We start from the raw sequence: 57,671 nt of genomic DNA on the forward strand, positions 1-57,671 counted from the left end.
AGTTCATTAGATCTCAACTTCTGACCTTTGACACAATTTATTTTACAATCCCTGGAGAAATTCTAGAAGGGCATACTGATCGGCTTCATCTCTGCTACTGCTGCCTTGCCAACACAACTGATCTTGAATCAGGATTATGTCGAAGTTGCCGCTAGTACATTTATCTAGTGACCTAATCTGCCCATAAGCGGGGAAGCCATTGCTCTGCGACGAGTGTCGGAAATCCTAATCGAACGGCTCCTTTCGGAGAATCTGAAATCAGCAAGCCCTGCTCAAGTAAACGTTTGAGTACTGATCGCGCTTGTCTTTCCTGATATCCTGTAATCGCTGCTGCCTGCCCTCGTGCGACTTCTCCTTCCAAGAAGGCTGCTTTCAGTAATAGGTAACTTCCGGGTAACAGCAATCGTTGCTGCACTGCGATCGCAACATAAGCCTCAATCCGATTCAACAGTTGAGTCGGCTCCAAAATCCTTGTCATAAAATCGATCTGGTCGATGCAAGTTTCCAGAAAGAATTCACAAAACCCAACTAACCCTGCCATGCTGAGATTGCCGCGTCCGTCATAATCATTTCGTCGTTGCTGGTCAGCTTGGGCTAGGCGAGATCGATACTCCTGCATTTGTCGCGCTAACCCTCGTGAGACTGACCACAAACCACTGCCAATCCTGATGCGCTGAAAATAAGCATGGGAAAATAGCCGCACGACTCGTCCATTGCCGTCTAGAAAGGGGTGAATCCAGACAAATCGATGATGAGCAGCGGCAGCAGCCAGAATTTGATCGACCTTCGAGAGCCGCTCTGGTTGGTAAACTTGGGCAAAACGATCGAGAAATCGGGTCAAGGTTTCCGGTGGTGGCGGAACGTGGCGACCTATTTGGACATTCGCCGAGCGCCATGCTCCAGGTTGAACAGACACCTCGCCAAGCTGCCAGAAGGCTTCCGGCAGGCGTTGATAAAACTCGTGATGCAATCGTTGGATGAATTCTGGGCTGACGACATCTAGCGTTTGCCAAGTCGGATCAAGATCGAGGAGTGTTTGAACTTCAATGTGCGCTTTGGCTTCGAGTTGTAAGTTACGCTGTTCTAAATCGCTGGAAAAGTCCTGTGCTAGGGCACGTTCGATGTCGATTGGGCGAGTGCGATGTCCTTCGATCAGGTTGCTGTAATAACAGTTCATCGATCGCACTAATTCGCCTAGCGATCCCAAGACAATCGGATGCAGTCCTTGAGTCAATTGACCTGATTTTGCGGCAAGTGAGATTGCTAAGTCTTCCAAGCGTCGCGATCGCTGCGGATAGACAGGTTCGAGAAGGCTTGGGTCATATTTCCGGTAGGGAGTCGCTGTCTCCGCCATAAAGTGCCGATTATAAAAATCTTACTATGCCTTTCTATTCTAGCTTATGAGCTTTTATTGAGTTTTTTTTGCCGCTTTTTTTGCCGCTTTTCTTGCAGAGCGAAGAAGATAGATTAGAATGCGACCTTCTCTCTACCGTTTAATTTGGCTTGATAGCTCATCGATTACTTTCCCAATCATCTGCACCCTTTTCGCAGGTTTATATCTCAGTTTCAGTAACGAGGCTGCTGCGCTGAGGTGAGTATACGGGAATCCAGCGGTTTCATTCTGAGTTGCAAAATTAAGAACACAATGCTACAGCTAGGTTACTGTTTTCCCTTGGAGGAGAGGTATGCAGGAACTGGCTCAACGGCTTCGTGAACTTGTAGAGCAGGGCTGTCGCTACCCGGATCGCAGTCGCGAGCGACAAAAAGCTTTGGATCAAATTTTTCGCTTAGCTCAAGGACGGCTTTGGCGAAGTTCGACTCCGGGATACGAGGACGCACTACAGCAAACCTGGCTGTATTTCTGCCGGAACGTCTGCGAGAAATATGATCCCGATCGGGCTTCTGTGGTTGTTTGGCTCAATAGCTGCCTAAAGTGGCGGCTACGGGATTTAGACTTAGAGCGTCAAGCTGCCAATCGAAATTTTGTTTCTACGGTTCAATCGAAAATCGATCAGGAACTGCTCGATATGGTTGATTTGCAGCCTGCTCCTCCAGATGTGCCCCCAATTCTGGAAAAAGTCAGGCTTTGGGCAGCAACCGATCAAGATGGATCGTTACAAAGCATTCATATTAAAGATCATCCGATCGCGAATTGCCAGTGTCTGATCCTCCGCAGACTTCCTCCAGAAATGAGTTGGCAAGATATCGCACAAGAAGTTGGAGTGAAATCGATTCAGACCTTGAGTTCTCTGTATCAACGAAAGTGTGTGCCGATTGTGCGTAACTTCTGTGAATCTGAGGGATATGTTCTTGACGAGGATGAAACACGATGACAGAAACTATGAACCCATCTGAAGAATTGGCAGTGATTGTGCCAATTACCACTGAGGCGAGGCAATATGCCCATCGATTTGCCAGCCAGCAGGCTACGGCTCAAAAGCGCAAGCAAGTAGTATTGAATACACTAGCGGTTTGCGCTGTGCATGATTATATGCAGCGAATAGGATTTCAAACAGCGCGAGAAAGTAGCGAGAGTTGGAATCCAAGTATTCAATTGTGTTCGGATGTTGCGGACTTGGAAATCGTTGGGGCAGGCAAACTTGAATGTCGTCCGGTGAAATATCCAGAGACAGATTGCCAGATTCCAGCAGAAGCATGGCACGATCGCATTGGCTATGTTCCTGTACAAATTCATCTTGAAGAACGAGAAGCTAAAATTCTTGGCTTCATCGAGCGGGCGGCGACGGTTGTGACTGTGAATCAACTGCGATCGCTAGCCGATTTGATTGATCACCTCCACAATTTAATGGAAGCTCCAGCAATATTGCCCACGATTCGATTGGATGAATGGCTGCAAGGCATCATCGAAACAGGATGGCAAACGGTTGAGTCTTTATTTGGGTCGCCAGAACTTGCATTCAGAACCGAGACCATTCGACAGGCAAAACTGATTGATTTGGGGTTGCAACTCGATCGTACGCCCGTTGGATTAATTGTAGAGTTAACGCCAGATGTAAGCGAGAACCGCACTCGGATTCGATTACAAGTCCGCACGATAGAACAAGTTTACTTGCCGCCAAACCTCCGATTAGTTGTACTCGATGACGCTGGCGAAACTTTCCTAGAGGCACAATCGAGACAGCAAGATAATTTGATTCAATTACAGTTTTCAGGCAGGTCTGGAGAATCGTTTCGTGTGGCTGTAATGCTAGGAGAAGCACAAATCACAGAGCAATTTCTGATTTAACAGGAGCCAACGATGAGTAAATTAGTCACGCTCAAAATTCGATCGGTTGGGATCGAACAAGGCTATATTGTCGATTTAGAAGTTTCTCAAGAATATGCCTCAACGAATGTTCCAAGGTTGTTTCAGCGTGAAGTTGCTGTCGCGGGAACGCTTCCGTCTGCTGCAAAGATTTTGCAGGCGTATGAGGATTGGCAGCACCGCTATCAAATGCTCAATTTGCGTCACCGATTAGAGCCTGAAGCTGGACAGGTTACGAATGTTTCGTTTACATCCTTGGCTTCTGAGTGTCAACGTGCAGCGCAACAGTTCCAAACTTGCTTCGATCGCTGGCTGAAATCTGACGCATTCCATCCAATTCGGGAGAAATTATTCGCGACAGTTGGAGCGGACGAAGATGTGCGATTTGTGATGCAAATTGAGGACATTCAACTTCAGCGATTACCGTGGCATCTCAGCGATGTTTTTGAACGGTACGAGCAGACGGAAGTCGTTCTGAGTTCCCCAAACTATGAGCCGCCTCTAGCGTCAACGAACCCACAATCCAGCGTCAGAATTCTAGCAATTCTGGGAAATAGTCAAGGCATCAATGTACAGAAAGATCGCGCAATCTTGAAAGAGCTACCGAATGTGGTCGTTAAGTTTCTGGTTGAACCGCAACGTCAGGAACTGAATGAGCAATTATGGAAACAGGAATGGGACATTCTATTTTTTGCGGGTCATAGTTCAAGTGCGGGTGAAACTGGCAAGATATTCATTAATCAAACCGATAGCTTAACGATCAAAGAGCTTAAATATGGACTTAAAAATGCGATCTCCAACGGCTTAAAGATTGCCATTTTCAATTCTTGTGATGGGCTGGGATTGGCGCGATCACTCTCTGATTTGAAGATTCCGCAGGTCATTGTGATGCGCGAACCTGTTCCCGATCTCGTCGCACAGGAATTTCTCAAAGCATTTCTAGAGTTATATTCTAGTGGTCATTCTTTTTATCAGTCTGTTCGGAAAGCACGAGAACGACTTCAGGGAATAGAGGGAGATTTTCCTTGTGCAACTTGGCTTCCTACAATCTATCAACATCTAATGGCTCAACCGTTCCTCTGGAAGCAGTTACCGTCTGATTCAGGCAAGAAGAAGCGACATCTCAAGACGGCAATTTTAGCCACTTGTCTGACAACACTTGCGATCGCAGCCACTCGGTTTCTAGGACTCCTACAACCGCTTGAACTTAGCGTATTTGATCAGACGTTACGATCGCGACCCAGCGAATCGATCGATTCAAAGCTGTTAGTCATCAAAGTGACTCCAGAAGATACCAAGCGGCAACGGGAACAGGCTCAATCTAGCTCTCTTTCTGATGCGTCTCTCAATTTGCTGCTTCAGAAATTACAACAGCATCAGCCGAACATTATTGGCATCGATAACTATCTGGATCATCGCATTGACCCCAAATACACCTCAATTCGAGGTCACTTAAAATCTGGCAACCTAGTGGCAGTCTGCAAAACCGAAGGAGCCAAGAATGAGCCGGAAAGTAAGCCACCCGATGACTCTACACTTTTTGGATTTGGAGATACGATCGCGGATGACGATCGCACCCTGCGCCGCCATTTGCTATCGATCGAGGCTCGACCCGAAGCTCTATGTAATACACCTTTCGCATTAAGCTTTATCCTGGCAAATCAATACCTTGACTCAAAAGGCATTAAGTTAGAAATTACTAGCACTGCGTTGCAACTGGGTAAGAACCAGTATTCATTCTTGACCAAGCATACTGGAGGATTTCAGCAATTTGACGATCGTGGTTATCAGATTTTATTGAACTACCGATTCAATAATTCGGTGATCGATGCAATTCCATCGCTTTCGCTCAAGGAAGTGCTAGACATGCCGGCTGAAAAATTAAAGCAACGGGTCAAAGACAAGCTGATTCTGATTGGGACAACCGATAAAACTTATGGGGATATAGCCAAAACTCCTTATCAACCAGGAAACAGCGATCGCTGTGACGTTGAATTTGACGCGCAGTGTATTTCAGGGGTGTTTCTGCAAGCTCAAATGACGAGCCAGTTAATCAGTGCAGGACTTGAGAATCGTCATTTGATTTGGGCATTGCCTTTTTGGGCTGATAGTTTGATTGTTCTGCTTTTCTCAGCAACAGGTGCTTTATTGCTTTGGAAAATTCGGAATCGCTGGATTTTGCTTGGACTCGCAGGAAGTGCGATCGTTCTCGTTTGGAGTGGTTCAGTTTGGTTGCTGACCATAGGCTACTGGTTTCCGATCGTTCCTTCGGTTCTGGGCTTGGTTGTTGCTGGAACTTGTGTGAAAATTTACCTGATTGGAGAAACAAAGTTGCGCTCTGCTCATTCAGAGCCTTTAGTTCTAGCTCCCAGAAGAGCTAACCCATAAATACGAGGTGACAGATGCGATTTTCATTTCGGTCTTTCCCGATTGTTTTAGGCGTGATCATGAGTTTTGGTGCTGCTGTGCCGCTTGCATTGGTGCAGCATGAAACCGCGATCGCTCAACAAAGAAGAAAACAACCAACCGCACCCCGTTCACGCGGCGTTCCAGGAAATCGAACGGCTAGTATTTCTCGAAGTTGCGGCACGTCTGGTGAAGCAAATCGTAAGCTCATCGCCTTTGCTCCACATTTTACTCAGAAAGGAACGAACCAGATTGCTGAAGAGAGTGTTTGGGGAAAAACAACGTTAGAGCATCCAACGTTCTGGTTTTTCATCCCCTACACTGATTCAACCACAAAGCTAGAGTTCTCCATGCAGAATCAGCAGGAAGAAGATATTTATCGAACTGCGATTTCAGTGCCGCAGAAACCTGGGGTAATTGCCGTGAGAATTCCAACCAGCCAAACTGCATTGCAAGTGAATCAAAACTATCGCTGGACGCTGAAAGCGAGAGTGTTTTGTGGATCATCCACGCCGGATCGTTTGTACGTCGATGGATGGGTGACACGAGTGAACTTGCCAAGTGGAACTCAGGCAAATAATGGCGATATCGATGTTTGGTATGATGCTGTAACCAACTTGGCAGAACAACGGTTACAGAAACCAGACGATGCCCAGTTAAAGCAAGCATGGGTAGAGTTATTACAATCCGCTGATTTAGGAGCGCTTGCTGAACAGCCCCTACTGAAGTAATTTGCATTATTTTGTGGGTAATGCTGTCCAATTTCCAGATGGCACGAAAGCCGCCCAGTAATGAGGATTTTGGTAATTCGGACTCCGTAGGAGTTGGAGTTGAGCATCGCGAAGCGCTTCATGTCTGCCCTTTCCTGCCTTCAAATTATCGTAAAACTGTTGCATGAGAATCCCTGTCGCATCGTCTCTCACTTTCCAAAGGCTGAGAACTTGACTTTGTGATCCAGCAATCACTAACGCTCTCCGCAAACCATAAATTCCCTCACCGATCGAGGGATCGCCAAGTCCCGTCTCGCAAGCAGAAAGAACCACTAATTGGGTGCCATAGAGGTCAAGCCCTGTCGCTTCTAGAGCGGTCAGAACGCTCTTGTCTGTCCGGTTGGCAGATGAGTTGTGCTGATTAAAGCCTGCCAAGATGAGTCCCGATCGCAGTAAGGGATTATTTCGGAAGGAAATGGGTTCCTGTTCGTCTTTGCGTTGTGCAGGGAGAAAGAAGCCGTGCGTCGCCAGATGCAGAATCAGCGGCGCTTGAATTTGTTGAAGCGCTGTTTTTGTTGCGTCTTGTTGGCGAAATACGATCGCATTAGGAAAAGCCTTTTTGATTTGTTGCGTTTCGGCTGCGGTTTCAAGTGGAGCAAATTTTTCAGAGGCTAAATCAATCGATCGATAAGTGCTATCAGGTTTTACGGCAACTTGATTGGCGCGATCGTAATCCACCTCTGAAAACACAACTGGAGCTTGACGACTCGGAGGTGCAGCGGCAAATCGAATCAAATCTCGTCCACTGGTGAGGTAAGAGAAAGCATACCGCTCAATCAGGTATTGATTCTGTTCGTCCTTGAGTGCTTCAAAAGGAATGAGATTGAGTGCTCCATCTGGAGATATTAGAATGTGCTTTGTGTTGCCGAGATATTTCCGAATCGGCTGCATGACTTGTCGATCGAGAACACGAGCGAGTTGATCGCGGGATCGGTTTTCGCTGTTGGAAGGGTCTTGAAGACGATCGCGGAATTGCTCGATTGTTTGCTCGATGGATTTCGCCTCACCCAAATCAATCCATTGTGGATTTCCCTGTCGCGTCATAATTGCGGCTGCATAGCGGGAGGCTTTCCATACTTCAGATAAACGATTCGCTTTTAGATTGAATGGGCTGTAGCGGACAAACTCTACCAAAGCAGCATTGGCTGGAATCATCGCCTGGATTCCTTCAAGGGCGACAGGTTGGATCTGAGTCCGAAACTCTGCACTTCGCTGTGCCAGTGCATTTTCTAGAGAATCAATTCTCGACTTTAAAGTTGTCGCTTGAGTTTTAAAATCGCTCTCAGTGAGCGTCTTCGATTGGTCGTAGAACAAATTCACATATGCTACACGAGCGATATTTAGATCATTGAGCAATTTCTGATCCTCAGGCTTTAGATTGCGACGAAGCCGTTGCAAATCATTGGACGCTGCATCCAAAATTCGCCCTTTGCGCTGTAAAACAGTATTGATTGCTAATCGTGCCGCCTCTGAGTTTTTAGGAGCGCTTTGCAGATGGAAAGCAACGGTCAAATCAATAGATCTTGTCTTGCCATCCAGAAATGACCGCTTTTGCTCTTCTGATCCGATGATCAAATTATTGCTGAGTCCTTCGTTTTCTACGATCGCTTTCTGCTTGAAGGTCTCTAGTGCTAGAGCAGTATTGCCCTGTGCCCAAGCCGCGATCGCCAGGTAAGCAAGCGCATCTTCCTCATTAATCCGATGCTTAAATGATCGGCTCACCTCTACTGCATGTTTAGTAAAATTCAGTGCTTGGTCATACTGCCCTTGTAGTAAATAAGTAATGCCAATATCGCCTAGTGTTGCACCTTGAATTGGAGAACCAACCTGACGCAGAATCGGAAGTGCCTTTTGATAATAGACTGAAGCTTGTTGATAATTGGCTTGCTTCAGATAAAGTTGACCCTTCGAGTGTAGAATTGCTCCTTTCAATGTTAGAAGACTGCGGTTTAGATCCTTCAGTACAGAGTTCAGTCCTTCAAGCACAAAGGGTCGTTTCAGGGCTTCTGTGCCCAATGCATAAGCGCTAGCACAGTTATCTGCTAGTGAAAATAGTCCTTCAGTTGCTCCAACTTGCTGGGCAAGCTGACAAACCTGCTCTACATTATTAGCATTAATTCCATTCGCGAACTGTGCAAATGGATTGTTCTCAAGCGATTTCTCAGCTTGTTGCCAAGCATTGAGCGACTGTTCAGATTGGTTCTGAACCGCATAAATCTCACCCATTGGTACCAGCATAGAAGCTGCTCCAAGCGAATCGCCTGTGGTTTTTAGCAAATCATGAGCCTGTTGGAAATCTGCCAGTGCTTCTGGGTACCGCGATAGTTTCCGGTAAATTGCGCCTCGACCGAATAACACCTGGATTTGCACTGAACGATTTTTGTTCTGTTGGGCGACCGCCAGCGCTTGATTTTGGTATTTCAATCCCTGAGTGAAGTCTTGTCTGGAAACATAAATTTGCCCAATTGCGAGGAGTGTCATTCCCTGCCAGCGTTGAAAATTATTTGCTTCAGCAATTTTCAAGCCTTTTTGAAAACTCTCTAATGCACTTTCATATTTCTGTTGCTGTTGATAAGCATTACCTTGAAGAGCATAGATAGTTACAATCAATTCCAGTGAAGCTTGTTCTTGTTTTGAGTCTTTAAGCTGTCTAGCGGTTTCTAATGCGCTCTGCTGATACTTGAGGGCAGGTTCATACTGCTTCTGCGTCAGAAAGCTTATGCTCAGAGTGCCATAGGAGACAAGCATGTTTTGACGAATCAGCCTCTTCATGTCCTGACTTGCTTTCGCTTGTTCTAGAACACTTTGAAAAAGTGCTAACGCTTGGTCAAAAGATGTTTGAGACTTTGCATACTCCCCTATAAGACTGTAAATTTGCCCAATCTGAGAATGAATCTGTGCAATTGAAACGTCAATCCATGAAACGTTTGGATCACGAGCCAAGAGATTTCTCTGATCCCTAAATAGTGGTAGCGCCTGTTGATAGGCTTCCACAGCTTCAGAATATTGCTGAAGTGCAAAGTGGGTATTCCCGATCGCGTACAGAATCTGCGCTTCTCTAGATCGATCTTTCATCTCTCGAACAATTGCTAAAGCACGTTGAAAAGTTTTTAATGCCTCTTGTGACTGCCCTCGTTGGGATTGCTCTGTTCCTTGCTTGAAGAGTCGATCTGCTTCATTAGACGGAGTACTTGCAGAGCTAGGAGGCTGAGCGATCGCAACTGAGCCAACTGAAAGACTAGAGACTCCTACGAAACAAATGATTGCACCGGACACCAATGCCAAAGTTAACTGCTGTGGTTTCATCGAATTGCTCCTTGAGTAAGACTGAGTGCGATCGCTGCCTCGCTTTTTCTATTTGAGATTCTAAATTCTGTCACCCTTGAAAAGCAACTCTTGATTCAGAAATCACAATATTTAGAGCAAAGCAAAACACGCAGTAACTTACCTCAATGGTTCGGACAGAATCAAGCAGCAATAACGCCGTAAGTGCAGAGGCTTGAGTAGTTGGAATGGGATTTAATTTGATTTGGGTCTAGGTCTAAGTTGCAAATAAATCGGTCGAGGAGGTGCTGATTGAGCATTCGACGTTTGACACTTGCCAGTGAAAAGACGAAGGGTTCTTGTCCTGAGTGCTGTTACCTATCAGATGCAATTAAAAGAATTACGCAACTCAGAAAATATCGATTTGATTGCGTAGAACTAACAAAATTTAGAGATATGGAATTAGAACAAAACCCGTTGCACTTCAGAAATAAGAAGCAATCAATGGATTCAAGTTATGAGTTCTATGAACCGATTTCTTGCGGGCATACTTTTCAAACGAGGGAACTAACACAATGGAAACTTTCATCGAGTTTGTAAATCTATCTCTTCCGTGGTTAGGCAGTGCATTTCAGTGGTTCATTACGTCTCTTAGACTTTCCGAGAATGGATTAATCTACATTTCTGGGTTGATGGTGGTTGTAGTAATCGTGATGTTTGTCCTATTGATAAAAGCGAAGGATCAAGTAAATCGACTCACGAATCAGAACGATGCTCTGCGATCGCAAATCAATTATGTACGATCGCAAATCAACCTAATCCATCAAGAGCAGCAGAAAGAAAAGGGGCGACAGAATACGCAAGCAATGTTTGATTTGGCTTTGGGGCTTTTAGAGTGGTTTTCTCAATAGTAGGGGGTGATTAGCGCAAAGCGTCACTGTGAAGTAACGATATCAGTTGAAGCCGATTACTCTAAACATTGCGGCGCTGATTGAGAGAAATGGGGGATGCTAGGAGATGCTTCTGCAACGAGTTCGATGTTTCCGTTTGCATCCCTCCGCCAAGATTGAGCTTCGATAATGGGCTGTGTTGATCGCGTTGGAATGACTGAGTTAGGTTTAGAGGGTCGATCGTCTTGCGGATTTAGAGTTACCCAATTGGCGATCGCGTTTTCTTCATCCAATGGCTCACTCGGACTCGCTGGAATTCCACCCCGTCCAGTCCGAATGAATGAGCTTGTAGCTTGCACTCTAGGAGAACAACTTTGACTAATTTGATTGCTGGGATCAGTTGGAACGCTAGGTAGTTCAGCCAGTCCACGACTAGGATCAATGTCAGGTGTATTTAGCGTGACAGTACCACTAATCCCAAATTGAGAACTTGCCGTAATATCGTTGGTCTCTGATGTTTGTTGAGAATTGATTGAAAATCCAAAAATTCCTTGAGTACTAATCTTAATGTTGCCTCCATTTCCCTTAAAGGCGTTAGCGGTAATATCTGCGTTTGCTCTTGGTAAAGCAAGAATTGCACTTGAATTGATGATCATATTTCCGCCATTGCCTCCTGCTTCTGGGTTACCCACACTGGTTGAAATTTGACTGTTATTTCGCATGATTAGCGCCTTCAGATCTAAGTTGATGTTCCCACCATCCGCACCAAGCGTCTCCGCAGAAATCGCACCTCGATCTAGAGACAAAGTACTAGCTTGAATTTGAAGATCACCGCTGCGTCCGGTGCCGAAACTTCCGACTGCAATCCCAGAAACCCCTTGAATCTTAATTGAGCCAGTATCGAAGATTCTGATATCGCCTGAGCGTCCTGTGCTAGTGGTGTTTGTATTGATGAAAGATGTGCCAGACAGGAGTAAGCGATCGTGTGATCGGATGGTAATATTGCCCCCCCTTCCACTTCCTTGAGTTGCAGCATTGATCGAACTTCCTTCTGTGATTAAAAGTGAGTTTGCATTGACCTCGATGTTTCCGCCTCGTCCAAGCGCTCCTGGTGCAACAGCAGTCGAGATATAACTACTTTGACTCAGAGAAAGTTCATTCGTTTCTATAGAACTATTGCCCGCACGACCTTCTCCGTCCGTAATATTGGTGAACAATCCATTACGGAGCAGGATCTGATCGCTTGCTCGGATCACCATATTCCCTCCGTTGCCTTGCCCAACTGTTGCAGAACTGAGATTTGCACCATTCGCGAGAGAAAGAAGTCGGGTTGTCAATTCGATGTTGCCTGCATCTCTACTATCTTTCGTTAGTGATGCAGTCGTGATAGAAGTATTTCTACCCTCCATGTCGATGCGATCGCGAACATTGACAATGATATTACCAGCGTTTCCTCTTGCAGAAAGCGTATTTGCACCGATTAGACTTTGTGAGAGGAACAGAGAACGAGCAGTAATTTGGATATTACCTCCATTTCCTTCAGCTTCAGGATCAAACTGCGAGAGAACACTTGTGGAGATCGTGCTATTACTCTGAGCGGTAATTGAATCTTTCACAGCAATCAAGAGATTACCTGCATTCCCTCTTCCTGAACTAATAGAACTGATTCCCGCGTTGTTCAATAGGTCGAGTTCACCAGAAGTAATTGAAATATCGCCCCCACGTCCTCTACCTTGGAGAGTTGTGCCGTTTTTACCTAATACATCGCTTGAGATATTCCCTTCATCTAGTAAGATTCGATCTCGGACATTAGTTGTGATGTTTCCTGCATTCCCATCTCCAGATGTAGTTGTTGAAATAGAACCAGAGAAAATCGAACTATCTGTAGGAACTGGAACTCCTCTCAATCTTGCCCCAATTATCACTATCGGTGTCTGATTTAGATTAACAGGACGCGACATGGACAAGGAATCAATATCAATCACAATACTTCCTGCGTTTCCATTACCATTAGTTCCGCCACTGATCGAAGAAGCTTCCTCTAATACTAATTCTTTTGCTCGAATCTGAATATCTCCGCCCTTCCCAACCCCTGTCGATTCAATATCGCTACTGATATTTGCAACATCTTGAAGCGTGATGCGATCGCGAACGTTGATCGAAACATTTCCACTATTTCCCTGTCCACGAGTCGAACCCACAATATTTGCGCCATCCGACAACGTGAGAGAATCTGCGTTGATGACAACATTCCCTGCATTTCCAATTGCTCCACTTTCTACTCGTGAGAAAATACCACTGGGCGCAATGATCTTTCGCGCTTCGTCGATCGCAAATCCTGAAAAATTGATATCACGAGCATTGATAACAATATCCCCTCCGTTCCCTTGTCCTATAGTCCCAGCACTTAACTGAGATCCGTCAGATGCAGAGAGCAATCCTGTTGTAATGAAAAGATTTCCGGCTCTACCAATCCCAATGCTATTACCAGATCGACCAACAGTGCTGCCGATTGCTGTTCCAAGACTTAACGTGACGGACTCGCCCGCATTAATAGTGATATTGCCAGCATTGCCCTGACCATAAGTACCATTATTAATCGCTGAGTTACCTCCTTCTAGGACAAGCCGATCACGAACATTGATATCAATATTGCCTGCATCACCTCGCCCAAAGGTTGCAGAGTTCAAGCTACCAGCATTCCTGAGAAATAGAGAGCCTGCTGAGATGCGTAGATTACCTCCAGGTTCAAAATTTCCTGACTCTACGATCGCGCCAGTCCTGACACCTCCAGTAACAAATGTTTGTTCACCTTCTATGGTCACAGAATCACGAGCATTGATAGATATATTTCCTGCTTTACCTCGCCCATAATTTCCAGTTTCTACTCTGGATAAGTTTGATAGTAGGAAAGAGCCAGTCGTAATCTCAATATTGCCGCCTTGCCCGATCGCTCTTGCATCAATATTATTCAGGATTCCTGCTTGATTCGTGAACGTTATACTATCACGGGCATTAATGACTACGTTGCCTGAATTACCTTGTCCAAAAGTACTTGCAGTGATTCCAGCACTATTTCTAAGTGTGAGAGAACCTGTATTGATACGAACCTCACCTGCATTCGCGATCGCACCAGGTTCTACGGTGTTAAAAATACCAGATTGACTTTCTGCAATCATAGATTCTCTGGCATTAATCGTAATATTTCCTGCATTTCCTTGCCCAAGCGTCAACGCATTGATTCGAGCGCCAGACGACAGGCTTAGGGTATTAGTGTTTATATTGATATCTCCGCCTTTACCCGATCCAGGCGATATCACTGCATTAAACAACCCAGAACGCTCTGTGTCGGATACTGCACCAGCAAGATTAACAACATTTGCATTAATTGTGATTGAACCAGCATTGCCTGTTCCACTCGTTCCCGCAACTAATCGTCCTCCATCTGTAGCGTTGAATTGATTAGCATTGACGCTGATATCTCCTCCGCTATCTCCTCTAACACTAACTCCTGCATTGTTAATCAATGAGACATTCGATCGAGATGTAGTAGTTGGATAAGACAATCGAAACTGATCATCTAATCCCACTTCTCCTATTCCAGCTAATCCTCCTAATTCAATTCGCCCCCCCAGTGCTCTAACCCCTCCAGTTCCACTGCCATCAATTTGAATTTCGCCCCCGACAAATAGCAGATTCTGACCGTCTGGCACTCGCAATCCAAATAAAGTCTGCCCTATTGAGTTAACGCCAGCCGGGGCAGTTGATCGACTTACAATACTGCTCTGATTGAGTTGCGTAAACAGTAACGCAGATGGATTAATCGTGAGCAATGCAGGTGCTTCTGGATTAGTTGCACTAAAATTTCCTTGGTTTCCAAAACGAATGCTGCTTGCTGTTGTTGCAGCAAATGAGCCACCCACATCTAATCTTGCATTCGCGCCGAAGAGAATACCTTGGGGGTTGATTAAAAAAAGGTTTGGCTGGGAAGTTACACCGATATCATTCCGAATGCCGATCGTCCCCAAAATCTCAGAGGGATTGCTTCCCGTAACGCGGGTAAGAATATTCTGAATCGTGCTGCTCGGATTCAAGAAGTAAGTGCTACGCCCCTGTCCAACATTGAATTCTTGAAAGCTATGAAATAGGTTCTGTCCGCGTTGTGCGCCGCCTCGAATCAATTCTTCTTGACCCGCTTGCTGAACAATCGATCGCTCATTTCCCAGCGTGCTATCCGGAACGATTTTACTTGGAACACCTTGAGCAACAGCAACCATTGCAGAGGCAATGGCACCAGAGATTCCCAGGCAACCCATTAGAACGTTTTTCAGCATAACAGCATTTCATCTAATGAACTAAGTAGTATGGCGAACTCATGAGTATCCTACCAAACTTCGCAGATTTTTTCTTGCTGACTGCGTAATACGATCGCACCTCTCCGATAAATGAACAGGTTACACAAATCACTGATGTTCAGTTATGGAGCTTCGCCCCATGCTTCTCACACAGACTCTTTCCAAGCCTTTCAGTCACGCAATTGCAGTATTGGGAATCGGTGCTGTTTGCACAATCTCATCTACTACACTCTATCCTGATTCTGTCTTTGCCGCTGAATCCAATCCTCAAACCATTCAAGCGCAAACGCCTGTGAGTCGGTCTGCCTCAGATTTGGTGCAACCGCCGATCGATTGTACCGTTGCCCCTAATCTCAAACCATTACTGTGCAGATTTCAGGGTGGCGATACGGTTCCAGGTTTGCCTGCTCTCGAAATCCAGTTACCCGCAACGGTCAAGCAGGTTCCAGGATTACCAATGGATGAATTGAAAATTCAACGCGATCGCATTGAGTTTAAAGTTTGGCAAATTCAGTTCTAATAGGTGCCGTCATGTCAGAAACGATGATGGAAAGTCGTTCCATCATCGTGAACGGTCCCCATAGCAACTACACTTCACATCATTTCTACCAAACTTTCTCACCACTAGAATCCGCGTACAGAGCTAAGGTCGAAGCGATCGCAAGTCATTCTCCAAAAAATTCTTCCAAAATTCTTGCGTAACTCGTAGAACAGCAGTCGATAAGTCAATGTCCGAACAAAATTCATCACTACAACGTTAGAGGACTCAACTATGATTCACCAAAATCAATCTCCATCAACCTTACTCAAAAAAGGCATTAGCATTCTTGGCTTACTTCTCACTTCAGCGTCTCTATCGAGCTACTTGCCCGCTGCATTGCTTCTGAGTGCTTCCACAGTGACGATCGCACAAGTCGCAAAAGCAGAAGAAAGTGCGCCTGTTACCCTGATTCAGGCTTTTGGTTGGGACGCTACCGAAGCAGCATACAAGGTTCTCATTCAAAGCAACAGCGGAAGGCAGTACTACGTATGGTACTACGATCTCATCGGAGCGCGAGTCGGTTCAGTCATTCAACTTACCTATACTGGCTCTGGTTCTAGCATGTACATGAACAAATTGATCAACCCTGGAAACGGGAAAGAATCAACTGTTAAGCGGTATCACCGAGTCAATTAATCTCGTCATTCATCAATTCACAGAGGTTTAGCAATGTACGTCTTTTTCTACACCACGATCATTTTTGGTTTAGCTTACTTCCACGTTTTGACACAAGCAGAACACCTGCTCACAAATGTGCTTGTCTTTGGTGGAGCCTACTTGGGATTCATTGTTGTCCGATTCATTCTGCTCAAAGCAATGATGCCTGCTCCTGCACCACTTCCCCCTGCTCCTAATCCAAGTGTCGCAGGAAGCGTTGTCGGTAGTATCGCCGATTTGTTTTTTGGAACAGGAGGACTGGGCACAGCTTTTGGAGGCGGATGGGATGAAGCAGAAAATGCAGCGCGAGCAGAAGGCTATCTTGGTAGTGTACAACAGTGGACTGAGCGGTATGAGAACGAGGTTGTCGCGCCGCGTCTAGGAGCAGCCCTAATTGGAATTTTCTTAGCTTTCTTTTCCACACTTGGATGTGCGTACTCTGTGGGCGTTCGGCTTTGGTAAGCGCAGCTGAATGGATAGTGCGATCGCAGTTCCCCGATAGTGTTCAGACTGCACAAATACCCCAGTTAACTCTACGATCGACCACTCGTTTGTCCTGATCCGTAACACGATTCTTAATTTCAGGAGATTAAATCATGATTCAGAGATTGAAAACTGCCATGCTCAGTTGTCTTACAGTTGGCTCCTTCGCGATCGCTTTGCCCTCCCCTAGTCATGCTGCCACCCTAGCTTCGACACCCTCAAAAGAAGTTTTGATTGCTCAACTGCCTGATAGAGTTTGTGCAGGGATTCAGACCAATGTTTTTTCAACTCCTGCAATCTATACGTTTGAAGGTGGCATTCCTTGGCCGAAGTACTTAACTGCGCCCCAGAGTGGTGTTCTGCTCGACGGTCCAAAGAACGCAGGATCGATAGTTGGCATGGCTTACTTAGTTCAACTGGATAGTGGGCTTCGAGGTTGGATTCCAGTCAATTTTGTCAGACAAGGAGAATGCTAGGGGGTTAATTAAAACCTCAAACCACCCGGCAGATCTGCTTTACTTGCCGGGTTAGTGACTCGGCAATACGCCCCTTGCATCCAAAAAAACTACGCTCTTTAGATTGGTGGATTTCAGGTCAGGGTGTATGTGCTAGAAAATCGCTCGTATTTTGCGTAACGCTCACCTTAGCTTCCGATAAGTCACTAGCAACAGTTCTTACACGATCAATCCTAGTCATTCAATTCATGCAAAGACACACGAGGAACCTATGAGTTTACAGAACACCACGATTATGATGCTTGGCACCACTGCTTCTGGCAAAACTTGCTACATGGCAGGAATGCACGCTCATATGTCTATTAATGGCAGCAATGGATTCTTGATTACAGCCACAGACAATAAGCAAAGAAAAGCCTTGGAAAGCGACTGGATTCAGATTGTTGAAGGTCAAGGTGAAGAACGCTGGCCCGTTGGAAGTATTGAGACCCTGGAGTATCAGTTCAACTATAGCCATGCGTTACAAACATTCACCCAGTTTAGTTGGATGGATTATCGAGGTGGCGCGTTAGATGATGATAGTAGTGCGGCGGATCGTCAACAGCTAGTTACACGAATTGCTAAATCGGATTGTCTCTTTCTCTGTCTTTCTGCTGAATACTTGGTCAAAGGTTACAATGCAGCCGCAGCCTTGAAAGCTAAAGTGGGAGCCATCAACCAGTTGATTATCGAATTAGATCAAGTCAAAAAGCCAACTCGCGAGAATCCATTTCCTGTGGCGATCGTGATCACCAAAGCTGATCTATTATCAAGTTCTAATGAACAAAGCCCTGAGTCTATTTCTAAAAATGCTGCCAAATTCTTTCACCCTTTGTTTGTAGCAGACTCTCCCTGGCTTGTCTCGATCATTCCAGTTTCACTTGGACAAAACATTGCCAATGATCCTGATAATGCTGATGTTGATCCAATCAACATCCATCTTCCTGTAACGTTCGCGGTGCTCTGTAAGCTATATCAGTCGCGACATAGTAATTCTTCCTCAGCCAAAGGCATCTGGAGGCGGCTCTTGTCAAACGGCACTGAGCAGCAAGATCTGGGCAAGAAAATTAGGCTGCTGGATCAGGAACTGACAGAGGCTGATGTATCAGTTATGCTCGGAGGACAGCGAATTTCGAGTATTTTAGGATTGGCGGAAAACCAGATGCAGGCTACTGATAAGTTGCGCTAAAACACTACCGTAGTTTAGATGTTTTAGGGGTTTTCAGAATTCCTAAAACATCTACAACATCGAAGTTCAAGACTGTTTGAGCCTTCACTAAACCTAGACTAAAGTAACGAGGTACTGATGCTAGATTTTTCTTGGTCTGCCTTAATCTATACACGCACCTATCGAGTTGACTACCGCTACATCATCCAACCACCTGACTTCGGTGATGACCAAATCATGTGGTTAGAGAGCCATCTCGCTGAAATATTCAATGTCACTAAACGCCAGTTCGGTAATCATCCTCCCAAAGAACTGCTGTATCGCTTCATGTTAAGCAGTGAGCAACACTGGGTCATTGGTATTTTTTGCGATGTACCAAGCTTACTGGATGAACAGGAGCGTCAGGCACTGGCAGACAAATTCTTGAGTAACGCCATTTCTCAAAAGCGTGACTTGTCCCCTGATGAAGTTAATCGCCAGCGTGACTTATCTCGCGATGAGGCTAAACGCCGCATTCCATATATGCATCTGGCTTATGTGATCCACAAAGAAGAAGGAAAGCAGCTACCTCTTTTTAATTTCGACATTAGCATCTTCAAGCCTTTGTATGAGTATGTTGCAAAAACATGGTTGTTTCCCGTTCAAAAACCCCCGGAAGTGCTTGACTACCAATCGGATAATGAATCTTTTCAGAGGCTGTTTGCTCAAGAGGATGGGCTGTCAGATTTGTCCGACCTGAACGTGAATGCTGAACTCTTAGGACTTTATCCTAACGATGATTCATATTCCAAATCGCTGTGGTATGCGTTTTCTCGCTGTAGTGCGCCCACTTCTTTACTCATCAGTGAATTTGATGATGAATCACTGAGAAATGGGCGATTTATGAATTTAGCATTACCGAATATCCCTGCACCGAAACTGATTAGACGTAGCGATTCAGCAGAAATTCCAGAGGGGCAAGCACTTGCCAATCCTCCTGAATCACCTCAGAATATGGTCGATGCAGTCAAGAATTGGTGGATGATGAATTTGGGTGGTAGTGATGGAAGAGAAATCTTGAAAAAGCTGGGAGAGTTGGAGCAACGAGTCAAGGGGTTAGAAACCAATCAACTGTTGCAGAAATTTACAGAACTAGAGCAACGAATCAGCCAATTGGAGGAGGCTATTCTCCAGAATGGGCTGAACTCTGAAAGTACTGAGGATAGCAATTCGAGTATTTCTTTTACATCCGCAACTCTTGAGCAGCTTTCGCAAAAGTACCAGGAATTGAATCAACGAGTCAACAAATTAGAAGCTGAGAATTCAGTTAAAAACTAGGATGGGTAACTTTTACAGCCAGTTGCCAACGAGAATAAACGGTGCCCAATACAAGGGTTGAGCAAAATTCGGATATTGCTTCAGTAACTTGAGTTGGGCACGTCGTAATGCTTCTGCTTTCGAGACTTGTCCCGTCTTCAGTTCTCGATAAAATTCTCCGATCAGAACCGCCGTCGAGGAATCTTGTACTTTCCATAACGAAGCGATCGTACTTTGCGCTCCCGCTTTAATAGCAACTCCTGCAAGTCCGAGAGTCGCTCGATTGTCTCCCGCAGCAGTCTCACAAGCACTCAATACTAAAAGATCGATCGCAGTTCGCTGAGTTTGGGCACGATCGCGAATGAGTTGATCAAACGCTCTCACATTGATTTTGTTATCATTCGCTAGCAAAAAGGTGTCTTCTGCTTGAGAGCTAAACTGTCCATGTGTTGCCATGTGAATGACATTATAAGGAGCCTCTTTCACTTTTTCGCTAAATGTTACGGTTGTGAAATTCTGATTCTTGAGTTCAGTCACCGGAATTCCGGCTTGTCGAATAGCATCTATCTCTGCTGGAATATTAGGTAACGCACTAAATGTATTTGCAAATTGTCCTGAAGGTTGTGCAAGACCCGCCGCTAACACTCGTAGAGGCGATTTGGAGATTGGTTTCGGCGACTGTAAACTTAAACCCAGATTCGTCGCGATCGCATATCCCTGCTCAATCAAATATTGCTCTCCATTGTAGAGAACCGACATTGGGACGTTCCGAAATGCACCATCTAGAACAAACACTAATGTCGTTACTTTTCCTTTGAATTCCTGCTCAAAAGGTGCGACTAACCAACTGTAAACTTCTTGAGAAAGCCTTTTGATATCACTGGTTCGATCTGGGTCAGGCAGAAAATCTTGTAGCGATTTGAGGACTTGTTCAACCTGCTGCTGCTTTTTCGCAATTCTGTACTGCTTCAACGTTTTTTGCTGCGGAGCTTTCACAAGCACCTGCAACTCGTTTTCCAAAATGATTGGGTAGATAATGGCAGTTGTTGGATTATCTCGATCGACAACCTCATCAATAAGAACATTCGTTGTGTTGAGACAAGCTTCTCTAAAAAAGTTATCGAGTTCTGCGACTTGTAATGCTTCAATCAAGTTTCTCGCTCGTTCTAAATTCTTTCCTGTTTCATCTTGATTCTGACGCTTCAGTAAGAGTTCAACCAGCCTACGATAGGTAGGTTCAACGTTCTCTTTGAATGAAAACTGGAGATCTCGATTCACATCGACTAAATCCTTGCGAAGCTCGTCTAACATATTGATCGCGATCGTATAAGCGGAGATTGCTTCTCGATCCTTGCCTTGCTGAACCAATGCTAATCCAAGTTGTGAGTACCATCGGTATCCAATATCATTCGCATTTGCATTCTCAATGAGTGCGATCGCCCTTCTTGTTACCTTTTCGGCTGATGCCCATTGTTGTTGCTGTTGATAAAGTATCCCCAGCGATCCCAAAGCATAAGATTCAGAACGCCGATCTTTCAATGTTTGTGCCTGCTGAATCACTTCGACAAGAACTCGCGCCGCTTCATCATAAGCATTTAACTTTGCTAGACTTTGAGCGAAGTTGATCTGAGCATTGCACTTCGTTCGACTTGAGGGGAGTGACAATAAATTGTGTTGAATTGAAGCAACCAGATTGTCTGCTTCAGGTTTCTGCTGGTTTTCAATTCGTAGGCTCAACAAATTGAGTTGTCCTTGAATAGACATTAAAGGTAAGGAAGACTGAGCAACTTTTTCATAAGCCGCGATCGCGGTTTGAATGTCCTTCTTGAGCCGTGCAACGTTGCCAAGACTTAATTGTGTTGCCGTAATCTGCTTGTCAGATTTCAAGGCTATGGCAACCTTCAAACTCTCCTGTAAAATGCGCTCTGCATTGGCTAAATCAGCAGATCGCGCAAGTGCATTTCCCAAAGATCGAAGTGCGATCACTTTTGTAATTGAATCAGGTTGACGATCCAGCGTCTGCTGCAATTCCTGTAGGATCGTTTGTGCCCGACGATAAAAGCCTAATACTCGTAACGCATAGCATTGATTCAACCGCGATCGTATAACCCCAGCAGAATCATTGATTTGAATATAGACCTTCTCACTCTGTTCCCAAGTCGACAGTGCAGATTCGGTTTGCCCCTGAACGAGTTGCAATTGTCCCTGAACCTCTAAAGTCTGTGCTAGAACAGACGAAGGACGATTCTGAAGTAATCGCAAACTTTCTGCGATCGCTTGATTGGCAGCATTCCACTGTCCCAATTGCTGATGGCTCAATGCTAGATTGCTTAAACTCATTGCCTGCTTGAGCGAATCACCTTGTTGGCGGTAAGCTGAAATCGCTCGTTGAAGTAGTGCAATTGCATCTGTATATTGTCCCGTTTCATACCGTTGTTTGCTCTGCTCAACTAGAGTTTCGGAGATTGGAACCTCAGCATTAACTTGTAGTAAAAATGGATGCGTTACTACACATAAGAATGCTACGGTAAATCCAAAGAAAAGAACGAAACAGTTTCTTGTTAAAGTGGATCGTAAATGACGGAAAAATGGAAACACTTCTCTTGTCATATTCGTTTTCTTCTAGCGAGACGAGTGGTATTCCTTAATTCAAGTCGTGCAGTTGCTCAACTGAATCCCTAACTCTGGACATACAGATTGATGACCAACGAGAGTCTTATTTCTACCAGCAGTGTATCATGATAATTCTCCTGAGCAAGGTCTACAAGGGTTGTCAACTGCTTGGACAGGAACTTGCAACGCGCTTGAATATCTGACTGGGCTTCACCAAGCCAGTAGTGTTCTATCCTAACTCCCAGCCTCTCTCAGGTTCATGCTGGAATTGCTTGATCTGCATTTGTTCATAAGCGATCGCACATCGCTCCATCAAATGCCCATACTGCTCTGGGTCAAAAGTTGACTGCACCTGCCCGTCTCGGCTGATCGCAACGACTTCTTCAGAAGGTTCTTTTGGCATAACCAGAAGCCAGCCATCCTCAATCCGAAAATTGTAATCCTGTTCACCTTCAAGTTCCTGGGTTCCAGTTTGCTCGAAGTGATTCCAGAGTTGTTCGATTACGATCGCAGCTTCAGGGGTTAAGGTTGGAGATTGCTGTACTTCATCTCTAAGAGCGATCGCGCTATAAATCTCAGGCAAGCCATTCAACGCCTCATCAAGATCGCCATCATACTCAAAAAGATAGCCATCTTGATCTGGCAGGCTAAAGTAAATGCTTCCCTCAGTTGCTGCTGACAGTTCGTTATGAAGCAGCATGGTGTGTTGTCCATGTTCTAAACGAGTCAGATCAGGGGATTCTGGGAAGGTTTCAGCAAAAGGCTCTTGTTGCATATTCCGTATTTTGTGAAAGAACGAATGCTCTAAAGAATTTAAATGATGCCTGCTTTACTTGGCTTTTTTCGTCGATTTCTTCTGATTACTCAACAGAGTGGATTGGTAAACCTCGATCGCTCGCCAATGAGCAGCGGGATCATGACGATTATGGAACCAGTCTTGAATCAGTTCCAAATTGTACCGAACACATCGGCTATTGATCCGCACCCAATGAATTCCTTCGATCCATTCTCCTTGAAGTCGATATTTCTTCAGGGTTTCGCCGCTCAAACTGAGCGTTTTGGTAGCTTGCTGTTTATCAACAAATTGAACCATTCTCAGGGTCTCGCGTAGTAGAAAATAAAAAATTGATAGATGGTATAGTTTTGCAGTTAGTTTGCGATAGCTGCTACCTCGCCTTCTCTCCAACTGGCGCAAAATTCCCACCGTTGAAGCACAATGTTTGAGTTGGATTTATCTTTCCTGTTCTTGGGCTATACGTGGTTAATTGAAAGCAAGGAACTCTGTTCACTACTTGTGAAATCGGCTTGATTACAGGTGGTTTTCCTTGCACCTGAAAATCATTAATCAGCCCGTTGAACACCTGCTTAAAGCCACTGTTGTGTGGAATATAGCCAAGAAATAGACAGCCTCCAACCCCACAAGTTGGAGTTCGTTTCTGATTTCCACTTGCAGAAACTCTCGTGTTGACTAGGTATAGAGGCAGCGATCCTGATTGTTGCAGCTTAAGCATTCGCATTTGCCCAATGTCCACAGTCGTATTGGAAGGAATATGAGGCGTATAGTCTTGCTGTAACTGTTGCAATAGTTTTGGTGGCGCAATTCGAGAGGCGGGTTGCCAACTTGACTCACCGGAGAAACTGGGAGCAATTTGCCAGATGAGAACACCGGATAGTGTGACTAGGATTGCTCCATAAACCAATCGTTTGATCGACATTCTTTTACTCCGTTACGTGAACTGTTGTCGGAATCGAAAATCCAAACTGTCTCAGCGCCCAGACATCTTCTGGATAGAACACACCGTTGGATGCTGCTGCTTGGTTCACTTGCTGCTGTAACTTTAGTCTGCCAAACCGTTTAATTTCGTGCTGGTAGCGTCCTAATGCTAGTTTTCGTGCCATCTCCTGACCAATTACACTCGTTAGCGATACAGTATCTCCAGGAGCATTGAAAAACTCTTGGGTACATCGATTTCCATTCGTCGAGATGACTAAATCAATGCCATTTCCAGAGGCTGGGGATGCACTCAGTAAATAGTAGATTTTGCTTTGTGATCGCGTTTGGGCGATCAGTTCTGAGCGCACGATCGAGGGGCGAGTTTGGGTTGGTAAACAACTTTTGATCACATCAGGAATTTTAGAGGTCTGCGCCTGAACCAGTTGAACTGATCCCAACAGCGTCATCAGTAACACGATGCTGCTGATTCCAAAGCGAATCGGACGAATGCGTTGAGGCATAGTTTTCTCCTGAAATTACAATCTGAGATACTTTCTGGGGTCTACTTCATGACCACTGTAAACATCACCGGGAGTTGCGCCTTCGATCACCGTAAAATGAAGGTGAGAACCTGTTCCCACGCCTGAATGACCGCTCTCGGTGATAATTTGTCCTTGAGATACCGTGTCTCCGACTTTGACCCAGAGTTGAGAATTGTGTGCGTACAGCGTCATCAGCCCATTGCCGTGATCAACGACAACCGTATTGCCGTACCCTTGCATCCAACCGGAGTAGATAATCTTGCCACCATCTGCCGCCTTCACGAGTGTTCCATCGGGTACGCCGAAATCGAGTCCCAAGTGATAGGCACTGCAAGCGGCACAAGGTCGCGATCGCGCACCAAACTCGCTGGTCACGGGCGCATTAGAAACCGGGCTGCTCAACTTCCCGGTAGATTTTCCGCCGCCTTTCTCGTTGATAGAGCAGGATTTTGCGCCGGATCGCTTCAGAGCTTTCTGGTAATTGCTAACCAGAATCTGCCCGTACTCACTGATCGTTGGTCCTCCAGTGTAATCCCTGCCACCGGAATGACTGCATTCACCGGAATACCACATCTCTCCCAAGCAGGCGATGAGTTCATTCCCAGATTTTCCTCGGCTCTGAAGGTACTTGATGTTTTGAGTCTCGGCATTGACAAATAATGAGTCTTGCACCGAAGTCGGAAAGTACTGCAACAATTCAGCCGAACTGGGTTCGTGTCCCGCCGCAAGTCGCCCGTAGAAGGCACTGCCTCCAGGTTGCCGCAAAATTGCCTGTTTGACATCCTCGCGGTAAGTCATGAACTGATAGCGTCCGAGTCCACGCCCGCAGTTTCCATCTCCATCACAGCCCCATTGTCCGACACTCTCGTAATTTCCTTCAATGCCACTGGTTGCATCTGCCAAAGCTTTGAAATCGACTCCACCAGGACCAGAACCACATAACCCAGACCCATCTAAATTTGCTTCGGGTGAATTCTCCCCTTTGATTTGATCAATCTGTTGCTGTACCTCTGGGGGAAGTTCAGTTCCGGGCGGTAACTCATCCATGCCTCCGTTGCCGTCTGATAAACCGACAAACACGAAGCCTTTTTCCTGGGTCGAAAGCCAGGGAACGGAACCAATGAAATAGGGCGTACAGCCAAGATCGACAAATGCCTTTTTGATGCAAACACGAAAATATAGCCCAAATCTACCTGTTCCTGTCGCTTCATCGGTATCTGTCAGAACGACTTTGAAAGCTTTGCCGAATGCGAGTCTACCTGTTGGCTCCATCCCGTCGTTGAGCCGTCCCAAAATGCCATGACCTCCGGGAACCATTTGCTCACCTGCTTCTTTTCCGCCTCGAATCCATCTCGCTCCATGTAACTGACCCGGATCGCTCAATGCTCCTGAGCCAGAATAGCCTGGTGAATTGAGTTCGATGTAGTCACAGCCTTTTGCCTGAGCGCAGTTGTAGTGAAATCCAACTCTGTCACTTCCGGTGATCGAAAACTTCGTTGGAGTGTGGGTAGACTCCTTGTGCCACCGCTCCCCACCATACGTCACATCATGAATTGCAACAGTTCCAAGCATCTCAAAAGGATTAATCGGAAACTGGGAGAAGGCAACTTGCGATAAACCTGGTACGCCGTTGATCAATGCTGTTTGCCACGCTTTGAAGTTGGAAAGCGGTACTTGATCCAAGCCTGGAATTTGGCTGAAGCTATAGCGATCGAGCGATAGTTCACTCAGCGGCAGTTGCCTCAGTACGTCGTGAGATGCGATCGCAGAAAGTGAAGTAGCCCCCCAATCATTCAGATTCAGATCTTTGAGCGCAAGATGGGCAAGGTTTTGATTGACCAGATCTGACAGCGGTTTGACTTGTCCAAGCTGAAAATTCTCCAGCATTGGCACGGCATCCACGAGCGTTGCGATCGTCTGCTGTCCAATCAGCGGAAAGTTGCTGAGACTGAGATCGCCCAGGTTTAACCGACCCAACTGAGCAACATTGTCTAGACTGAAGGCTTGAAGTCCAAAGGTATCTTGTATATCGCCTAACATGAGAACATCTCCAATCGAAGCCCCTGCTTGCCAACTTCGAGACGGGTCGTAACCTAATTGCTCGATCGTCTGACTTGGAACTTGAACTGCTCCAGCCTGCTCAATTGCAGGCAAAGAAGAAAAAGTGGTTTGACTCAAATCAGGTATGGGCGCACTGTTGTAGAGCGTTGTTGGAAAGTAACTCTCCGCCGCATTGGATCGCTGCGGAAAGATGACGGCTCCAACAACGACTAGAACAACAGTCAGAACTATTAGTGTGAGAAATCTAAACCAACGCATCGCTTGTTTGAGAAGCTGAATGCTGTAAGGTTAGGGATTCGATCTGACACAAATAAGGCAGACAATTGATAAATTCTGACAATCTGCCTCAGCGATCGCGACCAATCATTTCGGTCTGCTTTGCCCTCTGCTGAATCTGTTCGACGAATTTCCCAAACCGTTGAGCATCCGCAGAAGTTAGTTGCGTCATTGAGGAAATTTCACCGTGTTCCAGTTTGAGAATGATGCCGTGCCCTGATCTCAACACCGATTCTGGTAGGATTTGCTGGTCGGCTGCTTGAGGCTTCTTCCCACGTTCTGGAGCGAGAGCGTAAAGCGATGAGTCCTGCGCGTACAACAAATAAGTTTTGCCTGGAAATACCGTTCCTGCTGCTAGCGGTTGCCCAAGCTCTGAAAGAATAAATCGCGCCTGTTCTGCGATCGAGTGCGCTTGCTTTTCCCAAGTCGCCATATCCTTTGCCATCATCTGCAAATCTCGCTCAGAAAGTGACTGTCCCCCAACAAAGGCTTTCCCTACCAACTCAATTTGCTTCAAGTGTTGATCGGAGCGCCCGATGTCACGCGCTTTGCGATACCAATTGCGTAGGTCTTTCAGAGAGGATTGTTGCTGAGGCGGACTCAAAGGATGAGGCTCCTGGGATTGCTCTCGTTTGCTCTGAGCAATTTCTTGTGTTTGAGCCGGGGTTTGGCTGGTCTGAAATTTCACCTCATTCAGATATTTGTCAGTTTCGCGGAAATCGATTAGATTCGTTTCTCGAATCCCTTGCGTCGCTTCAGGCTGGATAATGCCGTTGATACTGAGGATCTCCATCGGTTCACTTTCCTTACTCACGACCAGAAAGTGACCGTTAACTGAGCTATAGCTGAGATCATAGCCGTTCCCGATCGCAGTCCAAGATTCCCCACTTTCATCCAGTTTCACAACGCCCATCGTTTCCGCGTAAGCATAGGCACGTTGAGCAATCAAGACAATTTCCTGCCCCCATTCTGAGGTAATCGAATCCTGCATTGCCTGCAATTCTTGGCTTGTTAGAGTGCGAGAATTATTTGCCGCATTGACTTCAAGCCCAAGCTGGACAATTTCTTGCCGTTTCTCGATCGCGGCTAATTGGTAGCACGTCCAGAGCGCTGCCGCAATCTCTGATCGAGAATCTTCTTGCTCCTTACCAAGAAGCTGATCATTCCAGTCTTTTCCGACTGTTGGCGTTTCTCGCTCTAGCACTAGCACTACATCAGAAAACTGCTGGGCAATCTGCCATGATAGATGCTCACCTTGACGATCGCGATCATGAGCTAAAACGATTTCCCCATCTCGATCGATGACTTGGCGAAGTGCCTCAACTGGAATCGCGCCCTGACCGTCGGTGGATAGAAAGATAGTAGTGCTTGTCGATTCGTTCAGCGCAGAGTAAGAGATAGCATCGATCGCAGATTCTGTGATTACGACTCGATTAATTTGCCCTTCACCTTGCTGGAACCAGAAATAGCCGTTCTCACGGGCTGTTCCAGGTGTCAAACCTTTGAAGATTTCCCCAGTTGCAGCATTTGGAATGGTTCCTCGTAGGTTGGCTCCGATCGCTTCACCGCGTTCAAAGTTCTCAGCGAGTTGATGCCGAAAAACCATCACATTTTGGCGAGAATCAGCCGCGAGTAATCCTTCAGCGTGTAGTCTATCGACTTGATCCCCAGGCAGCCTGCGCTCATTTACCAGATAATTTCGGACTGCCTCCCACTTGGTTTCATCTCGAATGTTGCACTTCGGTCGTTTCTCTTGGGCGGGAGTTTGAACGTTAGTCGAAGGACGTTCATTTGCTAGCTTCTCGACCGCTTCTTGGAATGAGCAGTTCTGAATGTGCATCGTAAAGTCGATCGCGCCAATTCCACCTTTGCCCACATAATGGTCAAAAAACTTGTTGTCATTGATGCTGATGCAGAAACTTTGCGATCGCCATTTTGCTTTGTCCGAACGGTCTTGTTCGAGTCCAAACTGTACTGCTAAATCTAGCAAGGCAAAATCTCGAACGCTGTCTGCTAAAGTTTTCCAGGATGAATTAGTTACCATTTCAATAGGAAGATCTACAGAAGTTATCGATTGAGTTGTTTCGAGTGCTTGGTGCTGCTTGGGTTGTTCCGATGTTGCCCAAGTCGGATCAGATAAGGATGTAGCGGCTGTGGACTCATATTGAGCTAGAGCAAAGAGTTCTGATTGTTCTAATTCTTCTTCAGGTAGCTGTGAAGTCATGGTCGGCGGGATGATTCTGGCTGCTTGGGCAAATCCTTGATCGAGGATGTTTTGAGAGAATAGCTTGGCAAAGCTGCGATCGCACCCTCGACGCTCTCCACCACGCAATGGGTCTTGTACGGCTGTTTCTTCAAGCTGAAGCGTTTGGTTCTCGCGAATGCGAAAGACCATCTCCGTATCAATGAAGGTGTCTCCGTTTTGTTCAAGGTAATGCGTCAGGTAAAGCTGATTGCCATGCCGCTCAATCACAAGCGGAATGTAGGGTTCGTGTTCAATTCTCAGGTGATAGTCTTCTGCACTTACTACGGCTGTCCATAAACCTGCTTCATGTAGAAACTTCGTCACATTCTTTTCGGCGCTGCCTGTTGGCTGGTTTGTAGTATTGCTAGTAGTCTGCTGTCGAGTTTCTTCCACCTGCATCGGTTCAAATACTTCCGAAGCTGTTTCAGTTAGCAGCACTTGTGGGACTGGCTTCTCTGCCACAGATTCATCACTGACTACTTCAAGTTCTGGTAGCCTCACACCCAAGAACTCACGCGCTTTATCCTTGAAATCAAATGCTGCTAGAGTCTGTTCCTGCTCTTTCATCAGAATAGTCAGGACACGATCGATATTTTCACCAGGAACGATCAGTTCCATGCGATCGCTAATCGAGTAGAACTCATTTCCCGCAGCCGCAATAAGGGATTGATCAAGCGAGAAACGATCGCCGATCGCACTCTTAGACGTTTGCAGCACAAAACCCGCCGCAGTGCTTCCAAGTCGAGCAGATGCTTGACTTTTAATCGTAAGTACCTCGTCCAAGGTTTTGACCGACCCTTGATAATCCGTCAGTTCGGTCATGAATGCTTTCACCTGATGCGGTTGGGAAAAGGGGACGGGTTGTTCGCGTAGCGATTCTTGAATATCGAAGCTGGCAGGCATCACCAGTCCTTGCCGTACATTGCCTTGCTGGTCGGTATAGTTTAGAAACTTCCCGGTCGGATATTTCTCATACGCTTTTAGCAAGTTGCCCTGAAAAATCTGCCGCTCGGTGCGGTTTGCGGTCTGCCTCAGATCGAAAGCTTCGTAAATGTCTTGACCATCCCAGTTCTTATCTTGAGCAGAGATCGTAATTAGCGATTCCGTTTTTCCTCGATTGAAGCGGGTCAGAGGAATCGTGAGCATTCGAGCTTGGTTATCGGTCAGAATTTGTGCCTTCCAGTTTGATAGTGCGGTTGGACTGCCGTTGTGCCCCTTCTGCCAGATTCGGGCAACTACGCCATAGGTCACGTTACCTTCGGGCGAGACGACTCGAACGAGCTGACCGGATGGAAATTGGCGTAGGATATCGCGAATGTGGGTGAATTGGGTGTTGAGTCGTTCGGTCAGTTTATTTTTGCTGTAGGTGTCGAGTTTGCTTGGTAAAAGCTGAGTTCGATAGTCCCGCGTGGCTTGTCGAAGTTTCGCGATCGTAAACTGCACCTCATCCTTTGCCGATCGCTCTACCTTGTCAAAATCGTGGTCAGCAGCTTGCTTGACCGCTTCTAGCCCCAAATGCTCCCGCACCAGGTTAATCACTTCGAGTTGGTTGAAAGGTTTGACCGGAATTTTGGCATCTACCACATCGAGGTAAACCGAACCCGTAAATTCGTTCCGAACTGTACCTTGATCGGGAATGACCTCCATTCGCCCAATGGTACGGGCATCCAAGTCAAGCTGCTGTGCTTCTAACACGCTCTCGCCCATCGCCTGCTTTTGAGCGACTAGATCGAGTGTTTCTGATTCAAGCAACGCATAGAGATCTTCTTGCTCTTTTACAGATAGCAAGGGAATGCGTCCGGTGATGCGACTTATTGCCTCAATATCCGAATCGCCTTGTAGATTATTCCTCGGATACGCTAACTTTGCTTCGAGTTCTGGATTGTCATCGAGAATTTCGTGAATTACCTCTTCACCATAGGGGGTGAGAAAGTCTACAACATTTGCGATCGACAAAGCAGAATCGCGATCGGCGGTCGTATTCGCATTGAGTGTTGCCATTTTGTGAGACAGCAACGCCCCTAATCGCTTCTCGGCTGGAATATCGCTCATCAGCAAAGTGATTTCCGGCTCGGACACCTGCCCAAACCGATTCACTCGCCCCAACATTTGCATCACTTGATTGATGTCGCGTTCTGCCTGCGCCATGATCAGATGTCGCTGCCTTTGGTCAGCAAACTTCTCTGAAGCATGGAGATTGATGCCCGTTGCCCCAGCGCGATTGAGAATCAAGACATCCAGCCGACCCGCGTTGAACTGCTCAACGATTTCAACCCGCGCTTGAGGTTTGGTTTCATGAGCAGAGCGACGAGCGTAGCCTTGTTCTCCGGTCGCAGTGTAGTCGATGATGTTGTGCCGTCCGGTAATTTCATCCACTCGAAGCCCCGCCTGCGTCAATCGCCACTTGATATAGTCGATCGAGCTGAGCGGAATTGTTGAGAGGTCGGTCGTATCAATGGCTTCTCTAGCAGTGTCATAAGCTGCTAATGCCGCATCGGTTAGCTCTTCATCGGTCATACGTCGCCGAGTCATGTTGCCTTCGTGGTCTTTGATGGTGACATCGCGCGATCGCTCCAGATAGCGACTCAACACATCACCAAACGAAATATTGATCGCATCCCCTGGCTCAAGTCCGCTGTCTTCCGCATACTGACCAATGAAGGCATCCATTGTATTAGCAACAGCAATCACAGGCTTTTGCCCGCGTTCGATGGCTGCAATCGCTTCTTGAACCGCTGCCTCTGCTTTTTGGCAAAGTAAGCCTTGATCGATCGCATTATTCATCAGCGAAGTGAAGTTTGTCGATCGTGCCCCTGCCTGCCCAATAGAACTATCCTCGCTAGCAGCTTTCGCTTCTTTCTTGAGTTCTTTGCTCAGCTTGGCAACGGCTTTCTCTTTCGCAAGGTCAAACTGGCTGATTGCCCGCATGATCGTAGAAATGTTATCGGCTACCTCCCGATCGACTGGAACCACCTTGGCTTGAAACGCAACATCTTCAAACGATCGCTCTCTCCGCAGCATTTGACCCGATGCGACGAATTTAGTTGCCATCATCTGCTGAAGCGGAACACCGCCAGCTTTGAGCGTTCGCTGAAGCGATTCAATGCTAGCGACTGCTTCTGCTGCATCCGAGCGACGTGCATACAAATCCATCACGGCTGGATCTTTGATTGCTGTCGCACTTGCGAATACGGCTCCAGCACTGAGATCGATCAATTCTCTGGCAAATTCTGCTCGATTGGGTGCAGCACTGTTGCTTGTCCAACCTTTCTCTCCAGTGCTTCCACCCGCTTCGTGCGCCTCGTCGAAGATAAAGATCGCATTCGGCGCAATCTCGCGGAGAAAGTCTCGTCGGAAGGGTTCTTTACCGCTATCGATCGTTTGAAGTTGGCTATAAGTTGTGAAAATCGCATTGTACGCACCGATGCCCTGCTGCATGATGCGCTGCATCTCTGCTTCTTGTTGGGCAGGATTACCTGTTCTCAATTGACTGCCATTGGGCAAAGCAAGTCGAAGATTGTTATCGGTTGCAAAGATGTTGACTCCAGACTTGCCAATGTCCCGCAGGTCAGCCAGCATCGAAACGTAGAGCGTTGATTTCTGAGTGATGAAAATGGAAATGTATCCTTGATTGATCGCATCAACAATTTGACTCGCGCAAAATCGCCCTTTACCGTTTCCAGTTTGATCGCCATTAAGAAATACTTTGTCTCGATCGCGTTGCCAAAATGCCAAAGCATTTGCATCAATTTGCTCGGCATAAAGGTGCTCCCACAGTTTCTCCTTGGAGTCATAGCTCATGCGCTGTCGGACATATTCATCTACATTACCGACTGCGCGTTCTAACTTATCAAGGGCAGTTTGAGCCGCCGTTGCCATGTTGGAAGGAATGAGAGTGCCAGGTGATTTACCTTGGCTACGAGGCAAATAAGCAACATTCAACGGAGCATCCGGTGTAGCTGGATGCTCAACTTCTGGATTCGCCATAGTTTGAGTCTCTTGTGTGAGATAGGAAGTTACTTGGACATTCCGTAAGTCAACTGAGATAGCCAGTTCTCCAGCGTAATTTCGTTGTGTTCCTGCATCCACGACTCTTGAGTCTCTGGAGAAGCGATCGGAGTTGGGAACATCAGTCCATTGATCAGTTGAAATTTGGTTGCTAGCGTGTCGTTGCGATCCACGAAGGTTTCTGCCCATTCCTGCGTCCACCACCAAATCGGCTCTAGTTCCCTCGTCTGAGTGTCTTCGTACAGAGTTGGAGGTTCTTGCATCGATAGCACTCTGAGCGCTTGGCTGAGTCGTCGATGCGTTTGGATCTGATTCTCGCCACTCTCTTCCAACCAGCGATCGAGCATCCACTGAATTCTGAGCATCATCAAGCGTTGATAATCGCGCCACGTCAATTCCTGGATCTCGATTGGGAGCCTGACCAGAAATAACGATTGATCTCCCGTTTCTTGAGGCTTCCAGATCGCCGGAAAATGGTTGTAGTCCTTGGTGCTGAATGAGTTCATTGGGTAATCGCTCCTTGAGTACATCAAATGATTTGTAGATGACCGGAACATCTGCCGCAGGTAAGTCTCGTTGTGACTGTCCTCGCCCCTCGATTAAAATGATATCGATCGGGAATCCTGCTCCTTGTTTGCGGTACAGATTGCCCCAGATTGAAAAATGCTGAGTGACGTTGTAGTGCTGATAGAGGGCGAAAAAGAAGCCTCGGCTCTCAATGCTGTTGTAGCGATTTGATCTCAGGTCTTCATCGTCACCCAGCTTTCCACCCAGAATCAAAACGGCTCGACCCTTATCCTTGATTGCTTCCAAGGCTTTGAATGCGATCGCGTGATCCACCTGGCGCGTTCCCCGCCGATTGCCCGGAAGCTCAAATCGTCGAATCTTACCGTTTCCATCCTGGACGGGACCAAACGGCGGATTACAAATCATGACATCAACTTGCTCTTTCGGGCGGTAGGTAATGGCATTCTGTTGGGTGAGTTGGGCATAGCCTCGGTGCTGCAATTCAGCGAAACGCTCCGGGTTCAATTCATTGGCGATCGCTCTAGCTGGATTGACCCCGATCAACAGTGCCCCATTCCCTGCTGTAGGTTCGTAGACAGTGGTTTCTGGAGTAATGCCTGCTAGGGTCGAAGCAAGATAAGCGATCGAGATAGGCGTACTGTAGGCTTGCTGAAGAACTGAGGTCGAAGAACGAACGCCTAATGTCGGTTGTCGATTCAGTAGCTCAACTAAGCGATCGTAAGCTTGATGAGTCGTCGTACATTGCTGAATCAGCAGCGGTGCAACTCGCACAACTGCTGATTCCATTGCCTCATCTACTACTTTTGTCAGGGGACTACCAGGAAAAATGGATTGCCCCAAAATTGCTTCAGCCTGCTTTCGTGCCTGATTAATCCGGTCATAGTTTTCTCCTTCCAATAGGGAACTGTGGAACGCTCTAATCAGAGCTTCCTTGTGTTCTGCGGACATAAGCCAGTTTTAGTTAACCAATCCCTACTTGACGTTGTTCGGATAGATTGGGCTGTTGTTGCTCGATCGTTTTGATTGCCTGAGCAAATCGCCCAAAATCCTGTTGCTCTAACCTGGATTTCACCTGATCACCCTGTTGTTGATAAATCGTTCCGCGCCCATCTTTTGTTGTGATAGTAAGTGAGTCTTGATTGATTTGAATTCGATAATGCTTGCCGTTGTAATCGTTTGTTTCATTAAACTCCGCTACCATCCGAGCAGCAGACCCGAAAGCAGCACTCTTTTCAGCGTGTCGTGCCTCAGCAATCTGGCTACCACGCACACTCTCAATATCCTGACGCGCCTGATCGATCGCTTGATACTGTTCGTGAGAAATTCCAGCCTCAGCTTTTGAGAGAATCGTGATTCTTGGCTCACCAAACAGCAATTTTTCTGCTTTGAAGCGCAGTAATTCCTGATCAGTTACTGCGTCTCTCAGCATGAAGTTATTTCGCCCCTGAAGCTCTACCTTAAAGCCGTTGAGTTCGTAGCGATGCTCTTGGGTTCGAGCAAAACCCTGCTCAAATAGTTCATAGGTAGTTCTCGCGGCTCGATGTTCACGAATTGCTTCTGGGCGTGAGGCTAACCATTGCCCCACTCGTTCTATACCGTGTCCGGCTGTTTCGATCGCTTTTTCTGCTCTGTCCTGCAATGCTTGTGCGGTTTGCTTCTGAAAAGCCTTAAACTGGTCACTTTCCAAGCCTTGTTTGACAGTCTGGAAAGCAGTCTTCGCTCCTTCCACCACGATTTTTTGAGTAGTTTTGAACTGATCGCTGCTCAAATTCTGTTGAATTGCTTGAGTAGCCTGCTTGCTCAAATCCTCAAATAAGTTCTGAAAGAAGGCTTTACTGTTCGACTCCTGAAGTTGGACAATCTGCTGTTTTGCCACCTCTAAAGCATTCGTGTGATGAGACTCAGAGGCTTCTGACACCTGAGAGTTAGTTTGCCACATAAAGCGAGGCATATCTTCTAAGAGAACTTTCTGCTCTTCCCAAACACCCTCGCCATTTCTTGCCCATCCTTCAAACGCTTGAACGTCTTCTGATGTCACTCCTTGAGATGGCTGGATTTGCCCATCCACAATTTGAACCAAAACATTTTCATCTTTAGAAACAGTGAGCGTATCGCGATCGAGATGCAGTTTGTAAGAGCCAATCTCAGCTATGGTTGTAGTAGGCTTTTCCTGCCATAGCGGATTCAGCAATCCTTCTGCTGCCTGAGCAACTCTCCTCGCTGCCATTACAATATCGCTGCTAGAAAGCTCAGCTTGCACTGAGTTGGACGGATTAGATTCCAGAGCAACCTTTTGAGAAAGCTCTTGTTCATGGCATAACGTATTGATCGAAATAGTTCCGTCTCGCTCCTGCCGAAATAGCGTTTCCCCTTTGTTGATGACTTCCAGCATGGGCTTTCGCCCACTGTAGGAAGACAAATCAACTCTATCTACAGCAGGCTTTTCCAATGCAGATAGAATTAATTCTGCTCGATCTTGGTTGACTTCGTTGCGCTGCTCTCCAGAAGCTAGTTCACCTAAAATGATGCGACCATTCTTGCCATATTGAATGCGGATGTCCAAGTCAAGCGGATCTATACCTTGCCGAGATGAGATCGCATCTAGAACTCGCTGGGAGTAGGTTTGATGTTGGTTCATTTCACACCTGCTTCAATCGTCCAAGCACCTGATCCAACTGCGCGATCGCAACTACACGATTAACAACGACCTCATCGTTGATTACAAATAGCGCCATCTGATTATCAAACCGAACTTCCATAAATGGAGAATGTTCAGGAGATGGATTTGGATAAGAGATTTGACCTTTTTGGTAACGCATACAGAGAATATCATCGTAGAAAATTTCAATCATTGAGGGGGTGTAACCTGGAGGAAAGCAAGCTTTAGCCCGTTCTTCGGCTAGTTCGTCGATCAGTTCTGAGTGTTTGGATAGGACTGTGATCGCGTGAAATGACAACCCCCACTGCGAAAGAAGTGAAACTGGATTCGAGGTTGCACCAAAAATGCGCTCCAGGTTCGCTTCAAGATCTGGATCTTTCTCTCGCATCACTAAAGGCGTGTCTTCAGCGTCATAGCCTGCTTGAAGTTCTTGCCAGTTTGGAAAACTCCTATTCATCACTGTGCCTCTCTAACGAGTTAATTCAATGTCGCGATCGCTAATCTGCTCAGTTGTACGAATACTCTCATACGCAGCAGCAAATCTGACCATTAGATGTTCAATTCGCTCTGAAGAAATAGATACTGCCTGATCACCCTGTACTGTTATGACTTCTACTGGATTGTCTCTGGGGATGAAGAGAATGCGATCGCCATCTGCCTCAATGTTGTAATCGCACTTGCCAGTTAGTTCCTGCTCCCCACTCTGCTCGAAATAATCGTGTAGTTGAGTTACGATCGTCCTAGCCTCTGGCGTGAGTGGATGCTCTGACCGATACTCTGCATCTGCTTCTACTTCGTCTTCGGTCGGCTCGACAACTGCTCGAATTGCTGTGCCCCATTTAATAGCTCCATACTGATCCCGCTCTACTCGAATCGACGGTGCTTGATGCAGCACTTCATTATGAACTGTACTCAGATCGCCTAATTGTTGCCCGATCAATAATTCAACCTCGCCAACTGGACGCAGTTCCGTCGTCGGCTGGCTTGGTTTTAATTCACCGATCTCGGTTGTCATCTCAGTATCGCGGTTCTGCTGAGTCTCACGAGCACTTTGAACAGCTTCTAAAGAGTCAGAAGGTAGCAGAGCATTGACGATTACCTGCCCTTTTTCTTGGTGAAAGCATTGCACCCCGTCTACTTCAATGTCAATCACATCCTCATTTTCTGTCGCTGGCGGTAATGCTGGAGGCGAAATTGCTCCTGCCAAAGCCGCAAGTCGCTGCGGGGACAATTGCTCCAAGCTTTGTTGAAGTTCAGGAAGAGGAACTGCCATGTAAAGGCTATTCAGTTGTAGTCGTACTTCTGGTGTTAGCTCTGGATATGCTCTACCACCTTCCAACCATTCTGGATTGCGATACGGGAGTGCCTCAACTTCTGGAATAATTTCTGCATCTATCACAAGCCGCTCCTCTGGTTCAAGTTCAGCAGTTGTTTGAATCGGCTCCTGCAATTTCTCGGATGGTTCGGGGGAGCTAATTTTAGATAAGAACCGAATAATCGCCTCAAGAATCGTATTGACGTCATGTTGCACCTTCTCTGCGCTATGAGGTTGAACAGGAAAAGCCATAATTAAAACGCTGCTTGAATTTTGCTAATTTGCGATTTATCAACTTTCTTGGGGTCTTCGACAAGGGGCAAAATGCGTTCTGCTTCTTGCTCTCGTTCTTCGATCATGCGCTCAGTGTAGACGCGCAATTCATCACGGGTTAATTTGAGTTGTGGGCTATGCTGGCTCATACGATCGCGGATTTTTGCATTCCAAATTCGTTTTGACCAATCTTGCTGTTGTTCAACTGACTCTGGAATTTTTATCTTTTGAGACATGGGAATGCCGACTTCGCCTTGTCCTGAGATCGCTGGATTGATCAAGATACATTTCCCAGAAGGCAATCGAAGAAACTGATCAGGGCTGTAAAGTTTGCGAGTCCGCTCATTGTCAGAGATGTTCGTACTAGCTTTACCGCCACTGTGCCCTCTTGATTTTTGCTTCAGATTTAATTGCTCCTCGCCAATGTAATCACTGCACCATTGAGCCGTCTTGAGTTCTTGCGGGTTGAACCAAGCTTTCGTAGCACAGTTGGACAGGATAGTACGAGCCAAAGACTCGCCATACCGTTGCTCCAATTGCCCAAAGTCCTGATAGCCCATAATTGTGACAGCTCCGGCTGAACGCTGAGTCGCGAAAGCAGTTGCCAAGTCGATTCCAACGGTTGGAGCTTCATCGAGGATAAATACGAAGGGATCTTTACGAGCGATCGCAACGTTACGATCCAAAACCATCTGCATAATTCCTGTTAAAAATGGAGCGATCGCTGTTTTGATCGATTTGTCCATTCCAACTACGACCAGTGTTTTGCCTGTTATCGTTAACGGCACTGTTGTTTTGTCACAAAAGGCATTTGCGAGTCCTGGTGTCGTGAAAGGAACAAATAGGTTCTGTGCTGTTCCTCGAATGCTGTCTGCCGTCTTCTCAGAGCCTGACACAGAGAGATATTGAGAGAACGTATTTTTGGTCAACTTACTTAATTTGGAGTTTTGAATCCGCTTCGGTAAGTCGGTCATTGCCAAAATCACCTGGCACATCATCATGTCAGGAAACTTAGTCTGCTTCGCGAGGAGTAGCACAGCTTGAATCAGCAAATCTCCCGCGATCGAGAAGAACGGATCATCAGAAGCATCCTTGTGTTCAGACCGCATACACTTGTGCATAACCGAAGCAAGTTGTCGTGCTGCCATCCCGTCCATGTCATCCAGCAGGAAATCTAGCGGATTGCAAATCTCGGATTCGCTCATTCCGGGCGCAAAGATATGAACCTTGTAACCTGCTTTGACTGCCATTGGTAGAACGGCGGAAACCAAACTATCGTTCGGCTCAGTGTATTTGAAGTCATAGAGGTAAATGGGAAATTCTTGTGCGATCGCAGACTGAGCAATCGGCAGCACCATACTCGCAGTCTTACCCGAACCCGCACCACCGGAAATTGCGATTCCACGCTGGGCATCCGGCAGATAGAGCGAGTTGTAGATTTTGAAAGCCACAACATTATGCTTTCTTGCCTTCATCTGCTGAATTGCTTTTCGCTTGGCAACTGCACGTTCTTTCCTGCTTGCAAATCGCGCAGTTGCTAAACGGTTCTTTTTACCAATTCCACGTTCACCAAACCAGGCAAGCGCAAGCCATCCTGCGATCGCAAGCAGCAGAATCAAGCCGTTCTCACTCTTAAAAATGATTAAGAGGTCGCTTAACTGATTGCTAACCGGATTCGTTGACGGGGCGACTGAAATCGTTTGATGGATTTTGGTCATGATCAAGCAGTGGGTGAAAATCGGAGGATGGCTTTTATTTTGTCGATCGCTTGTGTCAGAAATTTCAACATTGAGGTTTGAAAAGAGCTAGACGGATTGGACACCTTTGCTTGAATAGGTTGAGGAACAGGCAAAATCTGAGGAGTTGCAGCCGTTCTCACATCTATGTTTCCAACTAACATTGCATCTCCTGAGTGGTAAAGCAGAAAGGGCACTAAACCCACTGCATAAGGAGAGCAATTCACTTGATTACGATTTAGTTCATCTTGACAGAATCGGAAGTACAATGCAGTCTGTACCTCTTTCGGTGTGACTTCAGTAATCACAACCTTAAATGCTTTTCCAAATACATTTCGTCCAGTTGGCTCATAGCTGTTTTTAGTTGAAGTAAATTTTCCTGTTCCGCCCTGTATCCATTGAGTAGAGCCAGACATCCAGCGTTTACCCTGGAGCAAAGGTGGACTAGAAAAACTAATTCCATCGCAGGTTTGACAAGGCATCTGATAGCCAACAATGTCACTGCCTGATATTGCCTCCGCCTTGATATTTGCCGACTTCGCGGATTGATTCGGAATCTGTACCAATCCGCTTACACCATCATCGTTAGGTGGGTCAGGGAAGAACTTCCAAGGCGTTTGAGGTAGCCCAGGAATATCCGAAATTTTTGCTTCCTGCCAATGTTCAAAAGCTTGCAAAGGAACTTCAAGTAGCCCAGGAATATCTTCTAGCGTGTATTTGGAATCAGTGATTTGGAAGTTCAATGCACCCAGTGAAGGATCTTGTTGAAGCAATTCTGGTAATGTCTCTTCCATCAATCGGTATCCTGGTTTTGCAGAGTGCAATAGATCTACCAGTGGTTTAATCTCGTTAACGGGATACTGATCCAGGGAAGGGATTGCATTGGCTAGGGCGATTAGGGTTTGTTGTTTGAGTAGCTGGAACTGATTCAATGGAGTTGCTTTCGGCGATGTTTGCGTAGCAAGCGCGATCGCATACAGATTCAAATCCTGCAACTTAAGCTGTTCTGAAAATCCCCTAAAGTCAGGATGTCTTCCAGTTTCTGACCAACTGACCAATTTCGTCCCCAAAGAGAACCAGGTTGCCTCAAGGTGGGCAATTTAGCAAAGGTTAAGCGTGTCCAGTCCGGAGCAAGAGTATGAATCTGATCGCGCTCAATCACAACAGTTGGGATTGATGAATTTTGAGCAGGGGGATTACTCAACAAATTCATCTCTGGTACTACCGATAACAGGAAAGGCAACATAACTATTTCAAGGGTAGGATTGAGGCAGGATGTGAAACAGAAGTAGTCCCTATCTGCGCGAGTTTAGAAACAACTGCTAGGGAGACTTTCGCTTGTGCAGCGGCTTGCTGCATTGGCATTCCGTTCCGCACATTTGCTAGAAAAGCCTGTACTCGTTGATTAACTGGGCTTTGAACCGAAATCAACCGTTGAGCGATCGCACGTTGCAAGCCCCGTTCAACATCATTCCAATTTGCGGTTTTATCACCAAGGGCGACACCACCTGTAATTGGTTGTGTATCGGGGACGATTGCCAGCGTTGCGTACTTTGGAGTACCAGAGCCATAGCGAACATCAAACATATACGTCTTTTTGCCGTAGGGCGATCGCGTAACGACCGTCAGTAAAGTTGAACGAGTTTCGGGCAAGTTGGGAAAGTGAATTCCGATCACTCGTTTGAGGTGAACAATGCTTGCACTTCCACCCTTATCCAGGGCTGCATCAAAATCAAGCGTGACTGCGTGGGCATCGTCTAACCAGGCACGTTGGATCGTTTCTCCAGTACGAGTGAAATCAATGTTAGTGCCATTGCCTAACCAAACTGTGACCGTTGCGCCGTTGCCAATCAGTCCCTGAGCTTGCGACTGAGAAACTTTCTGAACAATTGGAATTGCCAAAACTGGATTAGAGTGAAAAACTGTGATCGCAAATGGTAAACACAACAAAGAGCGAAGTAGAGTTTTCATCGAGTCACCTCCACAGGCGTGGCTGTAAATACTTGAAGCGATTGACCTGCTGGAACGTACCAGAAATTCGGGCGCTGAAGAATTTCTTCAACCTGTTGTTGCTGACGTTGAGAAATCCGGTCTGCCAACTTGCCGAAGCCACCCTCCAAAATCCCACCTAAAAGATTGGATTGCCCATTACTAATTGAAGTTGTGGAGAGATAGGGGCTGGTCGTAGTCGTCTGATTAGAAGGGCGATTCAGTAAACTACCGACCTGCCCTAATGCGCCCATTAATGCGATCGCGATATCTCTTTTAGCGACTTCACCACCTTGAGGGTTGTGATTCTTCGCGACTAGAGGTTGACCGCCTTCTCCAGCGATAAACATGGTTCCAGCAGGAATTTCGATTACTTGATTGCCATTACTGGTTAGAACAACTGCCTGAACGATTGAAAGTTGCATCATGCCGCTATTAGAGACAGCATCGACCTTCGCAACCATTTGAGATTCAGCAGGCAACGCTACAGAACCATCTGTTCCGTAGATTGGTTGAGATGATTGCAGTACAAATCGTTGGGGTTGCTGCTCTGCTTTTAAGTCTTGTGCCCAAACTATCGGAGTCATCAATCTCGCTGTTGCGATCGCGCCTGGAGTAATAGCAACAGTATGGCGGGAAATGCCAGACAGAAGTGCTTGTTCATCAGCTTCATAGCGCGATTGCTGGGTGTCGCTAACGGTACGAGTGACTGCTGGTTCTTGTGGTTGAGGAATAGCTTCTTCTTGCGATCGCGGGCTGTCGTCAACTAATTGTGCTGACTGTTCGCTGGTTGCGGGTTGAGCAGCAGAGGCAATTGTGCGATCGCTACTTTGACCATAACTACCGACTGCAAGCGCTTTTTGCCATGCTTCGTCTGGATCAATGGATCGAGCAGGAGAAACAGGAGAAGCAATAGGTCTAGCAAACTCTGGCGATCTCTCAGTAAGTAAGATTGGTTGTCTAACTGGAGTGTAGCTCGGTGCAGGTGGAGTGACCACAGTTGGATTACGTTCCACAACAGCAGAACTAACGGATGGAGTTCTTGCCACTTGTGTAGGTGGTTTTGCTGGCTTGGACTTGTCTGGAGAAGGTAGAAAACGAGCAGGTGTCTTGGGGGCTTGCTTGATGATCTGTGCCTGACTGCCCAAGGCTGTCACTGTCTTAAGACGACTGATTTCAGCTTGGTCTGGGTTCGGTTTAGGTGTCGTTTCACTATCGATGGTTGCAGGATTAGAGTCCGCAAGATTTTTGTTCCAGTTGCCGTTTAAGCTCCAGATGAATAGACCAACTGAGCCAAGCCCGGTTGCCATCAGTGCCGATACGAGGGCTGTTTTGGCGAGTGGATTACTCCACAATGGAATTGTTGTCTTGGAATTTGCCTCAAAATCTTCAAGGTCTTCATCATCCAGCAATGATTCTGCGGCTGTTGTGTTGTTTGATTTTCCAGGGGACGGCTCAACCTGGTATCCGGTCATGGCAGCGAGTTCCGCCAACTCATTCCAGGGATCGGTAGGTTGTACTGATTGCTCAGGTGTAGGAGACTGATTCTGCATGGTTCTAGTGATTTAGTTGCTCAATGTCCAAGTCACGAATTTCGCGAATCTGTAAGCCATTCGTTTGAACGTGGTAGACGGCTTTCTGAATGGGAGAGGACTGATTAGGAAGCGGATCAGTCGTTGGTTCAATGGCAGTTACAAAAACTGTTTTGTTGAAAGGAATGGCGTTGCCCTGTGGATGAGCGGAATCAAAAATGAGTAGATTAGCGACCAAATCCACTTGCCATTCTCCAGGTTTGATGAGTTTGGGCTGGGAGATAGATTCAAAGCTCAAAACACTCTGCGCGTTGCCGCTGAAAATATCCGGGGGAGTCAGCTTAGAAACCTGCTCTAGAAAAGAATTTCGGAAGTCTTCTCGTAGTGCAAACGAGGACTGCCAGCTTGAAGTCGTAATCCGTCCAGTTCCAACTGAAATCCCTGGATCTTTTACTGTGGCAGCTACGCTTGAATTCACATCATCCTTATTTGCCTGAATCTTTGTGTTCCAGGTAAACATTAAACCTAGAGAGTCTTTGGTGAACTGACGGATAGTGGCAGGAGTGCGCTGATTTGTGTCTACAGGTTCCATCCCGACCGAGTGACCATCTAGCATTTGTACCATTGCAGGAGCAGGTTTATGCGCGATCGACCACAAACTAATCGCACTACCCAAGCTAATGAGGAGAAGCAAAACTTGCAGTCCCAGTGTACCAAGAGCAAAGAGCGGAAGAATATCAGAAGAATCAAATCGCGGTTTGTGCTTGAGGATTTGCATAGGTTTGAATTGAGAACAACAACAAGGAAATTGGAAGAAAGCTATTTGCTGTAACGCAGTTGATTACCGAACGGCATATGCCCCGCTGCCATCAGTCCCATTGAGGCAACACCACTATTAATCGTGTGGAATACTGCCATACCACCTCCTGCGGCTAATGCCAGAGCTAGAGCAGGAGCTAAGATTGCCATGATGACTAAAAATCCCATCGTGTCTGTTGTTCCAGCATTGACTACAACAACTGCTGCCAGACCTACAATGATGTTGTAAGACACTTTGGCAAGCCCCAAAGCAAAAAATCCAGTCAGCCAAGCCCACAGCGACTTACCATCCAGCATGAATGCTCCAGCAACCGCAAAAGGCGAAATAAGAGCGGTCAGCAGCATAGCAATCTCCAGAAGATTGGTAAATGCCCATTGAAATGCCCACAGCACCAAGCGAACTGTTTCTTCTGCGGCAGAACCCACAAATCCACCCAAGAAGCCTGCAACAGCCGCTCCAGGAGCAGTCACAACGCTACCCAAATCACCATTCTGTAGCTGAGAATTGCCAGACTCGATCGCACCCTGAATTCCGCGCTGAATTGCCCGAATTGGACCTAACAGATTAGCAATTACTGGAAGTTCACTTTGATAAGCTCCGATCGTTTCTTCAACCTGCTTATTGGCTTGTTCCAGGCAAGTGATTTGTTTTTGCCCAACCATGCCATAACACTGACTGAGTTGAGCGCGGATCTCACTAACAATTGCACCTTGATTAGAGGAAGCCGCGATCGCGTCCTTGATTTTGGTGTCCAGTAACGAGACTTCCAGAACTTGGTTCGAGAGATTATGAACGACACCCCGCAGCGTCAGAACACATCGCGAGAGAAAGAAACCATTGCTGGCTAATAATCCACAAAGGATGAGTGCGAGAATAACGCTTTGTAGGGCAGCACCATATTCTTCTTCATGCAACATTCGCTTGACCAATTGAAGCATGAAGAAAACCAGCGCTCCAGCCGCAAAGATGCCGGAAAAGTAAACAATCGTGTGGTAGAGCGGGCTATCAAAAACGTTTGCCCAGTGCTTATTCCAGGCTTGTGCAACTTCAGTGCCCGTATTCAGTCCTTCTTGCAGGATTCGGCTGGCTCCTGCAACTGCCAGTGAGGAGGTATTGAACATATTCTGTGTGCCGCGATTGAGATTATGCCTACCGTACCGATTCCATCTGACAGATTTATGACGTAGGACAGATGACTTATGGCTATTTGACCAATCCAGGGAGATAGATTCCAGCAGAAGCTCGTAAAACGTGGTCAGCCGCAGCCATCGACTCAGCATGACGGGCACGATTTTCTTCATCCAGCGTTTCAGAGATATTCGAGGTAACGACTGCATTCGCCGCATCTTGGGCACGTAGCGCCATCAGTTGGGCGTAGCTCCCACCGACTAGAGAAGATTGATTTGCTTGAATAGCAGTCAGATTCTTGATCGCGTCCTGAGTGACATCCATGTTCTGAGCCGCCTGAGATTTTTGCTGAATCGTTTGCAGCGTTGCGGTTGCTGCTTCCATTTCTTGCTTCAGTGCTGTTTGTCCTTCGGTACTTAGAACTGTCGCTGCCATGCCATAGCTTTGAAGCCGATCCTGTTGGAATTTCAGCGACTGAGCTAGAGGCACAGGGTTGATGTTAAAGCGATCGCTCTTTTGAGTCGTCTGCGATGGAGTTCCAGCGGTTGCACCATTCAGAACCTGCTGCTCGATCGCTTTATGGCTTTTCAGAAAATCAGGAATTTGCAGCGGACCATAAATTGCTCCAGGACTGCTACCAGGAGGCAGTTCCGACCAATCGCCGGGATCACTGCTATTTCCCCCGTCGCCAGAAGGCAAACCCCCGCCCCATTGTTCATCCCAAGGATACCGACCTCCACCGAAAACACTGCTCAACAGATCTTGAAAGACGTGATTAAACACCTGAAAATACTGTTGAAGTTGCTGAACGAAAGGAGAGAGAAGCGACTGGATAGCATTATTGATGCCGTTTAGGGGCTGTTGAATAGTATCTTCTACCTGCCCGATCGCATTCTCAACTTGGCGAACTGGATTCGTCGCATCATTGGTGACTCGGTTTACTGTTTGTTCGATAGTATTAGATAAGCCATCCAGCACTCCAGCTTTCGCGAACTGCGGAAATAGGCTTCCGGCAAGCACTGCGAAGGTTAGCGTGAAGACAAGCAATCTAAATTTAGATTGGGTGGCGCGTTGAAAATTCCAAACTTTGGAAAAACTGTTAGGGGACATCCGTTAATACCTCTGAAGAAATTGTTTCAACTTGTCCGATCGCATCTAAACTGCTACCGCTCCGAATCGCAGTGACGTATTGTTCCGCGAATTTTGCCATTGCTAGGAGTTTGTTGTCTGGATATTGCGCCAACACTCGCGCACGGGCAGCTTGTTCATCTGGGTTATTGGCGACCGTGGCAAGCTGGACTGCACTGGGGTAGTAGCGGCAGTAGGTGTACGTGCCATCAACATCTATTAGCCAGTTGGAGTAAAGTTCAGACCTTTTCGGAAAGAAGAACTCACTGGCGTTTCGGGCAATGATTGAGCGATCGTAAGACAGCCATTTGATGAAAGACTCGATCGCAAGCGGTTGAATCCGCCCAATCAGTCGAGTGTTCATGTTCTGCATGATCTGTTGCCCTGCGATCGAGTTCATGATCGTGTCGGGGTCTTGTGCTGAGAGAAACACGCGAATTCCCGCTTTAGCACCGTTCGCACATAAACGACCAATCAGACGAGCGATCGTATTGAAGGCGAACAGGATTGGAGACTCATCAATGAAGAAAATCGATCGCGGAGATGCCAAAGCACGACGGAGCGCAGCAGAGTAGGCACTGAGCGAAAGAACAGCCGCTTCGTTCTCGTTAGAAAGGTTTCTGAGAGCAAAAACCAGCAGTTGAGCATCGGTTGGAAACGAAGAAGGGCGACCGATCGCTCGACCAATCCGAGAATTGAGCCAGTATTCTAGCTGTAAGAGAATCTGTGATTGGGCACTGCGAATGTGTCCGGTATCTGTTTCGATTTTTAGCTTTTCTGGAGTACAGAATTCCAGAAAGTCTTTCAGCGTTGGCGTTAATGCCCATGCGGGAGTTCCCAATCCATCAGCTTGTGCCTCTGAGTAGCGACGAGAAATTTCTGCATCTTTGAAAAATCTATTGAGGGCTTTTCCGATTAGCGATCGCACCGTCTGTTCCAACATTGCATCTTGCTGTGCAGTCGGTAGCACCATTGTTACTAGCGCACCCTCAAGGAAAGATTTGTAGTCCTCGAATCGCTCCTGCTGCTCTTCCTCAGATAAATGCCGTAGGTCGGGCATTTCCATTAAGTTGTTGCTCTCTCGCCCAATGTCGAAGTATGCCGCACGAGGTTGAAGAAACTCTGCATAGTCTGTGAAAGTCGAAGTTCCATCCGGTTTGGGATAGTCCAAACAGACGATCGGATAGCCTTCCGCGAGGAACTGAGTCATCATGCCAGCAATGAGAAGCGATTTACCCGAACGAGTGGTTCCGAGTGCTGCAATGTTTCGATGCTCGTTAATGAAGTCGATGTAGACAGGACTACCGCCTTCATCAGCGATCAATTCAAAACCCGTCTGATTGCCAGAATTTGTCACGGTGAATGGAATCAGACCAGATGCCTCATTCGTCAGATAAGTCAGTTGCCGTTTGAATGGCGCACCCAAGAGCTTTTCCCAGGAAGTGGATAAGCTTTGAAGCCAAATTCGCCAAGCGATTTCTGTTTCACGAACGACTTTAGCAGGCAGTTGAAAGCACTCGGAAAGGGCTTTACAGGCTTCATCTAACTGAGCCTTTGTATCTCTGTGAACAAGGAAAACAGTGGCAATGTTGATCGGGATATAGCCTTCATAGAGCTTTGCTTGAGCATCAACGGAACGCTTCACTTTAATTTGTGCAGCTACGTCGATTGATCGTGCCTGCTCTGCTACTTGGCTTGCCACATTCGACTGCTTCAGAATGCGCTGCATATTGGTCTTCAGCAGCGTTGTATCACGGGCTGTAAGCTGGCAGACAATTTCGGTATCTACGATGTAAGGGCGGCAGATCGCTTCCCATAGATAGCGAAGTTGCGTTTGCTGGTTCAGAAATCCGGCTGGTTTAGCGCTGAACCCCAGTATGCCAACGTATTGCCCTTTTACCTTGACCCATTGGCGATCGGCTTGAGGTACTGACTCATGCCCGTGTTCTCCTTGAATCAGGACAGTAGCACAGTGAACGTCGCTGTTGACCTTTTCGCTCAATCCTTGCTCAGTCAGAATCAGATATTGAGGAACAGCGGGTGCTTTCATTCGGTTGAAGCAATACCAATCTTTCTGCCAGTGTTGCTTCACGGTCATGGGTTTGATATCCAGCCCCATTTTGATGTTCAGCAACTGTTCCCAACGCAGATAGCCTTCGGTGAAGGCGCGACGCAACATCGCTTCAAGGTGCTGCTGCACAAGGTTATCACCCTGCCCCTTGAAAACTTCCCAGAGTTCTACCCCTTTTGCCAATGCCTTTTCAATCCAATCCGCATCAGTCGTGACTTTTTGATTGGGTTCGATCGTATAAGTGACGTAGATGTGGAGAGATTTTGGCTTGCGAGTACCAGATTGCTTGAGTTCCTGCGCTCTGGTTTTCTCGCTCATCAGCAGTAGGCGCAACTCGGAAGAGGAAGCTTTATTCAGCAGATGATCGAGTTGTTTTTGACGATCGCGATCGCTGGTAAAACTGGAAAGATGCACCGTCATCCGTTCCCCGATCGGTAGCTCTTTGAGTGCAGCCTCAAAATTGCGAAGTGTTGGAGGAATCTGGTCAGATCGAAGCGTATCGTGAACGCCAGAACAGGTAAAGCCAAAGACAAAGCAGTATTTCTTGTCTTTTTGCAGAATTTTTACGCCAACTTTCCTGCCCTTGAGTTCGATTTGAGCCAGTCCTGCCAAAGCATTAAAGTCTTCAAATGCGCTGAGAGTAACAGACTGTTTTTGATTGTTCTCAATCAAGGTTACTCGTTGCTTTCCAACTTTCGTTTTCATCGTCGTGTTCGATGCTTTCTAGGTTTTTTGCGTTTCGTTTGAGGTGAACTGATCAAGCTCTGTACCTGCGTGAATGTGCTGGTGTAGGGTAGATGTCCTCGCGTCCACTTGGGAGCGCGATAGAACTTCGTCAGAAAACGCCAGCTTTCATTGCCTGTGAGAATCCACCACGTTGCTGATCCCCAAATACCAACCAATCCTGTTGCCCACCAATCCAGGTTCAGAACGACCTGGCAGATGATGTAGGAACCGATCGTGATAATCAACCAAGGAATGACCTGCTCTCCTGGAATTGGTCCTAGCTGTGGCTTAGAATTGAGGATCTGATTGATCGGAATAAATTCGTCAGATTTCTTGTCGTGTTCAGTGGTCATGGATAAATCCGAAGGAAAACAAAGGCGATGGTTCATCACATCACCTTTGCTATTTACTTTGAAAGTGAAAGCGCGATCGCTTCACCAAGTTCTGAAGGGCTTTTCGGCTATGCTCCTCCTGCACCTTGCACAATCAGAGTACTGAGTGCATCACCAATGACCACACACAGCACAACAATGAGCGGAATCCGAGCAGCAGTCACCCAATCCTCATCATTCCGGAATGAGTTAACGACTCGTACCAAGGCAATCCCAATGTAGATGATGAAAATGACCCGCAATGTCCCAAACAGCAATGGAATCAATGTGTTGACTCCAGAAGCTTGTCCAACTGATAGAATCTGCCTCAAATAGGTTTCTGCCTGAACAAAGAATGCAGCATTAGAAGGCATCGCAGCACTAAGCCATGCACCTCCAGCGAAACCAGCCGTCATCCAGGGAATCTGCTTTTCGCTCAAATTTGCTTTCTTGAGCAACCATTGCCATGCTTTCTCACAGATCGAATTGCTGTGAATGATGGCTTTCAGAATTCTGATCGTCAATCCAGCAATCATCGCACCTACTACAAAGGTTGGGGCATGGATGACCAGGTTCAAGCCTAAAATACTACCAGAGACGAGCCAAGGAGCGAGTTTGCGTAAGCGATCGCGGGACTCCTTCGAGAACCAGCGCGATAATAAAGCACGTAGTCCAATAGATTTTGATTCTACGGGAGCAATCTCGGCTGCATCGGCTGCTAGTGGCAGAGACAATGACAGCTTGAGAGGGGGGCGAGTGGCGAATTCTGTCTCTGGATAGAGTTGTGTTGCGTCATCAAAAGCGTAAATCGTTTCAGGTACTTGTGTCATGAAGAACTCTCTCAAAATCAGTAATCGCAAATTCAGTTTTTGCTTAGAACCCTAAGCTGATTAGAGAGAATAGGAGCCAGTTCTGACACTCGTATGGCGTAAACCAGAAGAATTGCGACTTGGGTTACGGATCTTTACAACCAGTGCTGAGAAGAAAACAATCTACCCATTTGTACTACTTATTACTTCATAAACCCTCACAATAGAACTACAGGGTGCATACAACCATGAATCGATTTTTCTGATCGGTAAACCATAAAAATCTTCAAGTTGTATGCAAGTTTTAATTGTGGAAGATGAACGGAATGTCAGTTCCCTCGTTCGCTCTTCTCTGGAGGCTGAAGGCTTTAGCTGTTCAGTTGCTTATGACGGGGAAGATGGGTTACGACAGTTTCGAGAACTACAGCCTGACGTTGTAGTATTAGACCTGGGCTTACCAAAGCTGGATGGTCTAGAGGTCTGCACTCGCATTCGTCAGAGCAAATCTGTCCGAAAAGATCCCTACATCATTATGCTGACAGCGAAAGGTGCTGAAGTCGATCGCATTGTGGGCTATTCTACTGGAGCGGATGACTACATCACGAAGCCTTTCAGTCCTCAAGAATTAGTGGTGCGTGTGCGGGCAGTATTGCGACGCATCATGCGCCATCGGGGAGAGCAAATCACCATTGAAACTCGGCACTTTATCATTGACCAGGAGAAACGGGAAGTGATGGTGCAGAAAACCGACGATGGTGAAGTTGAAATCGTAAGACTAACTACCGTTGAATTTGATCTACTAGCACTGATGGCATCTCGCCCCAAGCGGGTGTGGAGCCGTTCTGAGTTACTAGATGCGGTGCGAGGAAGTGATTTTATTGGCGATGATCGATCTATTGATACTTACATTGGACGATTGCGGAGCAAGATTAGTCCACCAGGTAAGGAACAACGAGATCGCTTTATTCGCACTCATACGGGCATCGGATACAGCTTTGAAGACGATTAAATTACATCATGAGCCTTCGCTTAAGATTATTTCTGACCAACCTGCTGGTGTTGGTATCAGCACTCCTCTGCGCTGCGACAGTGGCTTATAGCTACAAGTCGCAGCAATTTCCGGCGCGATTAGCCAACTTAGAAAGACAGTACGAGAAATCGGCGCAATCAGAGCAAAAGCTGACGAATCAGAATTCCTACAATGACATCGTTGACATCTTTCATCATGTCAACGATCGAGGAACGATATTGGCGCTTGGTACAAGTTTGCTAACAGTATTTGCGCTGAGCTTATCGCTAACGAGTTCAATTCTGAATCCATTGAGGAAGATCGAACGAGTCGCGAAACGGTTTAGTGAAGGAGATTTGGATGCCCGTATCCCACCGAGTCGAATTTCAGAGATTCGTCAGCTTGAGTTGACGTTGAATAGTGTGGCGGATCGATTACAAGGCGTTGAGGAGCGTCGCCAGGAATTGATCGGTGATCTAGCACATGAAATGGGAACTCCTTTGACGGTAATTCGAGGTTATCTGGAACTATTAGATTCTTCAGACGGCTTCGAGCTAACCTCAGACATCAAGCGACAATTGCATGAAGAAGCAGAGCGGCTGACTAGATTGTTGGCGGATTTGAGAATCCTTTCGAGCATCGAATCGGGAGGACTGCCGCTACGGTTGGAGCCATTTTCTCCGTATCCAATCATCAAGGATGTCGTTGCTGTTTTTCGTAGCCAAGGTTGGCACAATGACTGTGATTTGGAATTCCTTGGTACAGGAAATTTGCCTCAAATCTTTGCGGACTGCGATCGCTTCAAGCAAATCCTGACAAACCTCATCAGCAATGCCTTGGCATACACGCCTGAAGGAACTGTCACGGTTCGAGCTTGGGCAGGTCGAGATAAACTTTGGGTGATGGTGAAAGACACAGGAATCGGCATCTCTTCTGAAGACCTACCGCTGGTATTTCAACGCTTCTGGCGGTCTGATCATTCCCGACGTTTGCGCTGCGACGGAAGTGGCATCGGACTTGCCATCACAGAACGCTTGGTCAAAGTAATGGGAGGACAAATTGAGGTTGAGAGCGAACAGGGCAAGGGAACGACTTTCAAGTTTTTCTTGCCAGTTGCTGCTTCAAGCTGAGGTAGGAAGGCACTATTCCTGAAGCCAGTCAAATAGCTGACCGATGGTAAGTTCAAAGCCTTCGGCAAAAGCAGGTACTGGAATGCGATCGCTCGAATCTTCAAACACAGCTAGAGTACGGTCTGCAAAATAGACGAATACTAATTCTTCGTCTGGATCGATGAGCCAGCCCATCTGAGTCCCGTTCGCAAGGCAATGGAGAATATTGCGAACGACTTTTGTTTGGCTCTGGTCGGGAGAAAGAATTTCGATCGTCCAATCAGGTGCGATCGAAAAGGTGTTCGAGACTTTGCCAGTCTCGTCGCGGGGAATCCGTTCCCAAATAAAGACAGCAACATCCGGCACAGTCGATCTTCCGCCAAAGGTGCAGCGCAGTTCAGGGTAGGCACGCGCAATGTGGTTCGGCTTTAGAACAGTGTTGATTGCTGGCACTAAATCGCCTTGAACAGTGCTGTGTTTTCCTTGGGGCATGGGCTTTTGAATAATTTGACCGTCGATGAATTCACTGGCGGGTTTGGTTTCCGGCAGTTGGAGGAATTCTTCGAGGGTGAGTGGCTTGAGGGGAGTTTGTACCATGACGGTTATTGAGGAATCCTTTGCCTCGTGATCACCATTTTACTTTTTCTCGACGATGGTGGGCAGTGCGAACTGAAGACGGTTGGACTCAAATCCCTGGAAAAGATACTCAGTGACTTGCAAGCCGATCGCTTTAGAGTCGGATTGGTGGGTTGGCAGGGATAGATTAAAGAGCATCTGCTTTAGCAAGATAGAGAGATCGCAGTTTCTGATGAAGTGACGTTCTGACGCTGGCGGAGCGCATTGCCCCCATCGCTCCATCTCCCTAAATTTCTAAAAAATGCCGATCGATCTTATTCATCTCCGCACCTGTCGCTTGATCCATCGCAGTAATCGTCTCACCAGACCAGCAAGAATCAATAGGGGTACAGTAAAAATCAGCAAGGGTACAGCAAGGATCGATAGAGGAGCGCGCCATCGTAGTAGCCAACGAGAGATTTTCAGATTTTTTTTGGCGGTCTGTGTGTCGGGATGGTTAATTCCTAATGTTCTCGCACGCATTTCCAAAACTTGAGCATATAGCAATCCCGCATCATTTAATTTTCCTTGCGACCTATAGAGAAATGCCAGGTTGTCGAGACTCTGTATTACATCGGGATGGTGGCTCTCAAATAACCGTTGATACATTTTCAGTGAGCGCACGTAGAGCGGTTCTGCTTCATTTAACCGTCTTTGCGAATGGTAGAGGTATGCCAGTTTGTTGAGACTAAGTGCCACATCAGGATGGTCGCCCTCAAACAACCGTTGCCTCATTTCGAGCGATCGTACACAAAGCGGTTCGGCATCACTCAATCGTCCTTGCGCTTGATAAAGTCCTGCCAGATTGTTGAGACTAAGTGCCACATCAGGATGGTCGCCCTCAAACAGCCGTTGCCTCATTTCGAGCGATCGCACACAAAGTGGTTCGGCTTCATTCAACCGTCCTTTCACTCTGTAGAGTTCTGCTAAGTTGTTGAGACTGAGTGCCACATCGGGATGGTCACCCTTAAACAATCGTTGAGTCATTTCTAGTGATCGCATATGAAACAGTTCTGCTTCATTCAACCGTCCTCGCGAATCATGAAGTAATGCTAGATTATTGAGACAACGTGCCACATCGGGATGATCGCCCTTGAACAATCGTTGAGTCATTTCTAGCGCTTGCACTAAGAGCAGTTCTGCTTTATTCAATTGTCCTTGCGCTCTATAGAATTCTGCCAGGTTGTTGAGACTGAGTGCCACATTGGGATGGTCGCCCTCAAACATTTGTTGAGTCATTTTTAGCGCTTGCACCAAGAGCAGTTCTGCTTTATCCAATTGTCCTTGAGCATAGTAGAGTAATGCCAGATTATTGAGACTTTGTGCCACATCGGGATGATCGCCCTTGAACAATCGTTGAGTCATTTCTAGCGCTTGCACTAAGAGCGGTTCTGCTTTATTCAATTGTCCTTGCGCTCTATAAAGTAATGCCAGATTATTGAGACTGCGTGTTATGTAGAAATGATCGCCCTTAAACAATCGTTGATACATCTCCAGCGATCGTATGCAGAGCGGTTCTGCATCACTCAACCGTCCTTGCGATTGGTAGAGTAATGCTAGGTTATGGAAGCTACCTGCCACATCGGGATGGTCGCCCTTAAACAATCGTTGAGTCATTTCTAGCGCTTGTACCAAGAGCGCTTCTGCGTCACTCAACCGTCCTTGCGAATGGTAGAGTTTTGCCAGGGTATTGAGACTGGATGCTACATGGGGATGATCGCCCTTGAATAATCGTTGATACATCTCCAATGATCGTATGCAGAGCGGTTCTGCGTCATTTAACCGTCCTTGCTCTCTGTAAAGTTCTGCTAGGGTGTTAAGAATTTTTGCCATATCGGGATGGTCGCCCTTAAACAATCGTTGATACATCTCCAATGATCGTATGCAGAGCAGTTCTGCGTCATTCAATCGTCCTTGCAAACTGTGGAGTAATCCTAGGTTATGGAGGCTACATGCCACACAGACATGGTCGCCGTTAAAGTAGGATTCGGTGACACTCAAACACTCTACAAACCATTCTTCCGCTTGGCGATATATTCCTTGCCCCTGGTAGAATCGTGCTAGTGCAACAAACGACCACATCAAATCGTCTCCTTCCAATTCTGCGGTGTGATGTTCTGCGACTTCTTGGATGTGCGATCTTACTAATCCAAACCCCGCAATATCTTTCGTTGTTGGGTCATTTGGCATTTGTCTCGCGATCGTAATCATCCCCCATACAAACGCCGATCGAAAAGGGGCTTCTCCTGTGTCTTGAACTGCGATTGCTTCCTCCTGCCGCAAGTACTGTCGAATCAGCGGGTGCAACCGACACCAACCCGGTCGATCTTGTTCAAATTGAACCAGCGACGAATTCTCTAGCCGCGCCTTCAATTCCCCCAATTCATAGGTTTCGCCCTCCACCCGCTGCATCACCAATTCTGCCAAGTCCCACCTAATCCAATCTAAGGCAAAATAACTCAGAGATCGCGCCACTCGTCGCGCTTCCGGTTCCAGCGTTTCCCACGTCAAATCAAACGCCGCCTTTACCCCTCGCTCTGCCAGCATCTCATACTCATCCGCCCTCACCAGCGCTGGATCTTGCATTCCTTTTGCCTGCAAACTTGTGATCGCCTGCTCCAAAGTCCGATAGCGATCGCGCCTTAAATAACTCCCCACCAACTCAATCCCCAACGGCAAATATCCTAACGCCGCACAAAGCCGATCAGCCGTCGCCTGATCCTGCTCTACCCGCCCGTGACCCTCTAATTCTGCCAAGAGTGATCGTGCGTCTTCCGGTTGCAACACATCCAGCGGAATTGTCACCTGCTTTGGTAAAAGATCCTGTCGTCTCGTCGTCACCAACACCCGAAACCGATCTTCAGTCGGTAGGAACGATCTCACCTTCGCCCAGTCCGCCACATCATCCAGCACAATCAGCGTCAATCCATCCGGTCGCCAATGTTGCCAACACCACGCGATTAACTGTTCCGGTTCGAGTGATCGCGCTTTGACTGCCTCCAATCCCGGCAACTGTCGATCGAATTCCGCCTTAAACAGAATTTGCGATGCGATATCCCCCGTTTGTCCATTCAGCCAACACACGCCTCCCAGAAATTTTGCCTTGTTCCGAGTCGCATACTGCACCGCAAGCTGAGTTTTTCCCAATCCTCCCATCCCCGATACCGCAGAAATCACGGCTCGATCTGACGATGCAAAAATTTCATCCAACCGCGCCAATTCAATTGTCCGTCCCTTGAAGTTTGGAGACGATCGATAAGGAATTTCATAGGACGGCGTTACTTTGTCGGAGCCGGAAGCCGACGAATGCTGTCAGAAGTTATTGATTTGGCTCTCGATCGTCACTGGAGCGTTGTACACATTCGCTGCTTTGAGAACGAGTGAGTTAACGATCTGCTGTTTTTCCGGTTGAGAGTGCAATGCTCGAATCACCTCTGCGATCGCATCTCGAATTTCGGTATCCGCTTCTGCCAAACCTTCCACTTCTACGATCGCAGCTTTATACTCCGACGCAGTTTCCCCCTCTTGCAGCGCTTTTGCAGCCCCCGGTCGCTTCTCCCATAGCAAGGTTGCCAACTTTCCACCCGCGTCCAGCGTTCCTTTCCCCAACGTTTTCCCAATTTCTTTGAACGTTTCGCTAAAAACCAAAGTTGCGAGCGCGGCAGCCGTAAATGTCATGGGTTCCATCGTCATACTTCCAATGAGGGACTGTATCTTTTATACTTAAAGAACGAAAGCTGTTCCGTAAAGATTCAGAGTTTCTGTAGAAAGTAAGCCTGGTTAGCTTTCAAACTCAATTGTTTCCATTTCAAGTGCGATCAGTTTAATTCAAACCACGATCGTTCGTACTAAAAGCGTGGATGTTCAAACTAAAAGTATGAACATTACTGATAAAAGTGTGGGTGTTCCTATTTGAAGTGCGATAGCTTCGCTGCACAGAGTGTTCATTTGGTTCTGGAGCCGCAACACTCACTACAACACGCAGAGCGTGATCGCGGTTTTCCCAAATTGATCCCATAGCTGAGTCCTGCAATCGCGACCTGTAGAAATTCTCGCAAACTCACCCAGAGTAAAATTTGGGGATGCACCGGGCATCGAACTAAATCATTTGAACATCCTCAATCAAATTCACGATGCTAGTCCCCAAAACTCAGATCTCCCGCTTCGACAAGCGATCGCAGTCATTCCCGAACACGCTCCGCGTGAGCCGAAGGCAACACGAAAACCATCCAATAGCCAGCGAGATCGCCCGTTGAGAATGAGTCGAAATCTTGAGAAAGAAGCCAATTGGATTGCTAAAATCAAGGAAATCGTGCTTCCAGTAGACACTATGAACTACCAAGACATCATCACCCTCGAACCTGGCAAACGCAGCGGCAAACCCTGCATCCGAGGGATGCGTATTACCGTCTATGATGTCCTGTCTTACCTTGCTTCCGGGATGACCACCGAGGAAATCCTGGCTGACTTTCCTTATCTGACCCGCGACGATATTTTGGCTTGCCTATCCTACGCCGCCGATCGCGAACAGAAAACCCTAACGATCGCGGCATGAAACTCTTTTTTGATGATCGCACCCATTCTAGAATTCAGCATACTGGGGTGGACTTGCCCCAATTCGTTCAGTAATCCGGGGATAGCTGATCTTGGGCTGCGGTTGGGCGATCGCAACTACACTCACTTGATGCCACCAATCCTCGCCAAAATCAAACCAATAGCCAAACGGTTCTCCAACGCTTAACCCTAATGCACCAATTTGAGTGCTGCCAACCTCCCCAGTCAATTCATCATCCGAGCCACCCTGT

42 protein-coding genes (1 of these 42 running past the window's edge) are annotated in these 57,671 nt (G+C 46.9%); 15 read left to right on the forward strand and 27 right to left on the reverse strand.

The features are described from left to right. Positions 1–172: 172 nt before the first annotated feature. On the reverse strand, positions 173–1,354 hold the full coding sequence (locus ACKFKH_RS23825) for a Fic family protein (protein ID WP_446860857.1): 1,182 nt from the start codon (positions 1,352–1,354) through the stop codon (positions 173–175). Between the two features lie 331 nt (positions 1,355–1,685). Between ACKFKH_RS23825 and ACKFKH_RS23830 the strand changes: the two genes are divergently transcribed. The 4 genes from ACKFKH_RS23830 to ACKFKH_RS23845 are packed head-to-tail and all read left to right on the forward strand — an operon-like array spanning position 1,686 to position 6,402. Next, complete coding sequence (locus tag ACKFKH_RS23830) at positions 1,686–2,333, forward strand: sigma-70 family RNA polymerase sigma factor (RefSeq protein WP_446860858.1); 648 nt, start codon at positions 1,686–1,688, stop codon at positions 2,331–2,333. Beyond that, positions 2,330–3,247 carry a DUF1822 family protein gene (locus ACKFKH_RS23835; RefSeq protein ID WP_446860859.1) on the forward strand — a complete coding sequence of 306 codons (918 nt, stop codon included), beginning with the start codon at positions 2,330–2,332 and terminating at the stop codon, positions 3,245–3,247. Before ACKFKH_RS23830 ends, ACKFKH_RS23835 begins: the two co-directional genes overlap by 4 nt. A gap of 12 nt (positions 3,248–3,259) precedes the next feature. After that, positions 3,260–5,653, forward strand: coding sequence for a CHASE2 domain-containing protein (locus ACKFKH_RS23840; protein ID WP_446860860.1), 2,394 nt, complete (start codon positions 3,260–3,262; stop codon positions 5,651–5,653). A 14-nt stretch (positions 5,654–5,667) separates the two neighbouring features. Then, on the forward strand, positions 5,668–6,402 hold the full coding sequence (locus ACKFKH_RS23845) for a DUF928 domain-containing protein (RefSeq protein WP_446860861.1): 735 nt from the start codon (positions 5,668–5,670) through the stop codon (positions 6,400–6,402). Between the two features lie 6 nt (positions 6,403–6,408). Here ACKFKH_RS23845 and ACKFKH_RS23850 read toward each other — a convergent pair whose 3' ends face one another. Further along, a complete protein-coding gene (locus tag ACKFKH_RS23850; RefSeq protein ID WP_446860862.1) occupies positions 6,409–9,747 on the reverse strand; it encodes a CHAT domain-containing protein in 3,339 nt (1,112 codons plus the stop codon). 533 nt (positions 9,748–10,280) lie between these two features. Between ACKFKH_RS23850 and ACKFKH_RS23855 the strand changes: the two genes are divergently transcribed. Further along, entirely contained in the window at positions 10,281–10,616 is a 336-nt protein-coding gene (locus ACKFKH_RS23855; protein ID WP_446860863.1) for a hypothetical protein, read from the forward strand. A 56-nt stretch (positions 10,617–10,672) separates the two neighbouring features. Here ACKFKH_RS23855 and ACKFKH_RS23860 read toward each other — a convergent pair whose 3' ends face one another. Continuing rightward, complete coding sequence (locus ACKFKH_RS23860; RefSeq protein WP_446860864.1) at positions 10,673–14,929, reverse strand: two-partner secretion domain-containing protein; 4,257 nt, start codon at positions 14,927–14,929, stop codon at positions 10,673–10,675. Positions 14,930–15,089: 160 nt separating this feature from the next. Between ACKFKH_RS23860 and ACKFKH_RS23865 the strand changes: the two genes are divergently transcribed. The 6 genes from ACKFKH_RS23865 to ACKFKH_RS23890 all read left to right on the forward strand — a co-directional run bounded on the left by ACKFKH_RS23865 (position 15,090) and on the right by ACKFKH_RS23890 (position 19,610). Then, positions 15,090–15,470: a hypothetical protein gene (locus tag ACKFKH_RS23865; RefSeq protein WP_446860865.1), complete on the forward strand. Its 381-nt coding sequence runs from the start codon at positions 15,090–15,092 to the stop codon at positions 15,468–15,470. 252 nt (positions 15,471–15,722) lie between these two features. After that, positions 15,723–16,127 carry a hypothetical protein gene (locus tag ACKFKH_RS23870; RefSeq protein WP_446860866.1) on the forward strand — a complete coding sequence of 135 codons (405 nt, stop codon included), beginning with the start codon at positions 15,723–15,725 and terminating at the stop codon, positions 16,125–16,127. Positions 16,128–16,160: 33 nt separating this feature from the next. Then, a complete protein-coding gene (locus tag ACKFKH_RS23875; protein ID WP_446860867.1) occupies positions 16,161–16,610 on the forward strand; it encodes a hypothetical protein in 450 nt (149 codons plus the stop codon). Between the two features lie 134 nt (positions 16,611–16,744). Further along, positions 16,745–17,107, forward strand: a complete 363-nt coding sequence (locus ACKFKH_RS23880) for a hypothetical protein (protein ID WP_446860868.1) — start codon at positions 16,745–16,747, stop codon at positions 17,105–17,107. 250 nt (positions 17,108–17,357) lie between these two features. Beyond that, positions 17,358–18,314 (forward strand): hypothetical protein, encoded by a 957-nt coding sequence (locus tag ACKFKH_RS23885; RefSeq protein WP_446860869.1) that lies wholly within the window; start codon positions 17,358–17,360, stop codon positions 18,312–18,314. 117 nt (positions 18,315–18,431) lie between these two features. Continuing rightward, positions 18,432–19,610: a hypothetical protein gene (locus tag ACKFKH_RS23890; RefSeq protein ID WP_446860870.1), complete on the forward strand. Its 1,179-nt coding sequence runs from the start codon at positions 18,432–18,434 to the stop codon at positions 19,608–19,610. A 12-nt stretch (positions 19,611–19,622) separates the two neighbouring features. Here the strand turns inward: ACKFKH_RS23890 and ACKFKH_RS23895 are convergent, their stop codons facing one another. From ACKFKH_RS23895 to ACKFKH_RS23990, 20 genes are all read right to left on the reverse strand, one after another. Continuing rightward, complete coding sequence (locus ACKFKH_RS23895; RefSeq protein WP_446860871.1) at positions 19,623–22,199, reverse strand: CHAT domain-containing protein; 2,577 nt, start codon at positions 22,197–22,199, stop codon at positions 19,623–19,625. Between the two features lie 232 nt (positions 22,200–22,431). Continuing rightward, the gene (locus tag ACKFKH_RS23900; RefSeq protein WP_446860872.1) at positions 22,432–22,977 is read right to left on the reverse strand and encodes a hypothetical protein; all 546 of its coding nucleotides are present in this window, start codon (positions 22,975–22,977) and stop codon (positions 22,432–22,434) included. 54 nt (positions 22,978–23,031) lie between these two features. Continuing rightward, a complete protein-coding gene (locus ACKFKH_RS23905; RefSeq protein ID WP_430679826.1) occupies positions 23,032–23,295 on the reverse strand; it encodes a hypothetical protein in 264 nt (87 codons plus the stop codon). A 73-nt stretch (positions 23,296–23,368) separates the two neighbouring features. Then, a complete protein-coding gene (locus ACKFKH_RS23910; protein ID WP_446860873.1) occupies positions 23,369–23,917 on the reverse strand; it encodes a hypothetical protein in 549 nt (182 codons plus the stop codon). 4 nt (positions 23,918–23,921) lie between these two features. Beyond that, positions 23,922–24,437, reverse strand: a complete 516-nt coding sequence (locus ACKFKH_RS23915) for a hypothetical protein (RefSeq protein WP_446860874.1) — start codon at positions 24,435–24,437, stop codon at positions 23,922–23,924. 15 nt (positions 24,438–24,452) lie between these two features. Further along, positions 24,453–26,777: a M23 family metallopeptidase gene (locus ACKFKH_RS23920; RefSeq protein ID WP_446860875.1), complete on the reverse strand. Its 2,325-nt coding sequence runs from the start codon at positions 26,775–26,777 to the stop codon at positions 24,453–24,455. An 88-nt stretch (positions 26,778–26,865) separates the two neighbouring features. Next, complete coding sequence (locus tag ACKFKH_RS23925; protein ID WP_446860876.1) at positions 26,866–34,524, reverse strand: strawberry notch C-terminal domain-containing protein; 7,659 nt, start codon at positions 34,522–34,524, stop codon at positions 26,866–26,868. 13 nt (positions 34,525–34,537) lie between these two features. Then, positions 34,538–36,214, reverse strand: coding sequence for a hypothetical protein (locus ACKFKH_RS23930; protein WP_446860877.1), 1,677 nt, complete (start codon positions 36,212–36,214; stop codon positions 34,538–34,540). A gap of 1 nt (position 36,215) precedes the next feature. Then, positions 36,216–36,692, reverse strand: a complete 477-nt coding sequence (locus ACKFKH_RS23935; RefSeq protein ID WP_446860878.1) for a hypothetical protein — start codon at positions 36,690–36,692, stop codon at positions 36,216–36,218. Positions 36,693–36,704: 12 nt separating this feature from the next. After that, positions 36,705–37,802: a hypothetical protein gene (locus ACKFKH_RS23940; protein WP_446860879.1), complete on the reverse strand. Its 1,098-nt coding sequence runs from the start codon at positions 37,800–37,802 to the stop codon at positions 36,705–36,707. Between the two features lie 2 nt (positions 37,803–37,804). Then, positions 37,805–39,541: a type IV secretory system conjugative DNA transfer family protein gene (locus ACKFKH_RS23945; protein ID WP_446860880.1), complete on the reverse strand. Its 1,737-nt coding sequence runs from the start codon at positions 39,539–39,541 to the stop codon at positions 37,805–37,807. A gap of 2 nt (positions 39,542–39,543) precedes the next feature. Further along, positions 39,544–40,629 carry a hypothetical protein gene (locus tag ACKFKH_RS23950; RefSeq protein WP_446860881.1) on the reverse strand — a complete coding sequence of 362 codons (1,086 nt, stop codon included), beginning with the start codon at positions 40,627–40,629 and terminating at the stop codon, positions 39,544–39,546. A 178-nt stretch (positions 40,630–40,807) separates the two neighbouring features. Further along, a complete protein-coding gene (locus ACKFKH_RS23955) occupies positions 40,808–41,530 on the reverse strand; it encodes a hypothetical protein (protein WP_446860882.1) in 723 nt (240 codons plus the stop codon). Then, the gene (locus ACKFKH_RS23960; protein ID WP_446860883.1) at positions 41,527–43,101 is read right to left on the reverse strand and encodes a TrbI/VirB10 family protein; all 1,575 of its coding nucleotides are present in this window, start codon (positions 43,099–43,101) and stop codon (positions 41,527–41,529) included. The genes ACKFKH_RS23955 and ACKFKH_RS23960 overlap by 4 nt, the downstream gene beginning before the upstream one ends. 4 nt (positions 43,102–43,105) lie before the next feature. Next, positions 43,106–43,858 carry a hypothetical protein gene (locus ACKFKH_RS23965; protein WP_446860884.1) on the reverse strand — a complete coding sequence of 251 codons (753 nt, stop codon included), beginning with the start codon at positions 43,856–43,858 and terminating at the stop codon, positions 43,106–43,108. 41 nt (positions 43,859–43,899) lie between these two features. Beyond that, positions 43,900–45,201: a hypothetical protein gene (locus ACKFKH_RS23970; RefSeq protein ID WP_446860885.1), complete on the reverse strand. Its 1,302-nt coding sequence runs from the start codon at positions 45,199–45,201 to the stop codon at positions 43,900–43,902. Continuing rightward, positions 45,104–46,138, reverse strand: coding sequence for a hypothetical protein (locus tag ACKFKH_RS23975; protein ID WP_446860886.1), 1,035 nt, complete (start codon positions 46,136–46,138; stop codon positions 45,104–45,106). The genes ACKFKH_RS23970 and ACKFKH_RS23975 overlap by 98 nt, the downstream gene beginning before the upstream one ends. Beyond that, positions 46,128–48,932, reverse strand: coding sequence for a hypothetical protein (locus ACKFKH_RS23980; protein ID WP_446860887.1), 2,805 nt, complete (start codon positions 48,930–48,932; stop codon positions 46,128–46,130). Before ACKFKH_RS23980 ends, ACKFKH_RS23975 begins: the two co-directional genes overlap by 11 nt. Further along, positions 48,929–49,306, reverse strand: a complete 378-nt coding sequence (locus ACKFKH_RS23985) for a hypothetical protein (protein WP_446860888.1) — start codon at positions 49,304–49,306, stop codon at positions 48,929–48,931. Before ACKFKH_RS23985 ends, ACKFKH_RS23980 begins: the two co-directional genes overlap by 4 nt. A gap of 107 nt (positions 49,307–49,413) precedes the next feature. Then, positions 49,414–50,154: a hypothetical protein gene (locus ACKFKH_RS23990; protein ID WP_446860889.1), complete on the reverse strand. Its 741-nt coding sequence runs from the start codon at positions 50,152–50,154 to the stop codon at positions 49,414–49,416. Positions 50,155–50,428: 274 nt separating this feature from the next. On the opposite strand from ACKFKH_RS23990, the gene ACKFKH_RS23995 reads away from it, so the two are divergent. Further along, complete coding sequence (locus ACKFKH_RS23995) at positions 50,429–51,142, forward strand: response regulator transcription factor (protein WP_446860890.1); 714 nt, start codon at positions 50,429–50,431, stop codon at positions 51,140–51,142. Positions 51,143–51,150: 8 nt separating this feature from the next. Beyond that, positions 51,151–52,272, forward strand: coding sequence for a sensor histidine kinase (locus ACKFKH_RS24000; RefSeq protein WP_446860891.1), 1,122 nt, complete (start codon positions 51,151–51,153; stop codon positions 52,270–52,272). A 12-nt stretch (positions 52,273–52,284) separates the two neighbouring features. On the opposite strand, the gene ACKFKH_RS24005 is transcribed toward ACKFKH_RS24000, so the two are convergent. Then, positions 52,285–52,848, reverse strand: coding sequence for a Uma2 family endonuclease (locus ACKFKH_RS24005; RefSeq protein WP_446860892.1), 564 nt, complete (start codon positions 52,846–52,848; stop codon positions 52,285–52,287). Positions 52,849–52,875: 27 nt separating this feature from the next. On the opposite strand from ACKFKH_RS24005, the gene ACKFKH_RS24010 reads away from it, so the two are divergent. Continuing rightward, positions 52,876–53,013 carry a hypothetical protein gene (locus ACKFKH_RS24010; RefSeq protein WP_446860893.1) on the forward strand — a complete coding sequence of 46 codons (138 nt, stop codon included), beginning with the start codon at positions 52,876–52,878 and terminating at the stop codon, positions 53,011–53,013. 132 nt (positions 53,014–53,145) lie between these two features. On the opposite strand, the gene ACKFKH_RS24015 is transcribed toward ACKFKH_RS24010, so the two are convergent. Next, the gene (locus tag ACKFKH_RS24015; protein WP_446860894.1) at positions 53,146–56,085 is read right to left on the reverse strand and encodes a tetratricopeptide repeat protein; all 2,940 of its coding nucleotides are present in this window, start codon (positions 56,083–56,085) and stop codon (positions 53,146–53,148) included. Positions 56,086–56,178: 93 nt separating this feature from the next. After that, positions 56,179–56,553 (reverse strand): hypothetical protein, encoded by a 375-nt coding sequence (locus ACKFKH_RS24020; protein ID WP_446860895.1) that lies wholly within the window; start codon positions 56,551–56,553, stop codon positions 56,179–56,181. Between the two features lie 643 nt (positions 56,554–57,196). Between ACKFKH_RS24020 and ACKFKH_RS24025 the strand changes: the two genes are divergently transcribed. After that, a complete protein-coding gene (locus tag ACKFKH_RS24025) occupies positions 57,197–57,421 on the forward strand; it encodes a DUF433 domain-containing protein (RefSeq protein WP_446860904.1) in 225 nt (74 codons plus the stop codon). A gap of 27 nt (positions 57,422–57,448) precedes the next feature. On the opposite strand, the gene ACKFKH_RS24030 is transcribed toward ACKFKH_RS24025, so the two are convergent. Beyond that, positions 57,449–57,671: the 3' portion of a DUF6398 domain-containing protein gene (locus ACKFKH_RS24030; protein WP_446860896.1), read on the reverse strand. The gene runs 878 nt beyond the window's last position; 223 of the gene's 1,101 nt are visible here — the last part of the coding sequence; the start codon falls outside the window, past its right edge; its stop codon occupies positions 57,449–57,451.

It is taken from the genome of Phormidesmis sp. 146-20 (assembly GCF_052939475.1).

What these genes read in the sequence shown, in the direction of transcription:
- ACKFKH_RS23825 (WP_446860857.1), bottom strand. Translation starts at nt 1,354, where the DNA reads ATGGCGGAGACAGCGACTCCCTACCGGAAATATGACCCAAGCCTTCTC.
- ACKFKH_RS23830 (WP_446860858.1), top strand. Translation starts at nt 1,686, where the DNA reads ATGCAGGAACTGGCTCAACGGCTTCGTGAACTTGTAGAGCAGGGCTGT.
- ACKFKH_RS23835 (WP_446860859.1), top strand. Translation starts at nt 2,330, where the DNA reads ATGACAGAAACTATGAACCCATCTGAAGAATTGGCAGTGATTGTGCCA.
- ACKFKH_RS23840 (WP_446860860.1), top strand. Translation starts at nt 3,260, where the DNA reads ATGAGTAAATTAGTCACGCTCAAAATTCGATCGGTTGGGATCGAACAA.
- ACKFKH_RS23845 (WP_446860861.1), top strand. Translation starts at nt 5,668, where the DNA reads ATGCGATTTTCATTTCGGTCTTTCCCGATTGTTTTAGGCGTGATCATG.
- ACKFKH_RS23850 (WP_446860862.1), bottom strand. Translation starts at nt 9,747, where the DNA reads ATGAAACCACAGCAGTTAACTTTGGCATTGGTGTCCGGTGCAATCATT.
- ACKFKH_RS23855 (WP_446860863.1), top strand. Translation starts at nt 10,281, where the DNA reads ATGGAAACTTTCATCGAGTTTGTAAATCTATCTCTTCCGTGGTTAGGC.
- ACKFKH_RS23860 (WP_446860864.1), bottom strand. Translation starts at nt 14,929, where the DNA reads ATGCTGAAAAACGTTCTAATGGGTTGCCTGGGAATCTCTGGTGCCATT.
- ACKFKH_RS23865 (WP_446860865.1), top strand. Translation starts at nt 15,090, where the DNA reads ATGCTTCTCACACAGACTCTTTCCAAGCCTTTCAGTCACGCAATTGCA.
- ACKFKH_RS23870 (WP_446860866.1), top strand. Translation starts at nt 15,723, where the DNA reads ATGATTCACCAAAATCAATCTCCATCAACCTTACTCAAAAAAGGCATT.
- ACKFKH_RS23875 (WP_446860867.1), top strand. Translation starts at nt 16,161, where the DNA reads ATGTACGTCTTTTTCTACACCACGATCATTTTTGGTTTAGCTTACTTC.
- ACKFKH_RS23880 (WP_446860868.1), top strand. Translation starts at nt 16,745, where the DNA reads ATGATTCAGAGATTGAAAACTGCCATGCTCAGTTGTCTTACAGTTGGC.
- ACKFKH_RS23885 (WP_446860869.1), top strand. Translation starts at nt 17,358, where the DNA reads ATGAGTTTACAGAACACCACGATTATGATGCTTGGCACCACTGCTTCT.
- ACKFKH_RS23890 (WP_446860870.1), top strand. Translation starts at nt 18,432, where the DNA reads ATGCTAGATTTTTCTTGGTCTGCCTTAATCTATACACGCACCTATCGA.
- ACKFKH_RS23895 (WP_446860871.1), bottom strand. Translation starts at nt 22,199, where the DNA reads ATGACAAGAGAAGTGTTTCCATTTTTCCGTCATTTACGATCCACTTTA.
- ACKFKH_RS23900 (WP_446860872.1), bottom strand. Translation starts at nt 22,977, where the DNA reads ATGCAACAAGAGCCTTTTGCTGAAACCTTCCCAGAATCCCCTGATCTG.
- ACKFKH_RS23905 (WP_430679826.1), bottom strand. Translation starts at nt 23,295, where the DNA reads ATGGTTCAATTTGTTGATAAACAGCAAGCTACCAAAACGCTCAGTTTG.
- ACKFKH_RS23910 (WP_446860873.1), bottom strand. Translation starts at nt 23,917, where the DNA reads ATGTCGATCAAACGATTGGTTTATGGAGCAATCCTAGTCACACTATCC.
- ACKFKH_RS23915 (WP_446860874.1), bottom strand. Translation starts at nt 24,437, where the DNA reads ATGCCTCAACGCATTCGTCCGATTCGCTTTGGAATCAGCAGCATCGTG.
- ACKFKH_RS23920 (WP_446860875.1), bottom strand. Translation starts at nt 26,777, where the DNA reads ATGCGTTGGTTTAGATTTCTCACACTAATAGTTCTGACTGTTGTTCTA.
- ACKFKH_RS23925 (WP_446860876.1), bottom strand. Translation starts at nt 34,524, where the DNA reads ATGTCCGCAGAACACAAGGAAGCTCTGATTAGAGCGTTCCACAGTTCC.
- ACKFKH_RS23930 (WP_446860877.1), bottom strand. Translation starts at nt 36,214, where the DNA reads ATGAACCAACATCAAACCTACTCCCAGCGAGTTCTAGATGCGATCTCA.
- ACKFKH_RS23935 (WP_446860878.1), bottom strand. Translation starts at nt 36,692, where the DNA reads ATGAATAGGAGTTTTCCAAACTGGCAAGAACTTCAAGCAGGCTATGAC.
- ACKFKH_RS23940 (WP_446860879.1), bottom strand. Translation starts at nt 37,802, where the DNA reads ATGGCTTTTCCTGTTCAACCTCATAGCGCAGAGAAGGTGCAACATGAC.
- ACKFKH_RS23945 (WP_446860880.1), bottom strand. Translation starts at nt 39,541, where the DNA reads ATGACCAAAATCCATCAAACGATTTCAGTCGCCCCGTCAACGAATCCG.
- ACKFKH_RS23955 (WP_446860882.1), bottom strand. Translation starts at nt 41,530, where the DNA reads ATGAAAACTCTACTTCGCTCTTTGTTGTGTTTACCATTTGCGATCACA.
- ACKFKH_RS23960 (WP_446860883.1), bottom strand. Translation starts at nt 43,101, where the DNA reads ATGCAGAATCAGTCTCCTACACCTGAGCAATCAGTACAACCTACCGAT.
- ACKFKH_RS23965 (WP_446860884.1), bottom strand. Translation starts at nt 43,858, where the DNA reads ATGCAAATCCTCAAGCACAAACCGCGATTTGATTCTTCTGATATTCTT.
- ACKFKH_RS23970 (WP_446860885.1), bottom strand. Translation starts at nt 45,201, where the DNA reads ATGAAGAAAATCGTGCCCGTCATGCTGAGTCGATGGCTGCGGCTGACC.
- ACKFKH_RS23975 (WP_446860886.1), bottom strand. Translation starts at nt 46,138, where the DNA reads ATGTCCCCTAACAGTTTTTCCAAAGTTTGGAATTTTCAACGCGCCACC.
- ACKFKH_RS23980 (WP_446860887.1), bottom strand. Translation starts at nt 48,932, where the DNA reads ATGAAAACGAAAGTTGGAAAGCAACGAGTAACCTTGATTGAGAACAAT.
- ACKFKH_RS23985 (WP_446860888.1), bottom strand. Translation starts at nt 49,306, where the DNA reads ATGACCACTGAACACGACAAGAAATCTGACGAATTTATTCCGATCAAT.
- ACKFKH_RS23990 (WP_446860889.1), bottom strand. Translation starts at nt 50,154, where the DNA reads ATGACACAAGTACCTGAAACGATTTACGCTTTTGATGACGCAACACAA.
- ACKFKH_RS23995 (WP_446860890.1), top strand. Translation starts at nt 50,429, where the DNA reads ATGCAAGTTTTAATTGTGGAAGATGAACGGAATGTCAGTTCCCTCGTT.
- ACKFKH_RS24000 (WP_446860891.1), top strand. Translation starts at nt 51,151, where the DNA reads ATGAGCCTTCGCTTAAGATTATTTCTGACCAACCTGCTGGTGTTGGTA.
- ACKFKH_RS24005 (WP_446860892.1), bottom strand. Translation starts at nt 52,848, where the DNA reads ATGGTACAAACTCCCCTCAAGCCACTCACCCTCGAAGAATTCCTCCAA.
- ACKFKH_RS24020 (WP_446860895.1), bottom strand. Translation starts at nt 56,553, where the DNA reads ATGGAACCCATGACATTTACGGCTGCCGCGCTCGCAACTTTGGTTTTT.
- ACKFKH_RS24025 (WP_446860904.1), top strand. Translation starts at nt 57,197, where the DNA reads ATGAACTACCAAGACATCATCACCCTCGAACCTGGCAAACGCAGCGGC.